52 protein-coding genes and 2 pseudogenes (2 of these 54 only partly in view) are annotated in these 57,671 nt (G+C 66.9%); 13 read left to right on the plus strand and 41 right to left on the minus strand.

Features of this window, described 5'->3' with window-relative positions; all coding sequences use genetic code 11:
- The 6 genes from HUN08_RS17535 to HUN08_RS17560 all read right to left on the minus strand — a co-directional run.
- On the minus strand, positions 1–1,386 hold the 5' portion of the coding sequence (locus HUN08_RS17535) for an MmgE/PrpD family protein (RefSeq protein WP_124247586.1). It extends 36 nt beyond the left edge of the window; the window shows 1,386 of its 1,422 coding nt (coding positions 1–1,386); it begins with the start codon at positions 1,384–1,386; its stop codon lies off the left edge, out of view.
- A 15-nt stretch (positions 1,387–1,401) separates the two neighbouring features.
- Entirely contained in the window at positions 1,402–2,097 is a 696-nt protein-coding gene (locus tag HUN08_RS17540) for a GntR family transcriptional regulator (RefSeq protein ID WP_124247585.1), read from the minus strand.
- Positions 2,098–2,165: 68 nt separating this feature from the next.
- Positions 2,166–3,059 carry a CoA ester lyase gene (locus HUN08_RS17545; protein ID WP_124247584.1) on the minus strand — a complete coding sequence of 298 codons (894 nt, stop codon included), beginning with the start codon at positions 3,057–3,059 and terminating at the stop codon, positions 2,166–2,168.
- 26 nt (positions 3,060–3,085) lie between these two features.
- Positions 3,086–4,294 (minus strand): CaiB/BaiF CoA-transferase family protein, encoded by a 1,209-nt coding sequence (locus HUN08_RS17550; protein ID WP_301546789.1) that lies wholly within the window; start codon positions 4,292–4,294, stop codon positions 3,086–3,088.
- Positions 4,291–5,514 (minus strand): acetyl-CoA C-acetyltransferase, encoded by a 1,224-nt coding sequence (locus HUN08_RS17555; protein ID WP_301546790.1) that lies wholly within the window; start codon positions 5,512–5,514, stop codon positions 4,291–4,293. Before HUN08_RS17555 ends, HUN08_RS17550 begins: the two co-directional genes overlap by 4 nt.
- A gap of 11 nt (positions 5,515–5,525) precedes the next feature.
- Positions 5,526–6,671, minus strand: coding sequence for an acyl-CoA dehydrogenase family protein (locus tag HUN08_RS17560; protein ID WP_124247583.1), 1,146 nt, complete (start codon positions 6,669–6,671; stop codon positions 5,526–5,528).
- 171 nt (positions 6,672–6,842) lie between these two features.
- Here HUN08_RS17560 and HUN08_RS17565 point away from each other — a divergent pair, with 171 nt between their 5' ends.
- From HUN08_RS17565 to HUN08_RS17590, 6 genes are all read left to right on the plus strand, one after another.
- A complete protein-coding gene (locus tag HUN08_RS17565; protein WP_124247582.1) occupies positions 6,843–7,682 on the plus strand; it encodes an acyl-CoA thioesterase domain-containing protein in 840 nt (279 codons plus the stop codon).
- A gap of 84 nt (positions 7,683–7,766) precedes the next feature.
- Positions 7,767–9,257 carry an aldehyde dehydrogenase gene (locus HUN08_RS17570; RefSeq protein ID WP_301546791.1) on the plus strand — a complete coding sequence of 497 codons (1,491 nt, stop codon included), beginning with the start codon at positions 7,767–7,769 and terminating at the stop codon, positions 9,255–9,257.
- A 129-nt stretch (positions 9,258–9,386) separates the two neighbouring features.
- Positions 9,387–10,556: a beta-propeller fold lactonase family protein gene (locus HUN08_RS17575; protein ID WP_124247581.1), complete on the plus strand. Its 1,170-nt coding sequence runs from the start codon at positions 9,387–9,389 to the stop codon at positions 10,554–10,556.
- Positions 10,557–10,701: 145 nt separating this feature from the next.
- A complete protein-coding gene (locus HUN08_RS17580; RefSeq protein WP_124247580.1) occupies positions 10,702–12,333 on the plus strand; it encodes a sigma-54-dependent Fis family transcriptional regulator in 1,632 nt (543 codons plus the stop codon).
- 10 nt (positions 12,334–12,343) lie between these two features.
- The gene (locus tag HUN08_RS17585; protein WP_124247579.1) at positions 12,344–12,679 is read left to right on the plus strand and encodes a DUF4286 family protein; all 336 of its coding nucleotides are present in this window, start codon (positions 12,344–12,346) and stop codon (positions 12,677–12,679) included.
- A gap of 8 nt (positions 12,680–12,687) precedes the next feature.
- On the plus strand, positions 12,688–14,109 hold the full coding sequence (locus HUN08_RS17590) for an MmgE/PrpD family protein (RefSeq protein ID WP_124247578.1): 1,422 nt from the start codon (positions 12,688–12,690) through the stop codon (positions 14,107–14,109).
- A gap of 75 nt (positions 14,110–14,184) precedes the next feature.
- Here HUN08_RS17590 and HUN08_RS17595 read toward each other — a convergent pair.
- The 9 genes and pseudogenes from HUN08_RS17595 to HUN08_RS17630 form a co-directional block, all read right to left on the minus strand.
- Positions 14,185–14,373, minus strand: a pseudogene (locus tag HUN08_RS17595) (alcohol dehydrogenase catalytic domain-containing protein); the annotation flags it as partial.
- Positions 14,374–14,390: 17 nt separating this feature from the next.
- Positions 14,391–15,809 carry an MmgE/PrpD family protein gene (locus HUN08_RS17600; RefSeq protein WP_124247576.1) on the minus strand — a complete coding sequence of 473 codons (1,419 nt, stop codon included), beginning with the start codon at positions 15,807–15,809 and terminating at the stop codon, positions 14,391–14,393.
- An 86-nt stretch (positions 15,810–15,895) separates the two neighbouring features.
- Complete coding sequence (locus HUN08_RS18575) at positions 15,896–16,255, minus strand: nitroreductase family protein (RefSeq protein ID WP_367649952.1); 360 nt, start codon at positions 16,253–16,255, stop codon at positions 15,896–15,898.
- A gap of 133 nt (positions 16,256–16,388) precedes the next feature.
- Positions 16,389–16,583 (minus strand): annotated as a pseudogene (locus HUN08_RS18580) (nitroreductase family protein); the annotation flags it as partial.
- Between the two features lie 5 nt (positions 16,584–16,588).
- Positions 16,589–18,115: a sugar ABC transporter ATP-binding protein gene (locus tag HUN08_RS17610; protein WP_301546792.1), complete on the minus strand. Its 1,527-nt coding sequence runs from the start codon at positions 18,113–18,115 to the stop codon at positions 16,589–16,591.
- A gap of 14 nt (positions 18,116–18,129) precedes the next feature.
- A complete protein-coding gene (locus HUN08_RS17615) occupies positions 18,130–19,239 on the minus strand; it encodes a hypothetical protein (protein WP_124247574.1) in 1,110 nt (369 codons plus the stop codon).
- The gene (locus HUN08_RS17620; RefSeq protein WP_124247573.1) at positions 19,236–21,440 is read right to left on the minus strand and encodes an SMP-30/gluconolactonase/LRE family protein; all 2,205 of its coding nucleotides are present in this window, start codon (positions 21,438–21,440) and stop codon (positions 19,236–19,238) included. The genes HUN08_RS17615 and HUN08_RS17620 overlap by 4 nt, the downstream gene beginning before the upstream one ends.
- Positions 21,441–21,455: 15 nt before the next feature.
- Positions 21,456–22,535, minus strand: coding sequence for a substrate-binding domain-containing protein (locus HUN08_RS17625; protein ID WP_124247572.1), 1,080 nt, complete (start codon positions 22,533–22,535; stop codon positions 21,456–21,458).
- 79 nt (positions 22,536–22,614) lie between these two features.
- Positions 22,615–23,646, minus strand: a complete 1,032-nt coding sequence (locus HUN08_RS17630) for an ABC transporter permease (protein ID WP_124247571.1) — start codon at positions 23,644–23,646, stop codon at positions 22,615–22,617.
- A 114-nt stretch (positions 23,647–23,760) separates the two neighbouring features.
- On the opposite strand from HUN08_RS17630, the gene HUN08_RS17635 reads away from it, so the two are divergent.
- Positions 23,761–24,885, plus strand: a complete 1,125-nt coding sequence (locus HUN08_RS17635; RefSeq protein ID WP_124247570.1) for a LuxR C-terminal-related transcriptional regulator — start codon at positions 23,761–23,763, stop codon at positions 24,883–24,885.
- A 1-nt stretch (position 24,886) separates the two neighbouring features.
- Here HUN08_RS17635 and HUN08_RS17640 read toward each other — a convergent pair whose 3' ends face one another.
- The 4 genes from HUN08_RS17640 to HUN08_RS17655 form a co-directional block, all read right to left on the minus strand.
- Positions 24,887–26,179 (minus strand): TrpB-like pyridoxal phosphate-dependent enzyme, encoded by a 1,293-nt coding sequence (locus HUN08_RS17640; protein WP_124247569.1) that lies wholly within the window; start codon positions 26,177–26,179, stop codon positions 24,887–24,889.
- A 65-nt stretch (positions 26,180–26,244) separates the two neighbouring features.
- On the minus strand, positions 26,245–27,456 hold the full coding sequence (dinB, locus tag HUN08_RS17645; protein ID WP_124247568.1) for a DNA polymerase IV: 1,212 nt from the start codon (positions 27,454–27,456) through the stop codon (positions 26,245–26,247).
- A 34-nt stretch (positions 27,457–27,490) separates the two neighbouring features.
- The gene (locus HUN08_RS17650; RefSeq protein WP_124247567.1) at positions 27,491–28,132 is read right to left on the minus strand and encodes a TetR family transcriptional regulator; all 642 of its coding nucleotides are present in this window, start codon (positions 28,130–28,132) and stop codon (positions 27,491–27,493) included.
- A complete protein-coding gene (locus HUN08_RS17655; RefSeq protein WP_124247566.1) occupies positions 28,125–28,742 on the minus strand; it encodes a TetR/AcrR family transcriptional regulator in 618 nt (205 codons plus the stop codon). The genes HUN08_RS17650 and HUN08_RS17655 overlap by 8 nt, the downstream gene beginning before the upstream one ends.
- 173 nt (positions 28,743–28,915) lie before the next feature.
- Here HUN08_RS17655 and HUN08_RS17660 point away from each other — a divergent pair, with 173 nt between their 5' ends.
- The 3 genes from HUN08_RS17660 (at position 28,916) to HUN08_RS17670 (ending at position 31,513) form a co-directional block, all read left to right on the plus strand.
- Entirely contained in the window at positions 28,916–29,782 is an 867-nt protein-coding gene (locus tag HUN08_RS17660; RefSeq protein ID WP_124247565.1) for an oxygenase MpaB family protein, read from the plus strand.
- A 125-nt stretch (positions 29,783–29,907) separates the two neighbouring features.
- Positions 29,908–31,077 carry a beta-propeller fold lactonase family protein gene (locus HUN08_RS17665; RefSeq protein ID WP_124247564.1) on the plus strand — a complete coding sequence of 390 codons (1,170 nt, stop codon included), beginning with the start codon at positions 29,908–29,910 and terminating at the stop codon, positions 31,075–31,077.
- 37 nt (positions 31,078–31,114) lie between these two features.
- Positions 31,115–31,513, plus strand: coding sequence for a hypothetical protein (locus tag HUN08_RS17670; protein WP_124247563.1), 399 nt, complete (start codon positions 31,115–31,117; stop codon positions 31,511–31,513).
- Between the two features lie 10 nt (positions 31,514–31,523).
- Here the strand turns inward: HUN08_RS17670 and HUN08_RS17675 are convergent, their stop codons facing one another.
- The 6 genes from HUN08_RS17675 to HUN08_RS17700 form a co-directional block, all read right to left on the minus strand.
- Positions 31,524–32,552, minus strand: a complete 1,029-nt coding sequence (locus HUN08_RS17675; protein WP_124247562.1) for a YeiH family protein — start codon at positions 32,550–32,552, stop codon at positions 31,524–31,526.
- 101 nt (positions 32,553–32,653) lie between these two features.
- Positions 32,654–33,550: a LysR family transcriptional regulator gene (locus HUN08_RS17680; RefSeq protein ID WP_124247561.1), complete on the minus strand. Its 897-nt coding sequence runs from the start codon at positions 33,548–33,550 to the stop codon at positions 32,654–32,656.
- Positions 33,551–33,596: 46 nt separating this feature from the next.
- Positions 33,597–34,886 (minus strand): alpha-hydroxy-acid oxidizing protein, encoded by a 1,290-nt coding sequence (locus HUN08_RS17685; RefSeq protein WP_124247560.1) that lies wholly within the window; start codon positions 34,884–34,886, stop codon positions 33,597–33,599.
- 62 nt (positions 34,887–34,948) lie between these two features.
- Complete coding sequence (locus tag HUN08_RS17690; protein WP_124247559.1) at positions 34,949–35,416, minus strand: DUF4334 domain-containing protein; 468 nt, start codon at positions 35,414–35,416, stop codon at positions 34,949–34,951.
- Positions 35,409–36,890, minus strand: coding sequence for an NAD(P)/FAD-dependent oxidoreductase (locus tag HUN08_RS17695; protein ID WP_124247558.1), 1,482 nt, complete (start codon positions 36,888–36,890; stop codon positions 35,409–35,411). Before HUN08_RS17695 ends, HUN08_RS17690 begins: the two co-directional genes overlap by 8 nt.
- A gap of 86 nt (positions 36,891–36,976) precedes the next feature.
- Positions 36,977–37,876, minus strand: a complete 900-nt coding sequence (locus tag HUN08_RS17700; protein WP_124247557.1) for a Ku protein — start codon at positions 37,874–37,876, stop codon at positions 36,977–36,979.
- A 94-nt stretch (positions 37,877–37,970) separates the two neighbouring features.
- Here HUN08_RS17700 and HUN08_RS17705 point away from each other — a divergent pair, with 94 nt between their 5' ends.
- Positions 37,971–40,451, plus strand: coding sequence for an ATP-dependent DNA ligase (locus tag HUN08_RS17705; RefSeq protein WP_124247556.1), 2,481 nt, complete (start codon positions 37,971–37,973; stop codon positions 40,449–40,451).
- Between the two features lie 7 nt (positions 40,452–40,458).
- Positions 40,459–41,196 carry a metallophosphoesterase gene (locus HUN08_RS17710; RefSeq protein ID WP_124247555.1) on the plus strand — a complete coding sequence of 246 codons (738 nt, stop codon included), beginning with the start codon at positions 40,459–40,461 and terminating at the stop codon, positions 41,194–41,196.
- A 63-nt stretch (positions 41,197–41,259) separates the two neighbouring features.
- Here the strand turns inward: HUN08_RS17710 and HUN08_RS18480 are convergent, their stop codons facing one another.
- From HUN08_RS18480 to HUN08_RS17770, 12 genes are all read right to left on the minus strand, one after another.
- Positions 41,260–41,718, minus strand: a complete 459-nt coding sequence (locus HUN08_RS18480; protein ID WP_301546793.1) for a hypothetical protein — start codon at positions 41,716–41,718, stop codon at positions 41,260–41,262.
- Between the two features lie 465 nt (positions 41,719–42,183).
- On the minus strand, positions 42,184–43,182 hold the full coding sequence (locus HUN08_RS17720) for a YdcF family protein (RefSeq protein ID WP_301546794.1): 999 nt from the start codon (positions 43,180–43,182) through the stop codon (positions 42,184–42,186).
- Between the two features lie 166 nt (positions 43,183–43,348).
- A complete protein-coding gene (pntB, locus tag HUN08_RS17725) occupies positions 43,349–44,803 on the minus strand; it encodes a Re/Si-specific NAD(P)(+) transhydrogenase subunit beta (RefSeq protein ID WP_124247553.1) in 1,455 nt (484 codons plus the stop codon).
- Positions 44,804–44,805: 2 nt separating this feature from the next.
- Positions 44,806–46,338 (minus strand): Re/Si-specific NAD(P)(+) transhydrogenase subunit alpha, encoded by a 1,533-nt coding sequence (locus HUN08_RS17730; protein ID WP_124247552.1) that lies wholly within the window; start codon positions 46,336–46,338, stop codon positions 44,806–44,808.
- Between the two features lie 358 nt (positions 46,339–46,696).
- On the minus strand, positions 46,697–47,413 hold the full coding sequence (locus HUN08_RS17735) for a hypothetical protein (protein WP_124247551.1): 717 nt from the start codon (positions 47,411–47,413) through the stop codon (positions 46,697–46,699).
- Positions 47,414–47,566: 153 nt separating this feature from the next.
- Complete coding sequence (locus HUN08_RS17740) at positions 47,567–48,004, minus strand: hypothetical protein (RefSeq protein ID WP_129624313.1); 438 nt, start codon at positions 48,002–48,004, stop codon at positions 47,567–47,569.
- 32 nt (positions 48,005–48,036) lie between these two features.
- Positions 48,037–48,789, minus strand: coding sequence for a hypothetical protein (locus tag HUN08_RS17745; RefSeq protein WP_124247549.1), 753 nt, complete (start codon positions 48,787–48,789; stop codon positions 48,037–48,039).
- A 58-nt stretch (positions 48,790–48,847) separates the two neighbouring features.
- Positions 48,848–49,285 carry a hypothetical protein gene (locus HUN08_RS17750; RefSeq protein WP_124247548.1) on the minus strand — a complete coding sequence of 146 codons (438 nt, stop codon included), beginning with the start codon at positions 49,283–49,285 and terminating at the stop codon, positions 48,848–48,850.
- 35 nt (positions 49,286–49,320) lie between these two features.
- Complete coding sequence (locus HUN08_RS17755; protein WP_124247547.1) at positions 49,321–50,382, minus strand: hypothetical protein; 1,062 nt, start codon at positions 50,380–50,382, stop codon at positions 49,321–49,323.
- Positions 50,361–51,059 (minus strand): hypothetical protein, encoded by a 699-nt coding sequence (locus HUN08_RS17760; protein WP_124247546.1) that lies wholly within the window; start codon positions 51,057–51,059, stop codon positions 50,361–50,363. The genes HUN08_RS17755 and HUN08_RS17760 overlap by 22 nt, the downstream gene beginning before the upstream one ends.
- 900 nt (positions 51,060–51,959) lie before the next feature.
- Entirely contained in the window at positions 51,960–52,712 is a 753-nt protein-coding gene (locus HUN08_RS17765; RefSeq protein WP_124247545.1) for a hypothetical protein, read from the minus strand.
- A gap of 366 nt (positions 52,713–53,078) precedes the next feature.
- Positions 53,079–53,456 carry a hypothetical protein gene (locus HUN08_RS17770; RefSeq protein ID WP_124247544.1) on the minus strand — a complete coding sequence of 126 codons (378 nt, stop codon included), beginning with the start codon at positions 53,454–53,456 and terminating at the stop codon, positions 53,079–53,081.
- 210 nt (positions 53,457–53,666) lie between these two features.
- On the opposite strand from HUN08_RS17770, the gene HUN08_RS17775 reads away from it, so the two are divergent.
- Positions 53,667–53,990: a hypothetical protein gene (locus HUN08_RS17775; protein WP_124247543.1), complete on the plus strand. Its 324-nt coding sequence runs from the start codon at positions 53,667–53,669 to the stop codon at positions 53,988–53,990.
- Between the two features lie 83 nt (positions 53,991–54,073).
- Here the strand turns inward: HUN08_RS17775 and HUN08_RS17780 are convergent, their stop codons facing one another.
- The 4 genes in view from HUN08_RS17780 to HUN08_RS17795 are tightly spaced (at most 50 nt apart) and all read right to left on the minus strand, a layout consistent with a single transcriptional unit that may run on beyond the window.
- Positions 54,074–55,495, minus strand: coding sequence for a PE-PPE domain-containing protein (locus HUN08_RS17780; RefSeq protein ID WP_124247542.1), 1,422 nt, complete (start codon positions 55,493–55,495; stop codon positions 54,074–54,076).
- Positions 55,458–56,948: an FAD-binding protein gene (locus tag HUN08_RS17785; RefSeq protein WP_124247541.1), complete on the minus strand. Its 1,491-nt coding sequence runs from the start codon at positions 56,946–56,948 to the stop codon at positions 55,458–55,460. The genes HUN08_RS17780 and HUN08_RS17785 overlap by 38 nt, the downstream gene beginning before the upstream one ends.
- A 50-nt stretch (positions 56,949–56,998) precedes the next feature.
- The gene (locus HUN08_RS17790) at positions 56,999–57,457 is read right to left on the minus strand and encodes a nitroreductase family deazaflavin-dependent oxidoreductase (RefSeq protein WP_124247540.1); all 459 of its coding nucleotides are present in this window, start codon (positions 57,455–57,457) and stop codon (positions 56,999–57,001) included.
- A 7-nt stretch (positions 57,458–57,464) separates the two neighbouring features.
- On the minus strand, positions 57,465–57,671 hold the 3' portion of the coding sequence (locus HUN08_RS17795; RefSeq protein ID WP_124247539.1) for a metal-sensitive transcriptional regulator. Its footprint extends 144 nt past the window's final position; the window shows 207 of its 351 coding nt (coding positions 145–351); its start codon lies beyond the right edge, outside the window — the gene reads right to left on this strand; the stop codon is at positions 57,465–57,467.

The following is a 57,671-nucleotide window of genomic DNA, read 5'->3' on the forward strand; positions in this document are numbered from 1 at the left end:
GGTCGTCGACGGGTCCAGCTCGCGCAGGGTCGCGAGCAGTTCGCGGGCCCGGTCCTCCCCCAGCGTGTCGACGGTCAGCTCCAGGAATTTGGCATCCTGCTCGTCCTCGGGCATCGGGTTGGTGTCGGTGCCGATGGCACCGGGCACGAAGGCGTCCTCGCTGGAGCCGTCGGCGTAGCGGACGGTGACGTCGCCGACGAAACGGCTGCCCTCCCGCTCGGCCAACTTCTCCGACGGGATGACGGTGATCTTCTGGATCAACTCGAGGACCGGCGCCATGTCGACGTCGCCGGCGAGGTAATCGCGGTGTACCCGATATCCGTTGCCCATGCCGAGCAGGGCGAACGCCGCCTGCGTCGGCAGGCTGTATTGCACGTGCTCGATGGTGCGGGGAGCGAAGGCATTCTCGTTCCGGTTGCCCACCACCACGTCGAACGCCGGGTGGATCCGCAGCTCGACGGCCTCGACCTCGCCCGGGTGGTCCCGCAGCGGCCGCAGGGCGTCGATATACGCGTGTGTGCAGTAGCAGGCGCAGTAGACCTTCAACCAGTTGTCGGCGATCTCGAAGCGACGGTCGGTGCCGAACCGCTGCGGGCCGTCCGACGCGGGGGCGATGCCGCAGAAGACCCGGAAGAACCCCTTGTTGCCCGAGAGGAAGGCCCGGGGCCCGGTGATCCCGGCGGCGGCCATGTCGGCCGCCGACATCCCGCCGCGGGTGCCGATCCCGGCATGCGAGCGTTTGATCGAACCGCCGGTGGAGCTGTACTCGGTCGTGCCCGACGCGTAGCTCAGGGCGATCGCCAGCGCCTGCAATGTCGTCTCCGCGTCGAACCCGCGCAGCTTCGCGGACACGGCCGCCGCACCGAACACCGAGAGCACGCCGTGCGGTTGATAGCCCCGCCCGAGTAGCTCCGGCGAGGCCAGGATGCCGATCCGGGCGTATACCTCGTATCCGGCCACCATCGCGGTGATGACCTCCTCGAGCGTGGACCCGAGTTCCTCCCCGATCGCCAACGCGGCCGGGATGACACAGCTGCCCGGGTGGCTCTCGCTGGGGCCGTGCGCGTCGTCGTACTCGAACCCGTGGCCGTAGGAACCGTTGACGAAGGCCGCGTCGATGGCGCTCATCCGCTCCGTCGACGCCGCCACACTGCTGACGCCCGGCCGTTTCTGTCCCTCGATGTAGGCGAGGATCTGCTTCGACCACGGCATATGCGAGATGCCGATCTGCAGCGAGAGTTGATCGCGCATAAGCCGGCCGACGCCGGTGAGCGTCGCCTCGTCGAGGTCGGCAAAGGTCAGATTCTGGACGAAGGAGACGACGGCCTGCTCGAGCGGCGGGCAGTCGTCGACGACGCCATCGGGGTGGCGTTGCGGATCGGACATGGTGACTCCGTGTGTTTAAGCGCTCCCCGCCCAGAGTCCCTGTTTGGCGAGCATGGCGATGAGGTCGTCAGCGCCGGACATGATGTGTGCCCGCATCAGTTCGCCGGCCAGGTCGCCGTCACCGGCTTCCAGGGCCGCGATGATCCGCGGATGGGCTTCCATCGTGTCGTCGTTGTGTCCCTCGATGTCGTTGTAGAAACGGTTCGGCAGCTGCTTGACGATGCCGCGCAGCATCATGGCGAGCCGCCGCGAGTCCGCGGCGATGTTGACCGAGCGGTGGAATTCGTGGCCGCATTCGACGGTGCCGTCGTCGTCACCCTCGGCGAGCGCCTTCTGGTGACGCGCCAGGACGTCGCGCAGATGCTCGACCTCGGCCGTGCTGATCTTGTCGGCCGCCCGCTTGGCCAACTCGGCCGCGAAGGCCGCCTGGGCCCAGAACAGGTCCCGCACGTCCTGCGGGCTGAAGGCGCTGACGACGAAACCGCGCCGCGGCACGAGTTCGACGAAGCCCTCGCCGGCGAGGATCAGCAAACCCTCGCGGACGGGGGTGTTGCTCACGCCGACGGCGGCGGCGATGGGTTCGGTGCGCAGGAAGTCGCCGGGCAGCACGCTGCCGGAGATGATGAGTTCGCGGACATACGCGGCCACGTCCTCGGACAACTGCTGGCGGGCTCCGGTCGGCCGTGCCGCCACCCCGTTCAACTCCGTCATCGCGCCTACCCTTTCCCCGCTGGACTATCGAATTTTATCCATTATGCCGAGGTTGTTGGATGCAATTGTCACGCCACACCGGCAATGGCGTCGGCCAGGGCGATCACCTCTTCCGCGGTCTTCACGTGCGCGATGTCGACGTGCTGGCCTTCGAAGTCCACCGCCGAGCTGCCCGCGGCCTCGGCCTCGCGGTAGGCGGCGATGAGCCGACGCGCCGTGGCCACCTCGTCCTCGGTCGGTCCGTAGACCTCGTTCGCCACCGTGACGTGCGACGGGTGGATGGCCACCAGTCCGCGGTAGCCGAGGCGACGGGTGTCCTCGCAGAAGGTGCGCAGACCGTCGAGGTTGCGGATGTCCTGCCACACGCCGACGACGGGATGGTTCCGGCCGTTCTGCCTGGCAGCGAGATTGATGCGGCTCAGGATGTACAGCGTCTCGCGGCCCTCGGGGGTGAACTCGACGCCCAGCGACCGGCCGGCGTCGGCGTTGGGGCCGGTCGCGCCGAGCGCGGAGACGATGCGGTCGCTGGCGGCGATGACCGCCTCGCAGGTTCCCATCGCCTCGGCCGTCTCGAAGCAGGCGAGCAGCTTCACCTGCCCCTCGGGCAGGCCGCGCAGCTTCTCGACATGGCTCAGCACCGCGTCGAGCCGCACGATGTCGCGCTCGTTGTAGATCTTCGCCAGGAACAGGCCGGTGAGCCCCGGCCGGACGACGGCCTCCAGGTCTCCGGCCATCAGACCCGTCTCCTCCGGGTTGACGCGGACCCACAGATCCGGGCGCACCCCCTCGGCGGTGAGGCGGTCGATCGTCGCGGCGACGACGTCGCGGGCGGCGACCTTCTCGACGGGGGGCACCGAGTCCTCGAGGTCGAGGATCAGCGCGTCGGTCCCGGAGGCGATGCCCTTGTCGGCCCACGAGGATTTGTGGCCGGGGACGAAGAGCATCGAGCGGTATGGCTTCATTGGGGTTCTCCTAGTGGTTGGTGCGATCAAGCGGATTCGGTTGTCGCCGAGGCTTTCCCGGGGTCGACGAAGATGACTCCGGCGGCGACGAGTTCGTCGACCCGTTCGGCGGGCAGCGCCTCGGTGGCGACGGCGAGGCTGTCCTCGCCGACCCGGGGCGTGTGCTGGCTGCGGTGCGGCCGCTCGCCGTCGAAGCGCCACGGCGGACGGATCAGTTGCAGCCCGTCGCGTTCGGGCTCCAGCAGTTTCAGATGGTCGACCTGTTCGTTCTCGACGAAGTCCGACATGGTCAACACGGGGGCGAACGGCACGTCCTCCTCGGTCAGCACCCGCGCCCAGTGGTCCATCGGCTTCTCGCGGAAGACCTTGGCCACCTCGTCAGCGAACTCGTCGTAGTTCGCCTCCCGGTGCCGATACGGGGTGAACCGCTCGTCGACGGCGAGGTCGGGCCGGCCCATCGCGCGGCACAGTGCCTCGAAGAACTTCTGCGACGAGGAGAGGTGGATCGCGAGGAATTCGCCGCTCGACGTCTCGACGCAGAAGTTCTGCGCCTGCGGGTGCCGGCTGGTGCGGTGCGGGTTGACCCCGGTGTCGAAGTACTGCGTGATGCTGTCGGTGGTCAGGGTGGTGACCGCCTCCAGGATCGACGTCTGCATGTTCTGGCCCCGGCCGGTCTTCATGCGCCCGACGAGTGCCGCGAGTACGCCGCAGGCCGTGGACAGGCCGGTCACCTGGTCGGCGGAGAGCCCGCCGGCCAGCGTCGGGTGGCCCTCGTCGCCGAACTGGGAGTACAGGCCGCCGTAGGCGTGGCCGATGGTGTCGTAGGCGGGCCGGTTGGCCAGCGGGCCGGTGTCGCCGAAACCGTTGACCTGGCCGAAGACGATGTCGGGGGCGATCTCGCGGATATCCGCCTCGCTCAACCCCATCGCGTCGAGCTTGCCCGGCCGCAGATTCTCCAGCACCACGTCGTAGTGCGGGATCAGCGCCTTGAGCAGCTCGATGGATTCCGGGCGCTTGAGGTCGAGGGAGAGGCTGCGCTTCCCGGCGTTGAACTGCCGGAAGTAGAAGCCCTCCTCGTTGTCGTGGCGGCGGAAGTCGTCGCCGCTGATCGGCTTCTCGACTTTCACCACCTCGGCGCCCAACGAGCACAGCAACGACGTGGCGAACGGCAGCGAGATGTAGCCACCGATCTCCAGGATGCGGATTCCCGCCAACGGCTCGTGGGTCACGGTCACACGCCCTCGAACGTGGCGGCCAGCCCCTGACCGCCGCCGATGCACATCGTCGCCAGCCCGGTGCCGCCGCCGCGGCGGCGCAGTTCGTGCATCAGCGTGGTGACCATCCGCACGCCGGTGGCGCCGATCGGGTGGCCGAGCGAGATGCCCGAACCGTTCACGTTGAGCCGGTCTTGCCGATCCCAGCCCCACCCCTTGAGCACGGCGAGGACCTGCACGGCGAAGGCCTCGTTGAGTTCGACGAGGTCGGTCCCGTCGAGCAGATCGGTGACCGTGGTTCCGGCCCGCTCGGCGAGCTTCGTGACCGCGGGCACCGGACCGATTCCCATGCGCGCCGGGTCGCAGCCGGCCGCGGCCCATCCGGTCAGGAAGCCGATCGGCTCGAGTCCGAGTTCGTCGAGCTTGTCCTCGGCGACGACGAGCAGACCGGCGGCCGCATCGTTCTGCTGGCTAGCGTTGCCCGCGGTGACGGTGCCGTCCTTCATCAGGGTGCGCAGTCTGCCGAGAGATTCGGGGGTCGAATCGGGGCGGACCCCCTCGTCGCGCGCGAACACCACCGGATCGCCCTTGCGCTTGGGCACGGTGACCGGGACGACCTCGGCGTCGAATTTGCCCTGCGCCCATGCCGCCGCGGCCCGCTCGTGGCTGCGCGCCGCGTAGGCGTCGGCGGCCTCGCGGGTGATGCCGTAGTCGCGGGCGAGGTTCTCCGCGGTCTCGATCATCCCGGAGATCTTCCCGAACCGCTCCTCCGGCTGGGAGCGCTCCCGACCGCGATCGAGGCGGTCGTAGAGCACCGTGTTGCCCGACCGGGCACCCCAGCGCTGCGTCGTCGAGTAGTACTCGATGCGGCTCATCGATTCGACGCCGCCGGCCATCACGCAATCGGCCGCGCCGGTCTGCACCATCATCGCGGCGGTGACGATCGCCTGCAGCCCGCCGCCGCACCGGCGGTCGAGTTGCATGCCGGGGACCTCGATCGGCAGTCCGGCGTTCAAGGCCAGCCAGCGGCCGACGCACGGCACCTCGGAGTTGGCGTAGGACTGGGCGAACACCACGTCGTCGATGCGATCCGGCTCGACACCGGAACGCTCGACGACGGCCCGCACGATCGTCGCGCCCAAATCCTCGACGGGGAGATCTTTCAGTGCCCCGCCGAAGGTGCCGACCGGGGTGCGCAGTGGCGCGACGAGGGCTGCGCGGCGCAGAGTTTGCGATGTCATCTGAGCGTGTCCTAGATCTTGTTCCGGGCGATGAGCTGCGCGGCGATCACGTTGCGCTGGATCTCGTTGGTCCCCTCGCCGACGATCATCAGCGGGGCGTCGCGGAAGTAGCGCTCGACGTCGTACTCCTTCGAGTACCCGTACCCGCCGTGGACGCGGATGGCGTCCAGCGCGATCTCCATCGCCGTCTCCGACGCGAAGAGTTTCGCCATCCCGGCCTCCATGTCGGCGCGCTCACCGCGGTCGAGTTTGTCCGCCGCGTCGACGGTGAGCAGGCGCGCGGCCTGCTGCTTGGTCGCCATGTCGGCGAGCATGTTGCCGACCGACTGGTGCTTCCAGATGGGCTTGCCGAAGGACTCGCGCTCCTGCGCGTACTTCGTGGCGGCCTCCAGGGCGGCCTGACCGACGCCGAGGGCGCGCGAGGCGACCTGGATGCGCCCGACCTCGAGTCCGCGCATCATGTGGCCCCAGCCCTGGTTAGGCTCGCCGCCGAGGACGGCGTCGGCCGGCACCGCCATGTTGTCGAAGACGAGCTCGCAGGCCTCGACGCCGCGGTAGCCGAGCTTCGGGAGCTTCTTGGAGAGGGTGAAGCCCTCTCCCGGTTCCACGAGGATGACGCTCATCCCCTTGTGTGCGGGCTTCGCGTCGCGGTCGGTGAGGCAGAGTAGACCGAACAGACCGGAGTGGGCGGCATTGGAGATCCAGGTCTTCGAGCCGTTGATGGTGTAGCCGTCGCCAGGTGCCGCGTAGGTCCGCATGGCCTGCAGGTCGCTGCCGCCGCCGGGCTCGGTGAGCGCCATCGTCGCCCGGATCTTGCCCTCGGCCATCTGCGGCAGGTACTTGTCCTTCTGCTCCTGGGTGCCGAAGGTCTTGATCAGGTAGGTGATGACCGAGTGCCCGCCGATGGCGCCGGCCAGGCTCATCCAGCCGCGGGCCAGCTCCTCGCAGACGCGGGCGAAACAGGCCATGGAGACGTCGATGCCGCCGTATTCGGCCGGGGCCAGCAGGCCGAAGAAGCCCAGCTCCTTCATCTCCTCGATGAAGGCCTCCGGGTAGACGTCGGGCTCGTCGAACTCCCGCACGTGGCCGACGACCCGCCGGTCGATGAAGTCGCGAACCAGGGCGACCATATCCTCTTCGTCTTTGGTCAGCGCCATGCGCCACCGCTCCCTTCACACGTCGTCGTTCGAGGTGGCCGAGACATTCGGCTCAGTTGATTATATATAATACACAAGTGTGCGTGTCCCTCCTCACTTTGGTGGTAATCAAGTGACACAGCATCCATCGTCTCGCGATCGCGACGACGCCGCGCCATCGAGGGAAGTCCCGTGATCCGATCCGCCTGCTTCCGCCGCGACTCCGACGGCGCCCTGGTCCCCACCCCGCGCGCGGGCAGCGGCTGGGGCTCCGACCACATGCGCGGACTCGCGATCGGCGGCGCACTCGCCCGCGCGTCCGAGCGGGCCGTCGCCGAGCTGGGCCGAGACGACCTGCGCCCGGCCCGCTGGACCCTCGATCTGTTCCGTGCCGTCCACATGAAGCCGATCACCGCGTCGGCGACCGTGATCCGCTCGTCGCGCCGGCTCTGCCTGGTCGAGGCGGAGCTCCACCAGGAGGGCCAGATCCGCGCCCGGGCCAGTGCGCTGTTCCTGCGGCCCGACCCCGACGCGGAGCCGACCGGCATCCTGCCGCCCTTCGTCGATCACGCCGCACCGGACTCCGACGGCGCCGACTATTCCGGCGACGTCGAACGGCTGTATCGCGTACCGGACGGCCCCTGGGTTGCGGGCCGCCCGCCCGCGTCGCACGAGCCGCTGCATCTGTGGCATTTCTCGATTCCCGTCGTCGAGGGCGAGACGGTGACCCCCTTCCAGAACGTGGCGGCGATCGCCGACGTCGCGAATGCCGTCACCAACGCGGGGCCGGAGGGGTTGGCCTTCATCAACGCCGACGTCTCCCTGGTGCTCGGACGGCAGGTCGTCGGGCCGTCGGTCGGCCTCGCCTCGTCCGGCCGCGTCGAATCGGACGGGATCTGCGCCGGTTCGACGATCGTCTTCGACCGCCTCGGCGCCTGCGGGACCGCGACGACGACGGCGCTGAGCCAACCGCCGATCGAGCTGCGCGGATCACCGATGTCATGGCGCGGCGATCGCGACCAACCCGAGTAACGCATTTTATATTATCCGCTACACTGTGACTCAGCTCATAGGCCGCACGGAACACCGCGCTCGGCCGTCAGCTCGATTCGAGACGTGAACGACGAAGGAGTCACCGTGGTCTGGCAAGGCAAGTACGACAAGTTCTACATCGGGGGCGAGTGGGTCGACCCGGCATCAAACGCTACTTTCGACGTAATCTCCCCAGCCTCCGAGGAAGTGATCGCCACGGTTCCCCAGGGCGTCGCCGCGGACATGGATCGCGCGGTCGGTGCCGCGCGTGCCGCCTTCGACAGCGGCCCCTGGCCACGCATGTCGCTCGAAGAGCGGTCCGCGATCATGCGCAGGTTCAGCGAACTCCTCGGCGAACGGCAAAGCGACGTCGCCGAACTGGTCACCGCGGAGATGGGGTGTCCAATCACCCTGTCCAACGGAATGCAAGCAATCGGCACAAAGCTGGTCCTAGACGCGTTCATCGACAATGCCCCACTGGTCAACTGGCAGTCGACCCGCGAGGCCCTCAACGGCAAAGCGCTCGTCACAAAGGTGCCCATCGGCGTCGTCGGGGCGATCGTGCCGTGGAACGCCCCCCTGCTCACCAGCATGCTCAAGCTCGCACCGTCGCTCCTGGCAGGTTGCAGCTTCATCCTCAAGCCAGCGCCCAACACCCCGCTCTCGGCATATCTGATGACCGAGCTTCTCGAGCAAGCCGGCGTTCCCGACGGGGTCGTCAACGTCGTCGCCGCCGACCGTGACGCCGGCGAGCACCTGGTCCGCCACCCCGGCGTCGACAAGATCTCGTTCACCGGCTCGACCGCGGCTGGCCGTCGGATCGGCGAGATCTGCGCCCAAGACTTCAAGCGGTTGACCCTCGAACTCGGCGGAAAGTCGGCGGCGGTCGTACTCGACGACGCCGATCTCGACGTCGTGCTCCCCGCGATCCGGGCCGTGTCCTTCCGCAACACCGGGCAGGTCTGCAGCAACAAGACCCGGATCGTCGTCGCAAAGTCCCGTCGCGACGAGCTCTGCGACCGACTGGTGTCCCTAGTGGAATCGATGCCGCTGGGCGATCCGTTCGACCCGGCAACCGAACTCGGCCCGCTGGTGAGCGCGACGCAGCGCGCGCGTGTGGAGGGATATATCGAGGCCGGGAAATCCGAGGACGCGAAGCTGCTGATCGGCGGCGGCCGACCGGCCGCACAGGGCAAGGGGTTCTACGTCGAGCCGACGTTGTTCGCCAACGTCGATCCGAACGCCAAGATCGCACAGGAGGAGATCTTCGGCCCCGTGCTTGCCATCATGACGGCGGCCGACGACGACGAGGCCATCGCGATTGCGAACAACTCGAAGTACGGGTTGAACGGCTCGGTCTTCAGCGTCGACGAGGATCGTGCGCTGGGCGTGGCCCGGCGGATCCTCACCGGAACCGTCGAGGTCAACGGCGCCGGCTCGGGATTCTCCGCTCCGGTCGGCGGGTTCAAGCAGAGCGGACTCGGCCGCGAGTGCGGCATCGAAGGCTTCGACGCCTACACCGAGATCAAGTCGTACGGAATCTCCGAGGACATGTACGACAAGCTCTCCGGCTAGCCCGGCACCCGTCCTCGCGGGAGGGCGAAAGTGTCGAAAATCCTGGACACTCCGCCCTCGGGCCGCCCCGCAGAATCATCACACTGGCCTATCCCTGTGACCTGGCCAACACTCAAATCGGAGGTTGCTTTGTCTCTCGCACTGTCCCCGTCACCGACGCGTCCCGGCCGCCCGCTGCCGCTGACCCGTCGCGTCGCCGCCATCGCCGCGGCCGCGGTCACCACTGTCGGCGCCCTCGTCGGCGCCTCGCAGTCCACCGCCGACGCGGCCCCGACTTCCTCGGGCCCGCAGTTCATGCTGGTCGGCGGCACCGGCTCGCCCAACGTGTCGGTGCTGCGCATCGACGGTCCGCGAATCACCAAGGTCAGCGGCCCGATGTACACCGGCGCCGGGTTCTCGATGGGCGTGATCCCCACGCCGGACGGGCGCTACGTCTACATCTCGGGCACCTCGTCGGGCACCATCAAGGGCTACCGGATGCACCGCAACGGCACGCTGTCCGCGCTGCCCGGCGTGTTCAAGAGCCCCGGGCCGGTGACCAGTATGGACATCTCCCCGGACAGCAAGCACCTGTTCGCGACGGTCGGAACGGTGGGCACCACCATCCAGACCTACGCGATCGGCGACAACGGCAGTCTGCGCCTGACACACGGCAAGGACCTGCCCGGTGTGGCCTCCGGGCTGTCGATCCCCCAGGTCACCCCGAACGGCAAATTCCTCGTCGCCTCCTCCTTCATCCAGGGGTCGCTGGACTCCTTCCGGGTGGGACCGACCGGGGCGCTCACCCGCGTGTCGAACCAATACTTCAGCGGGATCGGCCCGACCATGCCGGAGGTGACGCCCAACAACAAGTTCGTCTACGTCACCGCGGAGCAGACCCACAGCATCGCGGGTTTCCGCATCACGCCGCAGGGCGCGTTGGTCCCGCTCGGCTTCTCATTCGCCGGCCTGATTCCGCACGGCATGGCGATCCACCCGAACAGCAGGTGGATGTATTTCCCGACGACCGGCGGCCTGGGCATCGGAGCGCGCCGCATCCTACCCAACGGCACCCTCGCGCCGTTGCCCGGAGGCAACCAGCCGTCGCCCGCCGGACACGCACCCGGCCTGGTGCGGATCAGTCCCGACGGGAATTGGCTCTACAACATCGACACGCTCTCGGTCAGCGGCAGTACGCACGTCACCGCCTACCGCGTGCTGCCCAACGGGGCGCTACGACAGGCCAGCGGTCCGGTGGACGCGGGCGTGCGCTTCTCCGACGGCGACAGCGCGAATATCGTCTCCCCGCCTGCCGGCTGATCAAGCCCTGGTAGTCCAGCGGTCACCGGCGGCTGGCTGATTTGGATATATTGTGCGCGATTTCACAGCTAGTCTGTAGCGTGACAAGCATCCGATCGGTCATCCGCCGGTGATCGACGCAATCAGCAAGCTTCAGGTGAAGACCATGACCGTTCAACAGCACATATCCCTGCTCGTCGAATCCCCGAAGGAGTTCGGGTCGGCCGAGTCCTTCCGCCACCCCGAGATCGTGGCGTCGTGGAACCGGTCCAGGGTGTACGGCCTGGAGCGAGCCGCCGCACCACGGCTGGTCGAGTCCCCACTCGGGCGGCGGACCTCGTTGGAGAAGGCCGCCGGCCCGCTCCTCGACCGGCTGCGCACCGAGTTCGACGGGGCGCCGATGACCGTCACGCTGGCCGACACCCAGGGCCGCATCCTCGACGTGCGCGCCACCGACGACCTGGTCGAGGGAGCGGTGGCGTCGATGGGAATCCGGCGCGGCATCAGCCTGGCCGAAGACCTCGTCGGCACCAACTCGATCGGGACGATCCTGGAGACGCGGACCCCGCTGATGCTGCGCGGCACCGATCACTTCATGGAGGCGTTCTCCGGCTTCACCTGTTTCGGCCACCCGGTCTTCCACCCGGTCACCCGACGACTCGAGGGCGTCCTCAACGTCGGCGGCAGCAGCGCGGGCGACGACCGCTTCTTCCAGCCCATCGCACGGCGCCTGATCGCCGATATCGAGAACCAACTCGCCGTCGACTCCCCCTTTGCCCAGCAGACACTGCTCACCGCCTTCCACGCCAATTCGCATCGCCATCGCGGACCGGTCATGGTGATCGGCGAGGGCCTGGTCCTGGCCAATCCGGAGGCGTTGGACCTCCTCGACCCGGTCGCGCAGGCGGCGGTGCGCTCGATCGCCGCGGGTGTGGCGGAGGCCGGCGAGCACAGCGTGCTACTCGAATCCGGGTCCCGACTGCGGTTCACCTGCACCCCGGTGGCGGGCACCAGCGGCGTCCTGGTCCACTTCGCCGCCCTCGAGACCGCGTCGGGCGGCGCCGCCGACGCGGACGGGGAGCCGAATTGGCCGGTCCTCATCTGCGGCGAGGCCGGTACCGGAAGAACAACCGAGGCCGTCCGCCTGGCCGGATCCGGCTACGCCGTCCTCGACGCCGCGGACGTGGTGTCCCGTGGGGACCGCGACTGGGTGCGCGGCGCCGAGCGCGAGCTGGGCCGCGACGGAGGCGTGCTGATCATCGAGAACGTCGACCTCCTCGATCCCTCGCTGGCCATGCTGCTGGCCAAGCGGATCCACCGGTCGCGGCGGCGCATCGTCCTCACCGCAACCGACGCGCCGGAGAACCTCAGCCCCTGTCTGCTCGGCGCCTCCCAGACGCGCCAGACCCTGATCCCCCTGCGCCGCCGACGCCAGGACGTTCCCGCGATCGCCACCCGGATGCTCGCCGAGGAATCCGGCGGCGCACAGGTCCGGCTCACGACGGCCGCACTGCGCGCGCTCGCCGACTGCTCGTGGAGCGGCAACCTCCAGGAACTGCGCCGGGTCGTCCGGACGCTGGCGCGCACGCGCTCGGCCGGCGACATCACGCCCGCCGATTTCCCCGACGCCTATCGCCACCGGGAGGCCGCCCTCCCGCCGTTGCAACGGGCCGAGCGCGACGTCATCATCGGTGCGATCCGCGCCGCGGACGGCAACAAGATGGCCGCCGCCCGCGCCCTGGGCGTGAGTCGCTCGACCCTCTACAACCGCCTACGCGCCCTGAAGATCGCTATCTAGGAGACAAACAATGCTGTTCACCTACGTCGTGTTCACCAACCCGACCACTCCAGAGGACGAGGACGAGTTCAATCGCTGGTACGACGACCAGCACATTCCCGATCTCCTGCGCATCCTCGGCATCGAGAGCGCGCAGCGGTTTCGTCTGACCGAACAGCAGCGCGGTGCGGGCCCGTACCCCTACAAGTACCTCTGCCTCTACCACTGCGATGCCACCGAACCCAACGTCATCACCAACGCCATTCAAGAGCGCTACAACACCGCGGAAATGCCCATCAGTGAGACTCTGCATGCCGACCGATGGGCGAACTACTTCGAACCGCTCAGCGACCTGCGTGAAAGTTAGTGGCTCCCGTGACGCTCATCGACACGCTGGCCGGCTTCGCCGGTGAGACCTCCTACGAATCGCTCCCCGGCCCGGTGGTCACCGAGGCCAAACGGTTGATCCTCGACTCCCTCGGCTGCGCCGTGGCCGCGGTCGACCATCCGAAGGGCGCGGCCGGCATCGCCTACGGGCAGACGCTCGGCGGCGGCTCGGTCGAGGCGACGATCATCGGAACACCCCACCGCGGCAGCGCGCTGGGCGCAGGGTTCGCCAACGGCGAGTTGATCAACGCCCTGGACTTCGACGCGATCCTGCCGCCCGGACATGTGGTGCCGTACGTGCTGCCCGGGGCGCTAGCCGTCGCCGAGGCAGAGCGCTCGGCAGGCACCGAGCTGATCGTCGCCGTCGCCGTCGCCCACGAGATGAGCAACCGCTTCGGTAAAGCGATGGACTATCACCGCGAGGTGACCGAGGACGGGCAGATCCACACCGCCCGCGTGCTCGGGTTCAGCTCAACGATCTTCGGCGCGACCGCCGCCGTCGCGCGCCTGCGCGGGAGCGGCCGGGCGACGACGACCGACGCGCTAGCACTCGCGCCGACGATCGCACCCCCGAACACCATGCGCTCATGGTTCGCCCACACACCGTCGACGACGTTCAAGTACCTGATGGCCGGCGCGCTGGTCCAGTCCGCGTTCTGCGCCCACGATATGGCCGCCCTCGGGCACCGCGGTGATCACCATGTACTCGACGATGCGGACCACGGCTACGCCGCCTTCATCGCCTCGGGGCGGTGGGAGCCCTGCGCAATCACCTCCGACCTCGGGACCCGGTGGGGCTTTCCGGCGGAGCAGGCCTACAAGCCGTACCCCCATTGCCGCGTCCTGCACGGCCTGCTCGACCTGGTGACCGCCGTCGCCGATGAACACAATCTGGCACCCGCGCAGATCGACAAGATCGAGGCCTGGGGGGAGGCGTGGGTCGAACACCCGATTTGGGAGAACCGCAGCATCGACCACCCCGTCGACGCCCAGTTCAGCATCGGCCACGGGCTGGCACTCGGTGCGCACCGGGTCCCGCCCGGTCCGCAGTGGCAACGCAACGAGACCGTGCAGTCCGAATCGGTCCTGGCACTGATGGACCGGGTCGAGTTCCACCCGCATCCGGAGTGGGCCGTGCAGTACCGTAAGGACCACTCCCAACGCCCGTCGAAGGTGACCATCACCGCGCGCGGCCAGCAGTTCACCGCCGAAGGACGCGTCCCCAAGGGCAGTCCCTCGGCCGACCCGGCAACGACAATGTCCTGGGATGAGCTGGTCGACAAGTTCGCCGTCAACTGCGCTGGACGACTCTCCGGCCGGCAGGTCGACCGGACGGTCGAGCTGGTCGCAAACCTTGAGAACCTAGACCACGCCGACACTCTCATGGCCGAGGTAGCGGCGCGAACCTAGTCGTGGACGATGATCCCGCGGATGACCTTGTCGTCGGCGACGCCGACGGTGACCAGCGCCTGGTCAGCACCCTCACCCCTCGTGGCCGGCGATGATCGGGAAGCGCGGAATGATGAAGCCGTCGATCAGGTGCCAATCGGAGTGACAGAGCCCCGACGTGACGTATTTGATGTGGACCTCGTTCTGCCCCGGTTCGTCGAAGTCGAGTTCGACGATCTCGAACTCCTTGACGCCTTCATCAAGGACGGTGGCTCGCGTGGTCATTCCCGTCTTGCGGACTCCTATCGGGGCGCCAGCAGCTCGAGGATCGTCGCGACGTTGTCGACGCCGGTCAGGGCGTACGCCGCGTCGACGACCGTCTTGCGCTCGGTCTCGGCGACCACCCCGTCGACGTTGTGGCTGAACTTCGCGATCAGTTGCTCGTCGGTCATGTAGGTCTCCGGGTCCTTCGACGGCGAGCCCTTGGGGTAGGCGCGCTCGCCGGTGAAGACCTTGCCGTGGGCGCGGACCTCCACCTTCGACACACGGGCGGCCGGGTCCTTGGCCAGGGCGGCGGCGTGATCCGGGTGCGGCTCGAAGTGACTGCGCTCGGTCAGCGCGAGCACCGAGGGGCGCAGCACGGCCTCGAGCGTCTGCCAATCCTTGCCCGGCGGGATGCGGTGCGCGGCCATAGCCAGGCCGTGGGTCATGGAGAACTGCGCGTCGCGCGGGTTGGTGATGTTTTCGTTCAGCCAATTCGGCTGCAGGACGAAGCTCTCGCCCCACGCGGTGATCGATTCGATGTCCTCGGGCGCGAGGTCCTGCTCGTCGACGATCTCGGTGAGCGCGTCGAAGATGGCGTGCATGACGCGGCAGTGCGGGTAGGGCTTGAACGACTGGAACGGCGTGAAGGTCCACTTCTGCCCGAGTCCGTCGGTGATCGGCGCCGGTTCCCACCGCGAGGTGCCGATGAAGCGCGGCCACCCGAACTCCCGGTCGTCGAGGAGTTGCCGGTCCCCGGTGTGGCCGAGTTCGGCGAGGCTGGCCGCGGTCAGCGCGGTGAAGGCCATCTGTCCGGCCAGCTGGTACTTGATCGTGGTCGAGGGGGCGTGCATCATCCAGGATCGCTGGAAGTTCACCGGCGACGAGCAGCCGGCGATCCCCAGCGCGTCGGCCATCGTCTCCGCGTCGAATCCCTTGATCTTGCCGACCGCGGCGGTCGCCCCGAACAGGGTGCTGGCGTAGCCGATGACCTTCGGGATGACGACGACGCCGTCCTTGATGTCGCGCAGGTAGTCGGTGCACTTGCCGATCCGGTAGGACATCTCGTGTCCGATGGCCAGCGCCTCGAGCAGGGTGGCGCCGGAGGCGCCGGTGGCCTCGGCGAGCGCGAGGGCCCCCGGCACGACGTAGGGGGTGACGTGGCCGGGGGGCAGCACGGCGTCCTGGTCGAGGGCGTTGACGAGTTCGGCGTTGGCGAAGGCGGCGCCGAGGTGCGAGACCTTCTCGCGGGTGCCGATCACCGACGATTCGGGGGTGCCGGCACCGATGACCCGGCCGTGGGCGACACCGCGCTGGGCGCCCTCGTCGTCGAGCGAGGCCACCGCGCACCCGAGGGTGTCGAGGAGGATGCGCTGCGACTCGTGTACGACGTCGTCGGGTAGGTCCGTCGCCGTTACCTCGACGGCGAACCGCGCCAATTGCTCGATCAGGGTGGTCATGGTGAAACCTCGCTCCACATTCTCAATGTTCTCTACATAATATATTTTTGATACCCGCATGGGTACCGCTTGTTGCCTCGAGGGCGCTATCCGTCGACGAAGCGGACCACGTCGCCCACCGACGCGCGTGAGGTGCGATAGCCGTTCGCCGGATGCCCCTCGTCGGAGTAGCCGAAGGAGATCCCCATCAGGATCTTGCGGTCGGCCGGGATGTCGAAATACTCCCGCAGGAACGGGCTCTGCATGGCGAGTGCCGCCTGCGGGATCGCGGCGATGCCCCGACTCTCCGCCGCGTACAGGAAGGTCGCGGCGTAGAGGCCCGCGTCCACCGCGCCGTACACCCGCTGCTCGGCGTCGGTCGTGATCAACGCCAGATGCGGGGCGCCGAAGAACCGGAAGTTCTCCGCGGCCTGCGCCGCCGAGGCCATCCGGTCGCCGCGCCGCACCCCGACCGCCTCGTACAGCTGCCAGCCGGGCTTCGCGCCGCCGCTCCCGGTACACCCCGGTGTATTGCTCGGGACCGTCGAACTCCAACTCCTCCGGCGACCCGGCCAGCACGTGCGCGTACAGGGCGTCGCGCAGCCGATCGGTCGCCGCACCGCTGGTGAGGATCACCTCCCACGGCTGGGTGTTGCACCACGACGGGGCGCGCTGGGCGGACTCGAGCAGCTCCACGATCTCGTCGCGCGGCACCTGCTCGGCGGTGAACGCCCGACAGCTGTGTCGCTGCTGCAACAGGCGGTCGAAGGCGTCCACCCGATCTGATTCGGCCACGTCGGTCAATGTACCGCCGCGAACATCAATCGGTCCTCGGTCGCCTCGTCCGGGGCGAACTCGGCCGCCACCGTCCCGTTCTTCACCACCAGCACCCGGTCGGACAACGCCTGGATTTCGGGGATGTAGGAGGAGATGACGATGACCGCGACCCCGCTGTCGGCCAGCTCGCGCAGCTTGGCGTGGATCTCCGGGATGGTGCCCAGGTCGACGCCGCGCGTCGGCTCGTCGATGATCGCGACGAGCGGCTGACGGGTCAGCCCCTTGGCCAACACGACCTTCTGCTGGTTGCCGCCGGAGAGTTCCTCGACGGTCGCCTTCGACGGCTCCAGGGTGCGCACGTCGAACTGCTTCACGTACTTGTCGGCGACCTGACCGCGCTCGCGCGGCCGGATCATCGGCGGCAACCACTTCGCCGAGCACAGATGCCCGAGGTAGATGTTCTGCGAGATGGACAGGTGGCTGAAGAATCCGGCCGCCTTGCGGTCCTCGGTGATGTAGACGATCCCGGCCTTGCGGGCGTGCCGCGGCGTGCGGAACCGGACCTCCTTGCCCATCAGCCGCGTCTTGCCGCCGCGCAGTCGTCGCCGCTTGGTGATGCCGGCGATGATCTGCGAGACCTCGCTGCGCCCGGCGCCGACCAGCCCGTACAGGCCGACGATCTCCCCGGCATACGCCGAGAACGCCATGTTGCGGACCACCGGCAACAGGGTCAGATCCTCCACCTGGAGTGCGGGCAGGGCGTCGCGCTCGCGGTTCGGCAGGACCCGGCCCATCTCGACGGTGCGGCCGACCATCATGCGCACGATCGTCTCGTGGTCGAAGTCGGCCTTCTCCACGGTGCCCTGGGCGACGCCGTCGCGCAGCACCGTGATCCGGTCGGCCTGCTCGAACGCCTCGTCGAGCATGTGGGTGATGAAGATGACCCCGATCCCGCGGCGCCGCAGGCTCTGCATCGACATGAACAGCTGCAGCCGCTCCTCCGGGGTCACCGAGGCCGTCGGCTCGTCGAGGATGACGACCTTCGCCTCGCGGTGCACGGCGCGCGCGATCTCCACCATCTGCTTCTGCCCGATGCCGAGCGTGCCGGCAACGGCGTCGGGACGGATGTGGAAGTTATGCGATTCGAGCAGTTCGCGGGCCTTCACGTTGAGCTTGCCGAGGTTGTTGAACACGTCCTCGTCGCCGAGGAACAGGTTCTGGGCCACGGTCATCGTGTCGACCAGCGACCCCTCCTGATAGACCATCGCGACGCCCGCCTCGGTGGAGTCGCGCGGCGCGGTGAAGTTCCGCTCCTGGCCCTCCACCAGCAGCTTTCCGCTGTCGTGCGAGATGGCGCCGGAGATGATCTTCACCAGGGTGGACTTGCCCGCGCCGTTCTCGCCGACGAGGGCGTGGATCTCGCCGGGCAGCACGTCGAAGCTGACGTCGCTGAGCGCGTAGGTGCCGCCGTACCGTTTGCTGACCTCGTGCAGGGCGATGACCGGGGTGCCGGTCTTCGCGGTGGGTTCTGCGGTGGATGGTTGTGCCATTGTCCCGTCCTCGTTCATTCGGTCTTGTCGGTGTTCGCGTCGATCTCGACGAGGTTGCCGTAGCCCTGCGCCGCGAGCACGACGACGCCGTCGCGCGCGGTCACCCCGGTCATGCCGTGCCGCGGGCTGTCCACCCGCGAGTGCAGGCTGTCGACGACGCGACCGTCGGGGTCGATCCGGAAGACGATGCCGCAGCTGCGCGCCGGCGCCCAGCTCTTGACCTCGCCCTCCACGCGCAACTGCCCCATCTGCATCGTGTCGGTGAGCGGGTTCTTCACCGCCAGGCGCGGGACGAACCAGTCGTCGGGGCGCACCGTGGCCATCATGTCGGCGACGAATTCGTGCTCGTCGAGCAGCAGTTCGGTCATCCGGTTGCGGACGTAGGGCGCCACCACCCAGATGTCGTCGCCATCGACGCAGATCCGGCCCGGGTACAGCGGCAGGTTCTCGGCCAGCATCGAGCCGGTCGACGCGAGTGCGTGCGGCTCGCGCAGCTCCACCTGGTGCGCCAGGCTCAGCGAGAGCAGGACTGCCCCCGACGGCATGACGGCGACGCCCGAGGGCCAGGCCAACCCGTCGTCGAGCACGCTCGCGTGGCCGCCGGCGACCTCGACGAGCGCCCCGGTGCTGTCGTCGGTCAGCAGGGCGCGCGCCCACTCGTCTGCTCCGTACTTTCGCGAGCCGACGGCGGCGTACAGCTTCCCGTCTCCAGCCGCGGCCAGCGCCGTGACGCAGTCGCGGAGGATCTCGTCGGTACACAGGTCGTCGACGACGCCACCGGCATCACCGCCGGACGGCGCGATCGAGACGATCCCGCGCCCGGACACCGCGGCGACGATCCGGGTGCCGTCCGCGGCGATCGCCGTGATCGGGCTGCCCGCGTCGACGATTCGCCGCACCTGCCCGCCGGCCAACGAGTACACCACGGACCCGACGGTGAACACGAGGTCGCCGGCTGCGTCGCGCAGCACGTCGTCGGGGTGCGTCTCGCGGTCGCCCAGGAGATCCTTCGCGTCGTCGAGACGGGTGTTCAACCGCAGCCCGGCGTCCATCGGGGGGACGGTTCGGTGGTGACCCCAGTTCGGGTTGACCCACTCCTTGAGGGTGTCCAGCATGCCGCTCATCGCGCCGCCTCCGCCGTCTTGGCCGTCGTGGCCGGAGCCACGCCCGGCACGAGGTTGGTATCGATCGTCCCGACCTCGCTGGGGTCGAGTTTCATCTTGCCGATGCGGTTGTTGCTGACCCCGCAGAGGTAGAGGTAGCCGTCGTTCTCCTTGACGCCGGTCACCATCGGGTAGTTCTCGAGGTCCTTGTCCCACAGGGTGGTCAGGATCTCCCCGGAGTCGCTGAACTTGATGACGCACGCGGTGTTGAACTGCGGTGCGATCCAGTTGTCCAGCGGCATCTCCCGCGTCATCCGGCGCCGCACGTCGGGGTAGCGGTTGAGCAGGTCCGACATCTCGGTCCGCAGCGCCACCAGCGGCAGCCAATAGTTGCCGTCCGACGAGCGGCACATGTTGTCCGGGTAGCCCGGGAGGTTCTCCAACACCGGCTCCAACTGACCCTCCTTGGGGCCGGAGATCCAGAGCCGGTCGACCCGCGCGAGGCCGGTCGAGGCGACGAGGATCGACTGCCCGTCGTGGGCGGTGACGATCCCGTTGGGGAACACGTAGTTGTCGATGACGACCTCGGCCTTGCCCTCCGGGTCGATGCGGATGATCCGGCCGTTGTCGCGGAACTCGACCAGCTCCAGTTGGAACTCGGTGGTGTTGTTGCGCGTCGAGAAGTCCGAGCAGTAGATCGAGCCGTCCGGCGCGACGTCGAGGTCGTCGATGGCGCGCAGGCCGGAGTCGTCGATCAACGAGAGCGGGCTGCGCTTGGTCTGGGTGGCGATCACCTCGTAGTTGCCGTCCATGTCGATCCGGTACACGCCGATGCCGCCGACGGCGACGACGAGATTGCCGTCCCGGTCGAATTTGTGGCCACAGGGGAAGCCACCGGTGCGCGAGAAGATCTCGCCCTCGGTGTCCTCGATCCCGCGGAACTTCCACACCCAGCCGCGCTGGTCGCCGCAGTAGACGTTGCCGTCGTTGTCGACCGCGCAGTCCTCCGCGCCGCGGATCTTGCCGAGGCCGAGCGGCGGGGCGACGGTCAGCTTGCTGTTGGGCGTCCACACCGTTCCCGGCGCGGTGACGTCGAGCAACGGGCCCAGCTTCTGCCTGGCCGGGTCGAGCTTGAGCTTCTCCACCGCGCGCTGGCGGTACTTACCCCATTTGAGGTCGAGGATGGTGAAGACCAGCAGTACCGCGGCGAGGACCACCGAGAACAGCGGTCCCTGCGCGCCGACGGTGGCCTGCTGCAGGATCGCGACGACGAAGACGCCGACGGTCGCGCGCAGCACCGAGCCACGGCCACCGGAGAGCGACACCCCGCCGAGCACCACCGCGGTCAGCACGGTGATCTCCCAGCCCGAGCCCAGGTTCGGGTCGGTGCGGGAGTTGATCGTCTGGTAGATGAGGGCCGCGGCGCCGGCGAGGGCACCGGAGAGCACATAGCTCCAGAAGGTGACCTTGGTGACCGGGATGCCGTTGCGCCGGGCCGAGCGGCGGTCCGAACCGGTCGCGGTGACCCACCAGCCCCACCGGGAGCGGGTCAGGCAGACGTGGGCGACGATCAGCACGATCAGGAAGATGAACCAGCAGGTGTGCAGTCCGAGGATGCGCCCGTTGCCGAGGAAGTCCCAGACGGCGCTGGTCTCCCCCTTGCCGCCGATGGTGTTGGCGGTGGCGGTCTGCAGGACGCGGGCCGCACCGCCGAAGGCGACCAGGGTGACCAGGGTCGTGATGAACGGCCGCATCCGCACGATGGCGATGAAGTAGCCGTTGACGGCCCCGAGGAGGCCGCCGACGATCGGCGCGAGGATCGCGACGAGCACCGGCGGCACACCCCAGGAGTGCCAGGCCGCGAGAGATCCGAGCCCGACGAAGGCGACGATGGATCCCACTGACAGGTCGATGCCGCCACCGACCAAAACGATCGTCATTCCGATCGCGATCAATCCGTAGATCGCGACACTGTCCATGATCAGGCCGGCGTTGTCGGCGCCGACGTTGGTCGTCGCGAGAACGTAGATGGAGAGGGCCAGGGCCAGGATCAGTGGCACCGCGCCTTCCATCCAGCGCTTCCCGAACAGTTCGGAGATGTTTCGGTACGGGGCGAAACGGTCGAGGAACCCGCCCCCGGTGAGAGGGAAGGCGTCGATACCGCGCCGCAGCGGCGAACCGCCGCGGCGCAGCGACACCGACCCGTCAGTGGTCGTCGTCATGGTGAACTCGAATCCTTACTTGCTGTGGTAGCAGGCGATCGACGTCGTATCGACGTTTGCCTTGTCCACGAGCGTGTTGGTGGCGAATGCGAAGTTGTGCTGACCGCCCGGCTTGATGCCGCCCAGCAGCAGGTTCTGCATCGCGATCGCGGCCGATGCGCCGATGCCCTGGACGTCGTAGGCGGAGGTCGCCGTGACGGTCCCGGCCTTGATCGCGTCACACGTCTGGTAGTTGGCGTCCAGGGTGTAGGTGCCGACCTCGCCGGGGCGCAGGGTGCCGCGCTGTTCGGCGGTCTTCACCGTCTGGCCGACGGTCACCGCGTTCATGTCGAAGGTCACGACGAAGCCGCAGAGCTTGCTCTGGTGCTGCGCGATCGAGGACTCGGCGGCCTGCTGGGCCGCCGGGTTCTGGAATCCCGAGTGGTTGACGGTGACGTTGAAGCCCTTGGCCGCCGCCGCTTCCTTGACCCCGGCGGCCCACTGGACCGACGCCGGGTCGGTGCCGCTGCCGTCGATGGCGACCAGCTGCCGAGCGTCGGGACGGGCCTGGCAATCGCTCATCGCGCGCTCGGTGACGGCCTTCGCCGCGCTGTAGACGTTGACGCCGATGAAGGCATCGCCCAGCTTGGTGGTCATCATGTTCAGCACGATCGTGTAGATGCCGGCCTTGCGCGCCTGCTCGATCGCGTTGTCCAACAGACCGGCGGCCTGGTTCTGCACGATGATGACGTCGGCCGCCTTGCGGGCGATGAGGTCGTTCATCGTGCTGACCATGCGGTCGGGCGAGAAGTTGGCGTCGTACACCTTGAACTCGGCGCCCGACTCGTTCGCGGTGCGCTCCAGGGTGGTGCCCCAGTTCTCGGTGAGCGGGTAGCCCTTGTAGAGCAGCGGGACGAAGGCGATGCGCTTGCCCTTCAGGTGCTCGTTGATCTGATCGTGGACCTTGAGGACCTCGATCTGACCCGAGTTGAAGACGGCGTCGGAGTTGTTGGCGCTGCCGCCGCCCGACCCGCTTCCGCCCGACGAACAGCCGGCGAGTGCGCCGATCGCGAGGACGGTGGCCGAGGCCGCCGCCAGGGTTTTTCCAAACCGCATGATATTTCTCCTAATCAGTTGCGGATCGATTACTTCTTGCACTGCGTTTGTGGTCGGCCCGGATGGGCTCTCCTCCGACTCAGAGCTCGCCGGACTTCTCGGTTTCCTCGTTGCGCGGGTGCAGCCAGGCGTCGAAGGCGATGGCCGCCAGCAGCACGCCGCCGCGGATGAGGTCTTTGACGGCGTCGGCCAGGCCGAACTTGGTCAGCAGGTTGTCCAGGACGCCGACGAGAAGGGCACCGCAGAGGACGCCGAGGATGGTGCCGCGACCGCCCGAGAGGGAGACACCGCCGATGACGACGACGGTCAGCGCGGTGAACAGGATCGGCGCGAAGGACTGGGTCGCAGTCTGGGCGCTGCCCTGGATGGCGACGGTGACCAGGCCGGCCAGCAGCGCCAGCACCGCGGAGATGACGTAGGTCATCACGACCAGCGGGCGCACCGGCGCGCCGCTCGTGCGGGCCGTCTCCGGGTTGTCGCCCATGGCCCGGACCAGCGCGCCGGGGGAGGTGTAGGAGATGAAGAGCCAGGCCAGGAGGAACACCACGGCGGCGATGTAGATCGGCCGCGGCACCCCGAACCACTCCCCGTTGATCCAGCTGAAGAAGGAGCCGGCCGGGACCGTATACAGGTTGTCGGTGAAGAGCAGCATCGTGATGCCGCCGAGCGCGAGCATGCCGGTCGCGAGGGTGGCGAACAGCGCCGGCACTTCGACGAAGGCGATGAGGACACCGTTGACCACGCCGACGCCGACGGCGATCAGCAGCATCCAGAACACGGCCTGCCACTGGTTCATGCCGTTGTGCATGAGCGCCAGCACGCCCTGGCTGCCGGCGAGGCCGACGCCGGCGATCGAGAGGTCGATCCCCTTGCCGAGGACGACGATCGCCTCGCCGACGGCCATGATGCCGAAGGCTGCGGAGAGGCCGAGGATCGAGGTGATGTTGCCGCGGGTGGCGAAGTTCTCGGTGAGGAGGACGCCGAGGACGGCCAGCACGACGGTGATCGCGAGGACCAGGTAGGCGTGGTTGACCGCGGACACGCGCTGGCGCAACGACGGGCGGGCCGCGGTCGGTCCCGCCGGTACCGGGGTGGCTTCGGTTGTGGTCATGGCAAGCAGTGTGGCTTGGGCCACATATGCCCCACATCTGCCGGAAGTGTGATTTGGGATACAACCTTTGGCGGATACTGCATATAATGCGTAGCGGGACTAGGAGGTAGAAGCGTGACTACCGCTGCACCGACGGCGACGCCGTCGCCGATCGCGGCCGATGACCGGTTTGCCCTGCATGAGCTGTGCGAATACGCCACGGCGGCACTGCGCACCCCGATTCCGGCCGGTGGCCGACTCAAGGCCGACACCGACGCCGAGGTGCGTTTCGTGCTGCACGAGATCTGGAACGGCACCGTGGGGGCGATCAACCGACTCGGCGACGAGGACGGTCCGGAATCCCTCGACGTGCTCACCGACCTCCTCGGTCGCGTGCGCCTGTTCGAGGCCCGCGTCTACGACGCCCAGATGGCCCGCCACGCGATGCGCCTGAAGGACGTCCAGCGTGCCCTGACCACCCTCAGCACCGCCCGGGACCTGGGCGAACTGCACCAGCGCGTGGCCGAGGAACTCTGCACGCTCGGCTTCGACCGCGGCGCGGTGTCAACCATCGACGACGGCCGGTGGGATTACCACACCATGTTCATCGAGAAGGATCCCGCGCTCGCCCAAGAGCTGGTCGACATCGGGCAGGCGCACCGCCCCGTCATCGAAAACCGCCTGGTCGAATCCGACATCCTCAGCCAGGGCCGCACCGTTCTCGTCTACGACGTCCAGAACAATCCGCGCGTCCACAAGGATCTCGTCCGCGTCTCCAACTGTCGCTCCTACGCGGGCGCGCCGGTGCGCGTCGACGGCAAGATCGTCGGCATGCTCCACGGCGACATCTACTACGGCGACCGCGAGGTCGACGAGATCGACGGCGCCGCACTGGGCCTCTTCGCCGACGGGGTGGGGCACGCGATGGCCCGGGTGGCGTTGCGCAACCGGCTCGCGAACGTCCGCGCCGAACTCGACCGGCTCGACGAACTCACGCCCGCGCCCGCCCCGGTCGCGGTCGCGACGGCCCGTCCGGCGTCGGCACCGATCAAGGAGTTGACCGATCCCCTGTCCCGCCGCGAAGTCGAGGTCGTCGAACTCCTCGCGTCGGGCGCGACCAACCGCATCATCGCCTCGCGGCTGTGCATCAGCGAGGGCACGGTGAAGACCCACATCAGCCATATCCTGCGCAAGATCGACGTCGGGAACCGGGCCGAGGCGGTCGCGTATTGGCTGCGCCGCCAGCACGCCGTCGACTGAGTCAGAACTTGCCGTCGAGGAACTCCGCGTAGGCCGGGAGGTCGAGTTGTCCGTGGCCGGACAGCCCGATGACCACGACCTCCTCCTTGTCGCTGTCGGCGACGTGGGCCGCGCACGCGGCGATGGCATGGGTCGACTCCGGAGCGGGGACGATGCCCTGGGTCCGGGCGAACTGCACGCCGGCGGCGAACGCGTCGTGCTGGGTGATGGCGACGCCCGAGACCAACCCCTTCTCGACGGTGTGGCTCAACGCCGGGGCCATCCCGTGATAGCGCAGGCCACCGGCGTGGATCGGATCGGGCACGAAGTCCATGCCCAGGGTGTGCATCTTGAGCAGCGGGGTCAGGCCCGCGACGTCGCCGTGGTCGTAGCGGTACTCACCCTCGGTGATCGACGGGCAGGCCGCCGGCTCGGCCGCGACGATCCGCGGGTTGGACCGGCCGTGCAGCTTCTCGCGCAGGAACGGGAAGGCCAATCCGCCCAGGTTCGATCCGCCGCCCGCGCAACCGAACACCACGTCGGCGCCGTCCGGCTCGACGAGCGCCAGCTGTTCGACGGCCTCCTGGCCGATCACGCTCTGGTGCAGCACGACGTGGTTGAGCACGCTGCCCAACGCGTAGCGGGCGGCCGGATCGCCGGCCGCGACCTCGACGGCCTCGCTGACCGCCATGCCGAGGCTGCCCGTAGTGTGCGGATCCTTGGCGAGCATCGCCTTGCCCGACTCGGTGAGTTCCGACGGGCTCGGGTGCACCGTCGCGCCGTAGGTCCGCATCAGGTAGCCGCGATACGGCTTGGAGTCGTAGGAGGCGCGCACCTGCCACACCTCGACGTCGATGCCGAACTGGGCGCCCGCGAACGCCAGCGCGCTGCCCCACTGCCCAGCGCCGGTCTCGGTGGTCAGCTTGGTGACCCCGTCGAGGTGGTTGTAGTAGGCCTGCGCCACCGCGGAATTGGTCTTGTGACTGCCGACGGGGCTGACCCCCTCGTACTTCACGTAGATATGCGCCTTGGTGTTCAGCGACTCCTCGAATCGGCGGGCACGGATCAGTGGCGACGGCCGCCACATCCGATAGATCTCGCGCACCGCCGCGGGGATCTCGATATACGGCTCCGCGGCCACCTCCTGCGCGATGAGGCCCATCGGGAACAGCGCGACCAGGTCGTCGGGCCCGACCGGCTCCTTCGTCCCCGGGTGCAGGTGCGGCGGAATCGGCTCGTCGAGTTCGGCGGCCAGGTTGTACCAGTGCGTCGGGACGTCGACGGTGACGATGTCGCGGTAATCGGTGGCGGTCATGGGCGCCACGCTATCGGCAAGACCCGCCGGTGCGGTGCGGTTTCGCCGCCGCAACCGGATGCGGATCAATCCGGCAGCATCGGGGCGTCGTCGCCGTGCCGGTGCCCTACCAGGCGCCCGCGGGTCACCGAGTCGCGCCCGAAGCGGGTGCGCAGATCGTCGATCGCGATGTCGAGCTCGGCGTCGTGGTCGGCCTCGAAGGGCAGGGCCAGTTGGACGGCATCGGGGGAGCACAGGTTGGTCAGCGAGAGTCCGATCAGGGTGCAGCCGCGCTCGCGGATCAGCGGCAGCGCCTCGTCGAACAATCCCCTGGCGATGGCGAGGATGACGACGGTCGACTCGGTGGGCTCGCCGATCGAGCGCGACCGGGTGACCCGTTCGAAGTCGTGGAACCGCAGCCGGAGGACGACCGTCCGACAGAGGCGCCGCGCCGTCCGCAGCCGCTTGCCGAGACCGTCGACGATGGCGATCAGCGTCGTCTCGACGTCGTCCTCGGACTTGATCCGACGGCCGAGCGCGCGCTGCGCACCGATCGATTTCCGGCGGCGCCCCGTCTCCACCCGACGGGGATCGCGCGCCATCGACAGCGCGTAGAGGTGCCTTCCGGAGCCGTGCCCGAGTAGGCGCCCGAGGTTCTCCTCGCCCAGGGCGGCGAGGTCGCCGACCGTCTCGATCCCCGCGTCGGCGAGCTTCGCCTCGGTCTTGACCCCCACGCCCCACAGTCGCCGGACCGGCAGCGGGTGCAGAAAGGCCAATTCCTCGCCGGGCGGCACGACGAGCAGCCCGTCCGGCTTGCCGACCGCACTGGCCACCTTCGCGAGGAACTTGCTGCGCGCCGCGCCGACGGTGATCGGCAGGCCCACCTCGGCGCACACCCGCGCCCGCAGCCGCTCGCCGATTTCGGCCGGGCTCCCGCTGATCCGCCACAAACCCGCGACGTCGAGGAAGGCCTCGTCGACCGAAATGCCCTCGACCAGCGGCGTCGTGTCGCGGAAGACCTCGAAGACGGCTTTGCTGGCCTCGACGTAGGCGGGGAACCGGGGCGAGACGACGACCGCGGCACCCCGGCACAGCGCCCGCGCCTGGAAGCCCGGCATCGGGGTCCGCACGCCGAGCGCCTTGGCCTCGTAACTCGCGGCCAACACCACCCCGCCGCCGACGAGGACCGGGCGGCCGCGCAGCGCCGGGTCGTCGCGCTGTTCGACGGAGGCGTAGAAGGAATCGAGGTCGGCGTGCAGGATCGACGCCTCGGTGCGCTCTCGCTTCTCGATCCGCATGCGCCGATGGTGACATCGACGTCGGACACTCCCGCTACTTCGGCGCGTACCCGACGATGGCCCGGGCGAAACCGAGGTTCTCGACGACCAGCTCGTCGGGGGTCGACGGGCCGTCGGGGCGGAACCAACTGGACACCCCGACGCACATCGTCGTGATGGCCCGCCCGGCGGCCTTCGGCGACGTCGCGGTGAACGCGCCCGACGCCGCGCCGTCGGCGATGATGTCGTCGACGATGCGCTGCAGCCGGTCGCGGTAGCCGACGTAGGTGTCGCGGTAGTCGTCGTCGATACTGCGGATCTCGGTCGATCCGACGAAGGCCAGCTCCCGGCGGAACATGTGGAAGCGCAGCAGCGACTCGACCACGGCGTCGAATCGGGCGAGGGGGTCGGGACCGGCTTCGGCGACGGCCGCCTCCGAGCGCGCGAGGAGGTCGAGCATGGCGACCTCGAGCAGCCCCTGGAGCAGGGATTGCTTCGACGGGTAGTGGTGGTACAGACCGGGCACCGAGAGGTTGGCGCGCGCGGCGATGTCGCGCACCGAGGTGCCGTGGTAGCCCTGTTCGACGAAGGCGGCCAACGCGGCTTCCAGCGGCGCGGGCAACGAGCGCGGCCCGTATTCGCGCCAGGCGCCCGCGGTCACCGGCGCGACGGCGTCGGCCACGACCGTCTCACTCACGCTCGCCGAGCAGCAGCGCGGTGCAGACGTCGATCAGGGGGGAGCGCGTCATCTCGACCCGGTCGTCGAGCCACGCAGCCAAGAGGTTGGCCAATCCGCCGACCCGGTAGTACGCGCCGGCCACGTCGACCGGGCGGGCCTCGTGGGACCCCGCGGTGGTCTTCGCCGTGATCGCCGCCAGGTGCTGGGTGGCGGCCAGCCGCCGTTCGGCCAGGGTCGCCGAGACGAGCTTCGGCGAGAACAGCAGCCGTCCCTTGCGCCGGTCGTGGTCGATGACGTCGACGATCGCGGTGACGGCCTCGCGGACCCGCTCGGTGATCGTCGAACCCCGGGAGAACGCGTCGCTGGCCCCGACCATGATCTCGTCGATGACCCGGTCGTAGGTGGCCGCGATCAGCTCGTCGGCCGAGCCGAAGCTCTCGTAGAAATACCGCGCGGTCAGCTTCGCCTCGCGGCAGACGCCGCGCACGCTCAGCGCGCCGCCCTCGCTGGAACCGAGAACCTCCAACGCGGCGTCGAGCAGCTGTTGGCGCCGACGCGCCACGCGTTCGTCGCCCTGCTCACCGGCGTAGGTGCGCAGCGCTGTTATTGAAGACAACGTGGAAGGCATTGCTCCATTGTGTCAAAGAACCCGGCCGCTCCGATGTCTAAGCATTGACACAGTTTGGCGGGGCGGGTCAGAATAGGAACTGACAACACGCGTTGTCACAGTAATTCGTTCGGCAAGATCGCACCGTCGTGAAGTGGCGATGGAATAATAGAAATCGACGATAGGGAGCGAGTATGACGACGTTGTCGCACATCCCCGCCGAACAGCGACCCAAGCGGATGTCCCGGGAAGAAATGGACGCACTGACGTCGCCGGACATCCCGCTCTACATCGCCGCGCTGCTCGCCGGGCCGGCGAACGTCATCATGCAGCTGGCCAACGTCCCTGTCGGCCGGGGCGTCGTCGAGAGCAAGGTCGAGTCCGGCAATCTGCTCCTGCACCCGATCAAGCGGACGCGCACCACGCTGACCTATCTCGCCGTCGCCGCCGCCGGCACGCCGGAGGACCGCAAGTCCTTCCGCGAGGCGGTGAACTCGGCCCACCGCCAGGTGCACTCCACCCACGATTCGCCGGTCAAGTACAACGCCATGGACCCCAAGCTGCAGCTCTGGGTCGCCGCCTGCCTCTACCGCGGCTGGGAGGATATGGCCCGCCTCTATGGGCGCCCGGGCGACGTCAACGAGAAGGCCTATCGCCAGGCGGTGACGATGGGCACGACGCTGCAGATGCCGTATGAGATGTGGCCGGCCACCCGCGCCGACTTCCAGGAGTATTGGGACGGCGTCGTCGCGCAGATCGAGATGGATCCCGAGGTCCGCGCATATCTGACGAAGCTGACCAAGCTGGGCTTCCTCGGCAAGGGGCCGCAATACGTCCTGGGTTGGTATGCCCAAGCGCTGACCCTCGGATACCTGCCGCCCGAGTTCCGCGACATGATGCGGATGCATCCGAGTCCGGCCCAACGCACCTTCTTCGACTTCCACAACGTCGTGATCCGCACGGCGACCCGGATCACGCCGCGCCCGATCCAGGAGATCCCGTTCCGCCTTCTCCTCGCCGACGTCCGGCGCCGACGCCGCAAGGGGCAACCGCTGGTCTGAGGCCGGCCGGCCCCGGCGAGCACCGGGCGTCGCAGAGCGGGGTGTCCAAGAACATGGACAGATACGCCACCGCCCACCTGGTTTCAATGGTTCGAACACCATGAACGAGGGGAGCGTGGCGACCGATGCTGCGAAAAGGACTCAACCGGTTGGCCACCTCGGCGGCGGCACTGGCGCTCGTCGCCGCGGGCCTGCTCGGCGGCATCCCGTCCGCCTCGGCGGCGCCGGACCGGCCGACCGACTTCCTCTACCTCAACGCCCTGGGGACGCCCCGGATCACCGGTTTCGCGATCACCGCATCGGGCCGGATCGTCCGTCTTCCGGCGGCGACGATGCCGAGCCGGCTGCTCGCCTCCAGCATCAGGGCCAACCCCGACGGCCGTACCCTCTACGCGGCCGCCGAGCAGGCCGGCGTCCTGGTCCACCGCATCGGACCCGACGGCTCGCTGCGTCGCGTCGCAACCCTGAAGCCGCCCTTCGGGGCCGCCCTGACCATGGGCGTCTCCCGCAAGGGTGACTCGCTCGCGGTGGTCTACGGGCCCGACGTGCGCGGCGGCGGAGTCATGCAGGGCTATGCGATCGACCGGGCCGGCATCCCCCACCGGCGGGGCCCCGCCTTTCCCCTCGGCCCCGTCCCGTTCGGCGGCCTACCGCTGCCGCAGCTGACGTTCTCCGCCGACGGCCGCAGCGTCTACGCCGCGAACTATATGGTCGGCGGACTCATCCGGTACGCCGTCCACCCCGACGGCTCGGTGTCGCCGCGGGAGACCGTGCCCGGAATCCCCGGGCCGGTGAACCCCACGGTCACCCCGGACGGCAGATTCCTCTACACGGCCAACGAGACACTCCCGAGCATCGGGGCCTACCGCGTCCTGCCCTCCGGGGGCCTGGTGGCGTTGCCGCAGGTGGCCTTTCCGGCCACCGGCGTCATCCCGCACGGCATCACCATCACGCCCAACGGGAGGTTCCTGTACGCCCCGAACGCGATCTCCAACCGGATGTCGGCCTTCCGCATCGGCCGCGGCGGTGCTCTGACTCCCTTCGGCCTCCCCGGCCTGATCGGCCCCTCCTTCGCGGGGAACCCGGAACCGGGGGTCTTGAACGGCCAAGCCTGGGTGACCGCCGACGGCAAACGCCTCGTGGCGGTCGACATCGTCGGCTCGGTGCACCGGCCCAACACCTCGGTCCGCCAGTATCTGATCGGGGCGAACGGCAACCTCACCCGGATACCGGGCTCCTACGACGCGGGCGTCTTCTTCTCCGCCGCGTCGACACTGGTGCGCGCTCCGAACTGACCACGCACGGCCAACGGCTGGCCTAGCATCGGTTGCCATGCCACGTTGGTGCGCTTCGCTGCTGGTCGCAGCGTCCCTTGCGGTCTCCGGGTCGACGATCGGCGCGCCGGTTTCCGGTGCCGACATCGCCAACGGCCGCTATTGGTACGTCAAAGAGAGCATCGTCCTCGACGCCCCGCATCTCTGGATCGTCCGGCCGCAGATCGGCAAGAAACGCTTCACGGCGGCGGTCAGCGGGAACACCCTCACCATCGACTACCCCGCGTCGGAGGAGAAGGCCACCAACGTCTTCCGCATCCGCCCGACCCGCGACGGCGGATGGATCGCGACCAACCCGCTCTACCCGGCGGACCACTTCCGCCGCACCGGCTACGGCTACCGCACCGATCGCATGGTCTTCGGCACGCTGCTCCGCGATCGCCTGATCCGACGCTGATCGCCGGGTACTACGCGACGGCGTAGACACCGAGCAGGGCGACCCCGGCCACCAGCAAGGTCGCGAAGACGGCCAATACGACGGCCGGTCCGGCGCTGCGCATCAGGGACCGCAGGTGGACGGCGGTGCCCATCCCGAACAGCGCCGCGGCCAAGGCCAGGTTCTGCACCGTCCCCAACGGCCCCAGCCACGACGTCGGGACGGCACCGATGCTGCGCAGGGCGACGCAGACGATGAACCCGACTACGAACAGCGGGACGATGGGCGGCCGGGCGACGGCCGCGGAGGTTTCCGCCGGCCTCCGCCGCTGCAGCATCCCGACGACGGCGACGACCGGTCCCAGCATCAGCACGCGGGTCAGCTTCACCACGACCGCCACTCCGACTGCCGCGGCACCCGCCGAACTGGCGGCTCCGACGACCTGCCCGACCTCTTGCACGCTCGCCCCGGTCCAGATGCCGTATTGGGTCGCGGACAGGCCCAGCGGGTGGTGCAGCAACGGCATCGCCACCATCAGCACCGTCCCGCACAGCGTCACCATGGCGATCGCCGTGGCCACGTCGTCCTCGTCGGCGCCCGCGGTCTCCTCCATCGCCGCGATGGCCGATCCGCCGCAGATCGCGAATCCGGTGGCGATCAGCAACCGGCGCGGCGCACCCATCCGCAGTCGTCCGCCGACGTAGTAGGTCACCCCCAGCGTGGTGACCAGGGTGACCACGACCAACCCGATCACCGGGACCCCGAGATGCGCGACGGCCCCCACCGAGAGGGATAGGCCCAACAGGACGACGCCGATGCGCAGCACCCGCTTGGTCGCCACCTGCACTCCCGGCCGGCAAACCTGCGGGTAGGCGCCGACGTTGGCCGCGACCGCACCCAGCAGGACCGCCCAGGTCAGCACCCCGACACCGGGAACCAGTCGGTGGGCGAAGAAGGAGACGGCCGCACCGAGGGCGACGAACACGATCCCGGGAAGCGACTCGTGGTGCAGCAGCACCGCCGGGTTCGACTGGCCACGCGTGCGCTCGAGGATTGCCATGCATCAAGCGTCGCGTCGGCCGGCGGACTCCGGTAGCCACGATCTCGACATCGGGTCATGCGCGCGGCGCATGACCCGACCGTTCGGGAAATGACCGGCGACTACCCGCCGACGACGTCCAGCAGCGCCCGCGCCGGGTCGCTCAACGCGCGTTCGGGCCGCCACACCGCGGTGAACGGCCGCTGCAGATCCAACCCCGCCACCTCGACGTCGCGCAGGCGTCCGGCGGCGACGTCCTCGGTCAGGGCCAGGCTGGAGAGCACGATCGGCCCGACTCCGGCGGTGGCCGCCGCCCGCAGCGCGGTGTTGGAGGCCACGACCATCCCTTCGCGCAGTGACAGCCCGTGGCGCTGTAGGGCGCGGTCCAGGGTGAATCTGGTACCCGAGCCGGATTCCCGCACGAGCAGTTCGGTCTCGGCCAGCTCGGTGACCGGCACCGGCCCGGAGCGCGTCGCCCACTCGTGGGTCGGGGCCACGGCGATCATGAGCCGATCGCGGCCGACTCGGCGGTGCGCCAACTCGGCGGGGACCGCGGGGGTCTCGACAAACCCCAGTTCGTAGTCGCCGGCCTCGACGAGTTCGATCACCCGCCGGGAGTTCTCCACCCGGATCGACACGTGTACGTGCGGGTTGCTGACGTGCAACCGTCCCAGCCAGGACGGCGCGAGATATTCGGCGATCGTCATGCTGACCGCGACCGACAGGTCCGAGGCCGCCGCCTCGTTCAGCGCCTGGACCGAGCGGGAGAACTCGTCGGCCGCGGCGAGTAGCGGCACCGCCCAGTCGACGACGACCTGCCCGGTGGCGGTCAGCTCGCTTCCCCGCGTCGACCGCTCGAGCAGCCGCGTGCCCAGGCGTCGCTCGAGGGCGCTGAGCCGTCGGCTCAGCTGCGGCTGCGAGAGCCGCCGTTCCTGCGCGACGGCGCCGATGCTGCCCTTCTCGGCGACCGCGACCAATAGGTCGAGGTCGTCGAGCGACGGCCGGGCACTCCCGCTCACCGCTTCGCCAGCTTCACCCGAGACCCCTTACCGTCGCCGCGCCGCGCTATCCGATCCGCTTGAGCACGTCTCGGTCCAACGCCGCGACATCGGTGTGGCCGGACAGTCCCAGCGTGAGGTCGAGTTCGGCGACGATGTTGGCCAGCACGTCGCGGGCGCCCGCCTCCCCGGCGATCGCCAATCCGTACATGTGGGGACGGCCGATGCAGGCCGCGTCGGCGCCCAGCGCGAGGGCTTTGAACACGTCGGAGCCGGTGTAGATGCCGGAGTCGACGAGTACCTTGATGCGCCCGGACACCGCGTCGACGACGTCGACGAGGGCGTCGACGGAACCGATCGCGCCGTCGACCTGGCGTCCGCCGTGGTTGGAGACGATGATCCCGTCGACGCCCACGTCGACCGCCTGGCGCGCGTCATCGGGGTGCAGCACCCCCTTGAGGACGATCGGCAGATCGGTGCGGGCGCGCAGCCCCTCGATGTCGGTCCAGGACAGGCTCGGGCGCGAGTAGGTCCCGAGGAAGGTCTCCACCGCGGCGCGCGGATGTTTGTCGACGAGGTTGCGCCACCAACTGCCCGGGGCGTTGCGCGCGATCGAGACCAGCGTCTTGATCGCACCCACCGACGGTTTCGGCGACTCCGCTTCGGGATCCGGATTCCGCACCCGCTCGTCGACGATGGCTCGGAACCGCTCGTCACGGGTGTACTGGGCGATGCCCTCCCCGCGCGCGAAGGGCAGCGATCCGATGTTCAGGTCCTGCGGGCGCCACCCGAGCATCGTCGTGTCGAGGGTGACCGCGATCGCCCCGGCACCCATCGCCTTGGCGCGGGCCAGGAAGCTGTCGACCAGATCCTCGTCGACCGACCAGTACAGCTGGAACCAGCGCGGGGAACCGGGCGCGACGGCGTCCATCCCGGCGGCCACGTCCTCCATCGACGCGCTGCCCTGGTTGCTCAGGATGTACGGCAGCCCGAGGGCGGCGGCCGCACGGCCGATCGCCACGTCGGCGTTGCGGGTGACGAGTCCACCGGCGCCCACCGGGGAGACCAGCACCGGTGCGGGCAGCGAAGCGCCGAACAGTTCGGTGGCCAGGCTCCGCTGCGAGACGTCGCGCAGGACCCGCGGCACGATCGCCCAGCGCTCCAGCGCGGCCCGGTTCGCCCGCATCGTCGCCCCCTCGCCGGCACCCCCGGCGACGTAGGCCCAGGCCCGTTCCGACATGGCCCGGTGGGCGCGGCGCTCCAGTTCGGCGAAATCGGTCGGCACGGTCGGCCGGCCGCCGCCGACCCCGGCCCGATAGATGACGTTCTGGCGTTCCCGGCCGTATCCCTGATCCACGCGCCCAGCCTATCCAGGCCAACGGCCCGGACGCCTCAGTCGGTGAAGACTGTGTTCCGAAATCAGTCGCGGACCAGATAGAAGTAGAAGTGGCGGTCGCGGACCAGCGACGACTTGCCGTTCATGATGCCCATCAGCGTCTGGTCGTCGACCCGCTTGAAGTGGTCGATGACCGCCTGTCCGTCGTAGACCATCGACGCGGTGACCTCGCCGCGGAATTCGACATGCCAGAGGCTCGCCTCGCCGTGCCCCAACTCCTTGTTGGAGTACAGCTGCCCGTCGGCGCCCCGGCACACCAGCGGCTGCACGTCGGTGGGCGAGATGAAGTTCTTGCCGTACCAACCGACCTGTTCGAGCTGCCCATCCATCGGATGCCCGGTGGGCAGCTCGCCGCCGCGCCACGACCCGAGGATCTCCTCGATGCGGACGGTGGGCAGCTGGGCCCACAGCTCGTCGAGCGCCTCGGGCGGGTTGACCTCGCCCGAGGCGATGTGGGCCAGGACCTGACCCGCGGCATCGACGTCAGGCACCGACGGCGGTCTTCTCGTCGACGGTGCCGAAGACCATGCCCTCGGTGATGTCGTAGCGCCGCGCGTCGTAGGCGTCGAGCACCAGGTTGTGGCGGACCACCCACGGCTGCGTCTTCGACGCCTTGGGCAGGTTGCCCGCCGCGCGCTGCACGTAGCCGGAGTCCAACTCCAGCAACGGCGCATCCTCCATGATCTCGCCGCCGGTCGTCGGGAAGGCGTGGGTGTAGCCCTTGTTCCGCATGTGCTGGATGAGTTTGGCGACGGCCTGCGCGGTGAGGTCGACGCGCAGCGTCCACGACGCGTTGGTGTAGCCGACGGCCCACGCCAGGTTCGGCACGTCGTTCAGCATGTAGCCGCGGTAGGCGTAGTGGTCGCCGGGCTTCTGCTCCGCGCCGTCGACCGACAGCGTCGCACCGCCCATCGCGACGATCTCCAGCCCGGTCGCGGTGACGACGATGTCCGCGTCGAGGTGCTTGCCGGACTTCAACACGATGCCGGTCTCGTCGAACTTCTCGATCTGGTCGGTGACGACCTCGGCCTTGCCCTGCTTGATCGACCGGTACAGGTCACCGCCGGGGATGATGCACAGGCGCTGGTCCCACGGCTCGTAGCGCGGCTTGAAATCGACGTCGACGGGGTAGCCCTTGGGCAACTGCGCCATCGCCAGTCGGCGCATCGTGCGCCGAGCCAGCTTCGGGAAGCGGCGGGCGAACTGGTACTGCCCGAAGGTGATCATGGCATTGCGCGTGGCGATGATGCGGTGGCCGGCCTTGCCGGGCATCGCCTTGAGCACCAGCGTGGTCATCGGGTCCGTCGACGGCGCCGGCATCATGTACGTCGGCGAGCGCTGCAGCATGGTGATCTTCTCGACGTCGTCGGCCATCGACGGGATCAGCGTCACCGCGGTGGCGCCGGAGCCGATCACGACGACCTTCTTGCCCTTGTAGTCGAGGTCCTCCGGCCAGAACTGCGGGTGGACGACCTGGCCCTTGAACTTGTCGATCTCCGGGAACTCCGGGTTGTAGCCGCGGTCGTAGCGGTAGTAGCCGGCACAGATGTAGAGGAACCGGGAGACGTAGGTGCGCTTCTTGCCGCCGACCTCGGTCTGCACGGTCCACAGGTCGGTCGTGGTGTCGAAGTCGGCCGTGATGACCTTGACGCCGAAGTCGATGTGCTTGTCGATGCCGAAGTGGGCGGCGGCGCTCTGCAGGTATTCGCGGATCTCGTCGCCCTGCGCGAAGGTGCGGTTCCCCTTCCACGGGTACCAGGGGAAGCTGAGGGTGAAGATGTCGGAGTCGCTGCGCACGCCCGGGTAGCGGAACAGGTCCCAGGTGCCGCCGATCTGGTCGCGCTGCTCGAGGACCGTGTACTTCAGGTCCGGGTTGCGCTCGGTGAGACGGTAGGCGCTGTCGATACCCGACAGGCCCGCGCCGACGATGAGGACGTCGAGGACGTCGGTGGTCGTGGCAGCCATGATTGCGTTCTCCTAGTTCGGGGAAATTCAGTCCATCCTAGACCTATGTGACAATCCCCATTGTCACACGGCCCGGTGTCGACGAGCTAGCCCGCCTTCTTCGCCGCCGCTTTCTTGGCCGGGGCCTTCTTGGCGGTCGCCTTCTTGGCCGGTGCCTTCTTCGCCGGCGCGTCCTTCGCCGCGGTCTTCTTCGCCGCCGGCGCCGATCCGGCCCGATCCTTGACCGACGCGCGCAGCGCGGCCAGCAGGTCGGCCACCTCGCTGTCCTCCGCTTCCGGCCGCGCCGGCTCGTCGTCGGCGAAGGCCGACGTCCCGCCGGCCTTCGACTCGATCAGCTTGCCGAGTTCCTCGGTGTAGGTGTCGGAGTAGTCGTCCGGGTCGAAATCGTTGGCCATCGTCTCGATCAGCGACTTGGCCATCTCGAGTTCCTGGTCGCGCACCTCCACGTCGGATCCGAGGAAGTCGAAGTCCGGCTTGCGCACCTCGTCGGGCCACAGCAGCGTTTGCAGCGTCATCACCCCGTCGACGACGCGCAGCGCGGCCAGGCGGGTGCGGTTGCGCAGGGTGAAGTTCGCGATGGCGAGGCGGTCGGTGGACTCCAGCGCCTTCGCCAAGAGCACGTACGCCTTCGGCGACTTCGACGACGGTTCGAGGTAGTACGGCTTGTCGAAGTAGATCGGATCGACCTGGTCGGCGGGGACGAATTCGAGGATCGAGATCTCCGGGCTCCGGGTCACCGGCAGGGTCTTGAGATCCTCCTTGGTGAGGACGACGGTCTCACCGGAATCCGATTCGTACGCGTTGGCGATGTCGGCGAACTCCACCTCGGTGTCGGTCCCCTCGCGCACCCGCTTGTAGCGGATCCGGGTGCCGTCCTTGGAATCGACCTGATGGGATTTGCGGTCGTGGCTCTCCGTCGCCGAATACGCCTTGACGGGCACGTTCACCAGGCCAAAACTCAGGTCGCCGTTCCAAATGGAGCGCATGGGCCAATTGTGCCATTGTCGGCGGGAAAACCTGTGGGTTGCGAGAATGGACGGGGAGAATGACGAATAGGCGTCGACGCGAAGGGGTGCCGGGGTGAGCAGCGGCGGGGTCCTCGAGGTCGACGGCCATTCGATCAGCGTCACGAACCTCGACAAAGTCCTCTATCCGGCGACGGGCACCCGCAAGTTCGACGTGATCGACTACTACACGCGGATCGCCGATTTCATGCTCCCGCACCTGTCCGACCGCATCGTCACGCGCAAGCGCTGGCCGTCGGGCGTCGATGCCGCGCCCTTCTTCGAGAAGAACATGCCGGCCGGGGCCCCGGAGTGGCTGTCCCGGCACACCGTCGGCCACAGCAAGCGGGCCATCGTCTATCCGGTCGTCACCGGCCGCGCCGACCTCGTGTGGCTGGCACAGATGGCCGCGCTCGAACTCCACGTGCCGCAGTGGCGCACGTCGGACGACCTCGCGAACCGCATCGTCTTCGACCTCGACCCCGGCCCGCGGGTGCCGTTGCACCAGTGCGCGCAGGTGGCGCTGCTCATCCGCGATGTCCTCGCCGACGCCGGGCTGCGCTGCTGGCCGGTCACCAGCGGCGGCAAGGGGATCCACGTCTATGCGCGCATCGACCCGCCTGTGTCGCCGAACTCCGCGCGCACGGTCGCGCACGAATTGGCCGACGGTCTCGCCGCCGCGCACCCGGATTTCATCACGGCGACGATGACCAAGTCCGTGCGCGACGAGCGGGTCTTCCTCGACTGGAGCCAGAACAGCGCCTCGAAGACCACGCTGGCCCCGTACTCGCTGCGCGGTCGCGAACGTCCGTGGGCCGCGGCCCCGCGCTCCTGGTCCGAGCTCGCCGATCCCGACCTGCGCCAATTGACCTTCGACGAGGTCCTCGAGCGCGCCGAGGCCGACGGCGACCTCCTCGCCGGCCTCGATCCGGGGTGGTCGAGATCTCGATACGACCGCTCCTCCGTCGCGGTCACTCGATCCGGCGGTGGATCCGAGCCGCAAGGCGAGGAACCGTATCGAGACCGCCGCAAGGCGAGGAACCGTATCGAGACCTCGGAAGCCGACGATCCCACCGCGACCACCGTCGTCAATCTCGGCGAGTACCGCCGAAAGCGCCGACCCGGCAAGACCCCAGAACCAGGCGTCACCGACGACGAAGCAGCCACCCCTGTCGACGAACCCGAACCCGAACCCGAACCCGACGAATCCGAATCCGAGACCCCGCGCGAGGGCCCGATCTTCGTGATCCAAGAGCACCACGCCCGGCGCCTGCACTACGACTTCCGGCTGGAGCACGACGGGGTGCTGGTGAGTTGGGCGGTGCCCAAGAACCTGCCCGACGATCCGACGCAGAACCGGCTCGCCATCCAGACCGAGGATCACCCGCTGGAGTACGCGGATTTCGCCGGCGACATCCCGAAGGGCGAGTACGGCGGCGGGCACGTCGAGATCTGGGACACCGGGACGTTCACCGTCGAGAAGTGGCGGGCCGACGAGATCATCGTCGTACTCCGCGGCAGCCGGGTGCAGGGCCGCTATGTGCTGATCCGCACCGGCAAGGGGGACGACGACAAGAACTGGCTGGTCCACCTGATGGCCGACGAGCCGCGCCCGCTGCTCCCCGATTCCCTGCGCGATCCGCGCCCGATGCTGGCCACCGACGAGAACATCGAGCAGCTCGACGACAGCTGGGCCTTCGAGGGCAAATGGGACGGGTACCGCCTCATCGTCCGCTACGCCGACGGGAAGCTGCGCCTCACGTCGCGCTCGGGAATCGACATGACCGAGGATTTCCCCGAGCTCGGCGCCATGGCAGCCGATCTCGGGCTGCTCGACGTCGTGCTCGACGGGGAGGTCGTCGCCCTCGACCCGTCGGGGCGGACCAACTTCACCCTGCTGAGTTCGCGGCGCAACGCCACCGAGCCGTACCGGCTCAAACTGTTCCTGTTCGACATCCTCGCGCTCGGCGGAAAGTCGCTGCTCTCGACGCCGTGGGAGTCGCGCCGCCAGCTGCTCGAAGAACTCGGCCCGCTGTTCCGGGGCTCGCCCTACGTCGAGATCCCGCCGCTGCTGCCCGGCCCCGGTTCCGCCGCGGTCGCCGCCAGCCGCGAACACGGCTACGAGGGCGTGGTGGCCAAGCGCCGCACGTCGACCTATCAACAGGGTCGGCGGAGCAAGACGTGGCTCAAGCACAAGAACTGGTCCGACATCGAGGTGGTCGTCGGCGGGTGGCGCCCCGGTCGCGGCTCGCGGGAGAACACCATCGGCTCCCTTCTCGTCGGACTCCCGGAGGCCACGGGACTGCGATACGTCGGCCGGGTGGGCACCGGATTCACCGAAGCAGCGCTGAAATCCCTTGTGGCAGAACTGAAACCGTTGACGATCAGCCGCAGCCCCTTCCTCGACGCCCTCGACTCGCCGGTCGCCTCCAGTGCCACCTGGGTGTTGCCGAAAATCGTGGGCGAAGTGCAGTTCCTAGACTGGACGTCGAGTGGCCACCTCCGCCATCCCAGTTGGCGGGGCATCCGGCGCGACAAGCTGCCCGGCGACCTGTAGGAGACCGATGTTCGTCATCGCCCAGCTGTCCGATTTGCACGTGAACGGGACGCACCGCAACCGTGCCCGGATCGAGGCGGCCTTGCACTACGTGAACTCGCGCGCCGAGGGCATCGACGCCCTGCTGGTGACCGGCGACCTCACCGATCACGCCGCGCCCGAGGAGATGTTGGAGGCGCACAAGCTCATCACCAGTCCGCTGCCCACGCTGATCACCATCGGCAACCACGACGCGCGGCCGTCGTTCAATGCGGTCTTCCGGCCCGAGGTCGACCCGACGTCTCCGGTGAATGTGGCGCTGACCGTCGGGGACGTCACGCTGCTCGCCGTCGACAGCTCGCTTCCCGGCGAGCGCCGGGGCTTCCTCGACGACGTCACAGTGAGTTGGCTGCGCACTGAACTGGATAACGCCGACGGGAAGGTCGTCGTCGCCTTCCACCACCCACCGGTGACGCTGGGCATGCCGATGATGGACTCGATCATGCAGTCCTCGCCGGAGCGTCTCGGCGATCTCGTCGACGCCCATCCGGAAATCGTGGCGCTGGTCTGCGGTCACGCGCACAGCGGGGCGGTCACGACGTTCCGCGGACGCCCGCTGTGCCTGGCACCCGGCGTCTCGTCGACGTTGAATCTGCCGTTCGAGGGCAGCGCGGTGGTCAACCGCGACCAGCCGGCCGGCGTAGCCTTCCACCTGATCGACGACGACGGGCGCGTGATCACGCACTTCCGCGCCATCCCGGGCTGAGATCTTCCCCGTCCTGACCGGCCGAGGGAGTATTGCCCTCGGTGGGTCAGCAGGGGGAGATTCTCAGCAGCTTCGGTCACGGTGTCTGTCGGCCCGGACGAAGGCCTCGATATCTTCCAGCACATCCGACCACTTGTGCATCACCATTGCGTAGGTGAGCCGAAACGTCGGACGGTGCGCCAGGAGCGACTTTCGGTCCTGTAGTCGGTCTCGCTCATACTGGGCCTCGTCCAGCAAGTGATGCTTCTTGCTATCGCACTCGATGATCAGGCGGCCAACGGCGAGATCTGAATGCCCGCCGCTCGGGCGAGCGGGCTGGACCTGAACCTTGTATCCGCGTGCGCGCAGGCGGACTCGGGTGAGGGTTTCTGTTCCCGACTGCGACCTAGGATCACACTTCTCGAGTAGACGATCGGCCTTCGCGTCGAGCAGTCCGTCCATTGCCGCACGCAGGTCCTCGACAGTCATCCGCTTGGTGTTCAGCACCGAGTCCACGACGACGATGAAGTCTTCCCTGCTCATGCACCTCGCCGCACAGCTGAGTGCCAGAGCAATCGGATCGACCGCCGTATGGACGGGGTGCGGACGTCCGTGGTGTCGACAGAAGCTGCCATGAGCGCCTTTCGGCCCACGCACATGTGTGCGCGGGTAGCCCGGGGGGACCCAGAAGCCATAGAGCTTCAGGGCCGATGCACAACTCAGCGCACCTCCGCGTCGCACGGCCTCGACGACCTCAGGTCTCGCATAGGGTGCGGCAAACCAACCAGCACGGATGCGCGTTAAACCCCCTGCCTTGACCTGGCGGCGAATGTCGGCATCGTCAACCCCCTTGGCCAGCAATTCCGGACGCGTGAAGACCCCGCTCATACCTACTTAGACGCATAGCGGTCCGGATCGGCTCCATGCTTGCTGAGATTTTCCCCTTGCTGGCCGGCCGAGGGAATATTGCCCTCGCCCGGTCAGCAGGGGGAAATTCTCAATCGCCTACTACTTGGTCGGCTTGCTCGACCCGTTGCTCATGAGTTCCTTGATCAGCCGATCGGCGATGTCGCCGATGATCCCGGGACCGGTGTCGGGCAGCATGTCGGCGACACCCTTGGTCACGGGGATCTTCGCAGCCTGGGTGGCCTCGTACCGGATCCCGGCGATGCCCGCACCGGTGAGCGGCTTGGCGTAGCGGCTCAAATCGGTTGCCGTCGTCACCGTGGCGGCGACCTTCGTACCCGCACCGGCGAAGTCGGCGGCTCCGCGTCGAATGTGGTTGGGCGAGGTCACCAGCACGATCTGCGAGATCCCCCGCGCGCGCAGCAGCTCCGTGGTGTTCTGCGCGTTGGAGATCGTCGACGTGGACTTGTCCTCGGTGGTGATACGCGACGCGGAGAGCCCCTTGCCGATGAGCCACTTCTTCATCGCGGCCGCCTCGGTCACCCCCTTCTTGGGGACGCCACCGGTGACGAAGACCGGTGTCTCCGGCGAAACCTGCGCCTGCGCCAGTCCCGCCTCGAGGCGGTTGACGAGTTCGGGTGCCATCGACCCGTTGGGGCGCAGGCCGTAGCCCAGGATGACGATCGCCGAACCCGCCGGGGCGCTGACCGGCGTCGTCGACGGCACGATGGCGGCGGCTTGATTCACGCCCTCGATGAGGCCGCGAATCGAGTTGGCCGCGGTGATGCGGACGGTCGTCAGCTTCTGCAGCGCGCGGTCGCGGGTGGCGGCGTCGGACTGCTGATCGCCCCAGATCGCTTGCAGTGCAAGCGCATCGGGATCGTTGGCCGTGAGCGCCAGCATGCTCGTGATGTCGGTGAGTCCACCGGTGACGTCGCGCGCCGCGAACTTCTTCTGGGCACTGTTGTACAGCCCGGCCGGGTCGACCGCGTCGGCGGTGTGCACGACATTCGGTGAGCCGTTCGGCAACGCACCGATCGCCAGTCCACCGCCTCCGGCGACGAGGACGGCGGCCGTACCGACCAGAAAGCGCCTTTTCACACTAATCACACGAGTCACATGCGTAACAGTACGGGCGGATCGCTACAGGCCCGGATCAGTCCGGTATCGGAACGGCAACGACAGGCTTCCGAAGCAGGCACAAGCAGACCGACGCCCCGACCCATCAACGTGGGCCAGGGCGTCGGCGATATTGGCGATAAACCAACTAGAGCGACGAAATGATGTCCTCGACGCGGTCCTTGGCGTCGCCGAAGAGCATCTGCGTGTTGTCGCGGAAGAACAGCGGGTTCTGAACGCCGGCGTAACCGGCGGCCATCGATCGCTTGAACACGATGACGTCGCGCGCGTTCCACACCTCGAGGACGGGCATGCCGGCGATCGGCGAACCCGGGTCCTCCGCAGCCGCAGGGTTGACCGTGTCGTTGGCGCCGATCACCAGGACGACATCCGTCTCCGGGAAGTCGTCGTTGATCTCGTCCATCTCCATCACGATGTCGTACGGCACCTTCGCCTCGGCGAGCAACACGTTCATGTGGCCCGGCAGGCGACCGGCAACCGGGTGGATGCCGAAGCGGACGTCGACGCCCTTGGCGCGCAGCTTCGACGTCAGGTCGGCCACGGGGTACTGCGCCTGCGCTACGGCCATGCCGTAACCCGGCGTGATGACGACGGACTTCGCGCCTTCGAGCAGCTCGGCTACGGCGTCGGCCTGGATCTCGCGGTGCTCGCCGTAGTCGGTGTCGTCGGCCGGTCCAGCCTCGATACCGAACCCACCGGCGATCACCGAGATGAACGACCGGTTCATCGCCTTGCACATGATGTAGCTCAGGTACGCACCCGACGAGCCGACGAGCGCACCGGTCACGATGAGCAAGTCGTTGTTGAGCAGGAAGCCCGACGCGGCGGCCGCCCAACCGGAGTACGAGTTCAGCATCGACACGACGACGGGCATGTCGCCGCCGCCGATCGAGGCCACCAGGTGCCAGCCGAGGAACAGTGCGAGCGCGGTGATGACGGCCAGCAGCACCATCGACGTGGTGTCGTCGTGGGTGTCGCGTGCGACGTAGAACCCGGTCAAGACGGCGAACGCGACCAGCGAGCCGACGTTGATGAAGTTCTTCCCCGGCAGCATCAGCGGCGAGGACTTCATCCGTCCCGAGAGCTTCAGGTTCGCCACGATCGAACCGGTGAAGGTAACCGCACCGATGAAGATGCCGATGGCGATCTCCGCCTCGTGGACGTTGGTCAGGGTTCGCACGTCGCCGGTGGCGACACCGGTGCGGTCAAAGCCCTCCAGCGCGCCGTTCCAGCCGATCAGCACGGCGGCGATGCCGACGAACGAGTGCAGCAGCGCGATGAGTTCGGGCATGCCGGTCATCTCGACGATGCGCGCCCGCCACAGGCCGACGAGCGCACCGATGACGATGGCTCCGGCCAACAGCGCGATCGGGATCCACTTGTCGGTGATCCCGTCCGTGTCGAGGCGGTGGACCACCTGGGCGATGGTCGCCACGAGGGCGATCGCCATGCCGATGATTCCGTAGGAGAGGCCGCTGCGCGACGTCTCGTGCTTGGACAGCCCGGCCAGCGAGAGGATGAACAGCAGCGCGGCGATGATGTAGGCCGCGCCGGTGATTGCGTTGATGACGCCGACGGTCATGATCACGCCCCCTTGCTGAACATGGCGAGCATGCGACGGGTCACCGCGAAGCCACCGAAGACGTTGATGGACGCGACCAGGATCGCGATGGTCGCGAGGATCCGGATCGTCAGATTGTCGGTTGCCAGCTGCAAGAGCGCGCCGACGACCACGACGCCGGAGATGGCGTTGGTGACCGACATCAGGGGCGTGTGCAGCGCGTGCGCCACGTTGCCGATCACGTAGTAGCCGATCACGATGGCCAGCATCAGCACCGTGAAGTGCGCGGGCAGCGGCTTCGGTGCGAAGGCGATCAGCGCGCCGAACAGCAGGATCCCGGCGAGCGAGATCGCCACCTTCTTGGCGGGGGCCATCGGCGCCTTGGGCTCCGCGACGGGAGCGGGCGCGGCAGCCGCTGCCTGCGGGGCGGCGGACACCTGCACCGGCGGCGGGGGCCACATGCCCTCGCCGTCACGGGTGACGGTGATGCCGCGTTGCACCACGTCGTCCATGTCGAGCGTGAGCTCGCCGTCCTTGCCGGGCGTGATCAGCTTCAGCAGGTTGACGATGTTGGTCCCGTACAGCTGCGACGTCTGCGCGGCCAGGCGGCCGGCGAGGTCGGTGTAGCCGAGGATGGTGACGCCGTTGTCGGTGACGACCTTCTCGTCGGCGACGGTGCCCGCGACGTTGCCGCCGTTGGCCGCGGCCATGTCGACGACGACGGAGCCGTTGTGCATGGCGGCGACGGTCTCGGCGGTGATCAGCTTGGGCGCGGGGCGTCCGGGGATCAACGCGGTGGTGATGACGATGTCGGCGGCGCGGGCCTCCTCGTCGTACATCGACGCGGTGGCCGCCTCCTGCTCGGCGGTCATCTCCTTCGCATAGCCGTCGGCGGACTTCTCCGCCTCGAAGTCGACGTTGACGAACTCGGCGCCCATCGACTCGACCTGCTCGGCGACCTCCGGTCGCACGTCGAAGGCACGCACGATGGCGCCCATCGCCGACGCGGCGCCGATCGCGGCGAGACCGGCCACACCGGCTCCGACGACGAAGACGCGGGCCGGCGGGATCTTGCCCGCCGCGGTCACCTGACCGGTGAACATCCGGCCGAACTCGTGGGCGGCCTCGACGACGGCACGGTAGCCGGCGACGTTGGCCTGCGAGGAGAGGACGTCCATCGACTGGGCGCGCGAGATGCGCGGCACCGCGTCCATCGCCAGACCTGTGACACCGGCCTGCTGCAGCTTCTCGAGCAGCTCGGGACTGCGACCGGGCGCCATCATCGAGATGACGGTCGCACCGCGGCGCAGCCTGGCGATCTCCGCGTCGGTCGGGGCGTTGACCTTGACGACGACGTCGGCGCCCCACACCTCGTCGGCGGACCCGATGCGGGCTCCGGCCTCACTGAACGCCGTGTCCGCCTGCTCGGCGCGCTGGCCAGCACCGGCTTCGACGACCACGTCGTACCCGAGTTGCTGCAGCTGGGCCACCGTTTTGGCGGTCGCCGCGACGAGAGTCTCGCCCGACTTCGATTCCCGTGGAACACCGATCAGCATGTCACTGCCTCCTCGGGCGCCACGCGCGCGTGTGGAACACTCATGTTGCTTCCTTTGCTGACGTCGTTGTCAATCGCGAACCGCCCGGTGCCGCATGCCTGCTGGGCATGCACGGGAAGGCCGACGCGCTATACCGCAAGCCGGCGATCTGTACCAGGCGACACGCTGCGCGGAGCCGATCGAGGCGCCCGCGTGGGTCACAAACTGAGGAAAAACATAACACGCGGGCCCACTTGCTCCTGCACGCAGTACGGCTCCTCACACGGTCCAATCCCCCGGGAACACTGGGTGGATTGTCCGGTATCAGCTGATTGGCGAGGCGCCGCCTGCTGCGGCCAGCCATCACCGAGCATCGGCCTCATGTTCCAGCGCCACCCAAGGACTCGGCCTGGGGGTCATCGGGCACACCGAGCGACCGCAACCACAGACCCGACCCCGGGTCCTTCAGATTCGGATGCTCCCGTAGGTAGTCCTTGAAACGCTCGACCAGCTGGTCTTCGCTCCCTGTCAGGGGATGAAAGTCGCCGCTGTCCTCATCAACGGTTCCTAGCGCGGCCAGGCCCGATCTCATGGCCCGGTCGCCAACCCAATCGAGCACGTCGGCGGCGGTAAACCAGCGGTCGACATTCACAGCCCCATTGCGTAGCACCGACTGGTAGAAATCTGCGATAGAGGCGACAGGTCGCCCCGAAAATGCACTCCACCATAGCTCATATTCCCAGCGTCGCCGGGAGGCGGCAATTCCAGCATCAGTAATTTCGAAACTAATCCGATAGTCGGACTGCTTGGGCGAATGAGTACGCAGGTACTCACGAATATCTGCCAGCTGTGATTTCGCGTCACCGCCCATTGGTACAATCCCGGTCTCGTCGATATATCGCCCGGGCGTCATCCAGCCCTTCATGATGACACGCTCGAAAATGGGGTACAGAAATCCCTCAGGGTCGTATAAGTCTGTGCCTAGTTCCTCCGTTGCCGCGCGATAGAACTCGCTGATAGCCATGTCGTCACGCCAGTTGCCGTCGAAGGAGAAGCTAAGTATGTACCACAGCGCGGACCATGCATCCTCGTTCACTTCCCGAGCACCTCTGCAATCGTGCCCGGATCCCACTTCCTGATCGACCCGATAACTATCTCGTCAGCCATCGGTCCTGCCCGATCTGTTGACCCTGTTCCGTAGCCGGGATCCTAGACAAGCGGAACGTCCAACTGCTTCGTGTCTTCGCCACTAGACAGAACGGATGAGCTCACGAAGCGAATATCCAGATGGAACGGTATCGTGCTCGAAGTAGTAGATCATGACGTCGCCAGCTTGCTTCGCATTGAAGACTTCATTGGGAAGCACATCGTAGCGGTATTTCCCCACCGCAATCGACACCATTTCCGCGTCATGCTGGTCACCAGAAACGGGTCGCCCGACGATAAACTGCGTGTAGCCTCCGCCTTCTGACTCGACTCGCATTTCTAGTGTCATGGCCTCGGCGGATCCACCAGCTTGGAGGAAGGTCTCGTTCGACTCATCCTCCTCAGCCTCCGATAACTCGTCCGGCCAGGCCGGTCGTACCAGTCGTGTCAGTATGAGATGGTTCTCGTCCTTCCCATTGAGGACAGTAAGGGGATGGGTTAGTCCGCGGATATCTGGTTCTGGCCCCATCGTTACAGTCATTCCGTCTGTGTATTCGAGAGTGTGGGTTGGTTTCATATTCCAGCACCCCTTGGATTGGTTTGAGGATCATCAGGCGCACCCAGTGCCTTGAGCCATAGACCTGACCTACGATCCTTCAGATTTGGAAGTTCCCGGAGACAGTCCTTGAAACGCTCGACCAGCTGATCTTCGCTGCCCACGAGAGGCTCAAAATCACCGGTGGACTCATCAACGGTTCCTAATTGGATCAATCCGGATCTCATCGCTCCATCACCAATCCACTCGTCTACGAACGGAGCGGTGAAGTGACGGGCGAAAACCCCCGACCCATTGTTCAGCACCGACTCGAAGAAGTCCTCAATAGGAACTAGAGAATGCTCGAAGAAGGCAGCCTGCCACTCTTCATACTCCCAACGTCTATAGGAGGCCGCAACGCCAGCGTCGGTGATTTCGAAGCTGATCCGGTAGTCGTAGTCATCATCGTGATTTTCATTCTGTATGAACCGGCGGATGTCCGACAACTGAGAACGCTCATCACCATCTATGTTGACAAATCCTTTTCGTCGCGCCGAATCTTGAACGATCATCCACCCGTTAGTGATCAGGCGTTCGACAATAGAATAGACCGCGTCATCCATGTCGCGTGGGTCAATACCCGGTTCACGCCTTGCCGCCGAGAACAAACTGCCGATTGGCATATCATCACGCCACCGACCGTCGTTGTCGAACGAAAAGTTGAGGTACCACCACAAGGCACGCCAACTTGCGGCGTCCTCCCAGTGGGAATCGAAGGCCTTATCCTTCATAACCGAAGTCACCGCCGATCGATAGGTCGTCGGACCGCAATAGTCGTCCCAGCCCCTACTAGACCGTACGAATCAGCTCGCGAAGCGTGTATCCCGGCGGGACGGTATCGTGCTCGAAGTAGTAGATCATGACGTCGCCAGCTTGCTTCGCATTGAAGACTTCATTGGGAAGCACATCGTATCGGTACTTCCCTACCGCAATCGACACCATTTCCGCGCCATGCTGGTCACCAGAAAAGGGTAGTCCAACGATAAACTGCGTGTAGCCTCCACCTTTGGACTCAACTCGCATTTCTAGAGTCATCGCCTCGGCGGATCCACCAGCTTGAAGGAAGGTCTGGTCCGACTCATCCTCCTCGGCCTTCGATAGCTCGCCGGGCCACGCTGGGCGCACTAATCGTTTGAGCACGATATGATTCTTGTCGTCTCCATTGAGGACAGTCAGGGGTAGGGTTAAATCACGGACGTCTAGATCCGGCCCCATTGTCACAGTCATTCCGTCTGTGTATTCGAGAGTATGAGTCGGTTTCATTATTCCTTCAATATCTTTACGCGCACTATCTTTCCAGTGGTTCCATCAGGTAGTTTCACATACGCTGGTTGCCCGCCATTCACCGCACCGTCGAAACTCCGCTGACCAGGCGTAAGAGAAGCCGTCCCACTCTTAACCTCGATTCCGGTATATGTGCCATCAGAGTTCTTCACCAGACCGTCATAGTATCGGCCATTCTGGGATACGCCTCTGGCGTTTGGAATCTGAGCGAGTCGCTGATCGCGGACAACCTTAACTCCTGGGTTCTGAGACTCGTACTTGTCGAGTGCAACTTTCTCAGCATTCTTGCCGCTTCTACCGTCATTCCCTCGAGCGTACTGTCCCAGGTTATCACGACCATCACCCCGATCGGCTCCCTGATTCGGTCGCCCACCGCCAACGCCCGGTGTCACAATTTCCGAACCATCTGGCTCTTCGTGGTGGCCACCCAGGGACGGACTGTGGATCTCCAGTCTGTGATGATGCTTTAGCGCGTCTCCGCCTTCCCCCTCAAGGCCGTCGTCATCAATGAGTCGACGAGCGGCACCATACTTAGGCGCACCTGCTTCCTTGATTGCGTTGGCCAAGTCGCGGTCCACCCGCTTCGCCTCAGTGAGCAACCTCCCCATCCGCGCACTGAGGTCGTTCAGCTTGCGGTTGTAGTCCGCTTCCTCCGCATCGGTCATATCCAGACTCGGTCGAAGGGGTCGAATCGTGTCATCGTCGCTGATCTGAAACCCGTAACTGTCGGCTTCGTCCATGAGCCTCTGAAGGCCGGCCTTCACATCGATCACTTCGTGTTCTGCCCTACGCGCAGCGTCAGCAAGGTTCGACGTGTGATCGGACAACTGGCCTAGGTCAATGCGGGTCCGGCGAACGGCGTCGTTTGCCTCTTCGGCCGCCGATCCTGTCCAGTGCTCGAAAGCGCTGAGACCCTTCAGCTGGATTGACGTGCTCTCGGCATGATCGGCCACCTTCTTAGAAAGGCCGAATACATCGCCGATCGTGCCCGGATCCCACTTCCTGATCGCCCCAATAGTTATCTCGTCAGCCATCGCCATCGGTCCTGCTCGATCTGTTGACCCTGTTCCGCAGCCGAGACGTTCGAGGACACAACCACGTCGATCGGAGGATCGCCACCGGCCGTCGCCGAGATCGACGCACCTTGAGGCGATCGGGATTCAGTGGCCTCGGCCCCCGAAGTCGCGCCGCCTTGAACGCGGTGCAACGCGATCGCGTTGGCTACACCTGACCACTTCTGCGTGGCGGTGACGATCAACTGCACCAGGACGATCGAGTCGTCGGACAGCGGTGCTGCCATCGACTGTGCGTTGGAGATCAGTGGTCCGAACGGCGACGCAAGCGTTCCCAACTGCCTCACCGACGCGAAGCGGGGACCCGATTCCCGGGCGACCAACCCGCGACCCTCCCATCCAGTCGTGTCCGCGGTGGTTGCCGCCGCCTCATCGACAAGTTCGGTCACTGACAGATCCGTTCCGGTCAGCACCCAGCCGAAGACGTTCGCCAACGACGCAAAGACCCGGCTGCCAGCTGCCGCTTCGGCGTCATCGATCACTGTCGCATCAATCCACGCTGCACCCGGCGGACCTTCGCCGACCCGGTCCACCCGGACCCACTGGGCAGGCACCCCGGTCACCTCAACTCCCGACGTCAGCGGTTCGGTGATCGTCTGCGAGACGACCTCGGGATGAGCAGCCAGGTATTCGACGAGGTTCATACAGCCTCCGGTTCTGGTACGGGGATTGCCAGTTCGACGGAGTTTCCGCGGATGGGGTAGGGATACTCTGGATGAAGAGCCAGCATCGTCCTGATCGTCGCCGGCGACGTCTGTCGTCCGTCGGCATGCCACATCTGCAATTGCACGAGCACGGACATCAGCGTATTGAAATCGAGGCCATAGGGCTCTGAACGAAGCAATACTTGCACCGGCTTCGTCGCTGTACTTGCGAGATATATCAGTGGGCTACCGCTGCTATCCTTCTTTAGGACAATCCTCGCTTCTCCCAGTTCAAATTGCGGGCCGCGTCCTAGACGGACGTAGGAATCCGAGATCGCCAATGGACCCCGATTCCGGTACGCCTGAACCAGAAGCGCCACGATCAGTGGTGGCCCAACCACGAGAACAAAGAGTAGCCGAGGACCTAACTCTCCCATAAGTGCTTCACCGACTATCGCTCCGGTCATTATCGTCAGCACTATCGGAAACCAGAGAAGTCCATGGCTCCAGAACGGTGGTCGCGAGATCCTAACCTCATCCTGAGTGACCTTCACCTTTCTACGCGGTTTCAACCATCCAGGAAGCGGGATCAATCCAATCGACCCCATCCCGACAATCGCATATGGGTCACGGAGCTTTATCCCCAGACCTACTCCTAGTACCGCGATTGCAGGAAGCTGCCACCCAAACTCTCGAGACGCCTTGAAGTCCGAATAGTTGGTCCACAGCAGAACATCTGGTCCAGTCACCACGACTCGCCGCCCTCCGTAATGTTACGGTCGCGTACGGACACGTTAGCCACGCGTCTTAGCATTTCTGGCAATGCGCTCCCGCCCTTTAAGAGGTGTGCTGTGAGCGCAATTGAAACGAGCGGTCCGCAGGCTCGGTGTTCCGCCTTCACTACAATTCTCGATCTGGCAACGGCGCCAATACTTCGAGCTTCTCACCGAGCGCTGGAAGTGGGTCCGGCAACGAGACACTGAGCATCGCCTCGATCTCCTCGGGAGACACCGCAGCACCATCGGTGCACCATCTTTGTAGCTGAACTATGACCGACATCAACGTATTCGGATCCTGGTTCAGGCTGAACGGAACGATACTGGCAAATCGCGCTGGTTCAGCAGAACTCGAGAAGACTATCAGCGGCACGCCCTTTTCATTGGCTGAGACCGCGAATTTTGACACAGGGAAATCGAATCTCACCCCGTTGCCGAATTGAATATACGTGGCGGAGATCGCCAGCGGACCCCGCCGCTTGTACGCATAGCGTGCCAGGTATCCTGCACCCGGGATCGCGACTATTGCGATATATGCTAGGCGTGGATTCTCGTCATGGAGAATTGCTAACTGAGCAATCGCGACTACCGCGAATATGACGAGAATGAACGGTACCCACCATAGGACATTTCGCCATAAGGGTTGTCGGAACAACCTGACCTCTGGACCCACGATCTTAATCTTGGTGCGCGGCGGCAACCAAAGCGGAAGAGGCAGAAGCAAGATAGCCACCCCGAATACCACTGCCATCGGATCACCTAGGTACAGCCCCAGCGCGATGACCCCGACGCCGATGACGATCGCAGCCAAGAAGACCCGGCGAACTCGGACGTAGTCCGTGTATCGGCACCAAACATATTTCACGACCTGGTTCACGATGGTCTCACCATCCGGACCAGTCCCAGAGCTTCTCCACACCCTTTGAGGCGAAGTAGGCGACTCCAGCGCCCACTGCGGCACCAACGACCGCGCCTGCGACAGTGCCCACGCCTGGAATCGGGATGAACGAACCGATAGCTGCCCCATCGGCAACGCCCTCAAGGGCGCCTGCGGCCACTCCAGCGGTCGCTGTGGTCGCTGCGGCTTCAGCACCACCGCCCACAACAGACTCGACAACCGCAGCCACGGCACCATCGGCGGCCGTTCCTGTTACGGTTCCTACTCCTTCTCGCGTCGCGGCTTCGGTCCAGGTGTCCCCTTCGTTGTGGTCAGCGAAGACGTTGACGATCCCAAATAGGGCGCCTACGCCAACACCGGCCGCCCGGACGCCCTTGATGTGCGGGAGTTGTCATCGATTTCGAACCCTTCACTGGCGGCCTTGTCCAACAGCTTCTTGAGTTCGGCCTTGACCTGAATCACATCGGCTTCGGCCGTCCGCGCAGCCTCGGCAACCTTCTCCGCGTGTTCGGTCAACCGGTCCAGATCACGGCGGGTGCGATGCACCGAATCCCTTGCCTCATCCGCCGCTGGCCCCGACCATTGCTCAAAGGCGCCGAGGCTCTTGAGTTGGTTCGAGGTACTCATCGAGTGATCGGCGACGTTCTTAGATATGCCGAACACGTCGGCGATCGTGCCCGGATCCCACTTCTTGATCGAACCGACAGAGATCAGGTCGGTCATCAGGCACCCCCTCGCCCAGTCGGTAGACAGTTCGCGGCGAGTCTAACGGCCTTCGAATGCGTGCGCCAGAATGTCGATCAAGTGTCTGACCTGGGGTTTAGGGCAAATCTGACATATCGTCCGAACCGGCCGTGATGGCTTACTTGATTGCTATTCAAGTGGCTATAGTCGCGGTTATTCGAGACCCGACTACTGTCGCAAGGAGTCAAAATGACCGATTTCTCCGCAAATACTGATTCGCTGCATCATTCCGGCCATAAGTGCAACACCATGCACATCGAGACACACGAAGTCATGCGGTCAGCTTGCTCGGGGATCGAGAGCGCCGTCGACTCGGGTTGGATCGGCGCGTCGGCAGAAGCCATGCGAAGCCGACTCGAGGCTATTCGCACGGCTGGTACTCACATCACCGGACAGCTCAACGAGCACTCTGGCCGGTTCCACTCCACCGCGGCCTCCTACACGACAACCGAGACGCACACCGTTAAGACGGTCAAGCGCGCGGGTTCGTCGTTGAATCTGCGAACCGACTGACTACTGCCCCGCCGATACCGGACCCGCTCCCGGTGCGGGCTGAAGGTTCGGAGTGCCCAACGGTGCGGACGGACCGATTCCACTCATCCCGGTCGGGGCACAACCTGCGGGAAAGACATCTCCCCTTGCGACGGTGGATTCGGTAACAGTGGAGCCGGCGGGGAAGCCGGTGCGGGAGCCGACGGGGTCACAGATCCGGGAACCGGCGATACAGGCGATGTGATCGCGGGCGGTGCTGGCGTCGGCGTCGACCACTCGGTCCGTCCCACACTTGGCCGGTCGGGCACGGACACGGCCTCGGGAGCCAAAGCGGGTGGCGCTGGCGCGGGTGCCAGCACCGGCGGTGCCGACAACGGCGCCGACGTCACCTGCGGTGCCTCACTTGGCACGGGCACAGTGGCGACATTCGCCCCGCCAGCGGACACGTTCCCCGGCTTGTTCACGACATCCGGATCGGTGACCGGCACCTTGAGGCCGAGCGCGTGGTAGAGCGCGACCTGCACCTCGCGCGGAGTGGGTACGTCATGGCCGAACAGGGTGCTCGCCTGACCCGGCATCTGCCGCGGCACCAGCGTGTTCATCACCTCGTCGAATTCCTTGGGCACCGGGATGCCCAGGTCACGCAGCATCATCCCGTACGGATTGCCGCCGTCGAGGATCACGTACTTGGTGTTTCCCACGGTCTGTTCGCTGACGACCGCGAACTTGCCGGCGTCGTCGTACATGTTGGCGTGGATGTAGAAGCCGGGGAGGAAGTAGACGAGGAAGCTGATCGGGCGGGCCAGCGGATTGGCCATGCCGCAGGTCGTATCGCCGATGATGCAGATCGACGTCACCCCGATGTCGCCGGTGTCATAGGGATCGCGCTCGCCGTTCGTATACAGACCGGTGATGAAACTGGGCATCTGCACTTCGGCGCCGGTGTGCGGGAACCGCGGGTCGGCGGCGACGACGACCTGCACGTCGGAATCGTCCTTCACATGCAAGGTGTGCAACAGGTAGGCCGCACTCATCACCGGCGAAGCACTCTGCGAGAAGCCGTCGAGAATGACCTTTCCGGGGGTGTTCTGCGCCGCGGCGACCATATTCGCCGTGCCGATGGCGGCCGATTCGTTGTACGTCCCCTCCCGACAATCGGGATCAGGACCCCGAACGCCCGCGCACCGAAGGCGGCCGGATACGGAACCACTTCGTACGGCAGACGGTTGCCGTTCTCGTCGTCGAACCAACCCACCTCGACGGTGCGCCCGACCTGGTCCTCGCCGGCCGGGTCGCCGGTGCCGGGGAGGATCAAGACTTTCGAGCCGGGCTGCCACGCCGGCAAGAAACCTGGTCGCTCTGCGTGGGCCGCAGCAGGCGCGACGAGAAGCAGGGTCGCGCAGGTCGCCGCCGCGACACCACGCCATCGGGTCATTCGAGTTCGCACATGCGCAGTGTATGCAGGCGGACCCGAGGAATAGCGGGCAACTAGGAAGTCGCAGCGGCACGCACCGACGCGGCAGCATGCCGGCCCGCGCGTCGCCCGAAATAGGAGCCTTCACCCAGCTGGGTACCACTGGCGTAGCCCTTGCCGTCCTGGGCCAGGTTCGCCGCGCACGCCCCGGCGGCGTACAGCCCGACGATCGGCCGACCGTCGTCGTCGAGCACCTCCCCGTCGACGCTCGTCGCCATTCCGCCGATGGTGAACCCGGCGTACATCGCCTTGCCCAGGCTCATGTCGAAGGCCGCCCACGGCCCGTGGTCCTGTGGCGCCAGGAACTCCGCACTCTTGTGGAAGTCGGGGTCCTCGCCCTTCGCGGCGTTCTCGTTGTACCGATTCAGCGTCGCCACCAGCTTCCCGGCCGGGATCCCGAGCGCCGCCTCCATCTCCTCGACCGTCTCCCACCCGTCGATGAACGGGCACAGCGGCATATCCGGGCGCTGCATGTGCTCCTCGTCGACGATGAGGAAGGCCGCCGAATCCGGCTGGTCCATGACGAACCCCGACGTGCGCGAGTGATAGCTGTCCTCGGTGACGAAGCGCTCGCCGTTCTTGTTGACGATGATCCCGGTCAGCAGGATCGACGGCGGGTACACCGGCGCCGTGACGAAGGCGGAGTCCATGTGCTTGAGGCGCGCGCCGACCGACGCGCCCATCCGGATGCCCAGCCCGTCGTCGTAGGTGCTGCCGAGGACGAAGGGCTTCTCGGCCATCTGCGGCACGTGTTCCGCGACCATCTCCGGATTCATCACGAATCCACCCGCCGCGATGACGACGGCCTTGGCCCGGATATACCCCTCGCCATCGGTGGTCTTCCATCGCACGCCGACGACATGCCCGTCGCCGTCGACGACGAGATTGCGCGCACCGGTCTCGTAGCGGACCTCAACGTCGAGGCGCTTCAGTTCCTCTTGCAGGAGATCGATAACCATCGATGCGCCGCCGGTGTCGCCGGGCTTGGGCACCTTGTGTCCGCGCGGTGCGGGGACGGCCATGTTCTTGAACGGCCACACCTTCTCGTTGCCGGTGAACATCAGGCCCTCGGTGTTGGGCTGGATGACGGCCTTGCCGGGGAAGTAGGAGCGCTCGAAGTGCAGACCCAGTCCCTCGAGCCAGTCGAAGTGCTCGACACTGTCGGTGCAGTAGGCGTGGATCTTCTCCGGCTCCGGATCGGGCGAGACGGCGGTGATGTACTTCTCCATCTCCTCGGCGCTGTCGGCGTGCCCGGTCGCCTGCTGCACGGCGGTCCCGCCGCCGAGGTAGAAGTGCCCGCCGGCCATTCGCGTCGTCCCGCCGGCGTCGGCGCTGCGCTCGAGGACGAGCACCCTGGCGCCCGCCCGCGCCGCGTCGACCGCCGCGCAACCCCCGCCGATGCCGAATCCGACGACGAGCACGTCGACGTCGTCGGTGTACTCGGTGATGCTCGAGGCGTCGATGACCTCGGGGAGGGCGGTGCCCTTGGCTTCGGCGATGCTCATGACCGCCAGGATACTGCACGAACTAGAACGTGTTTCAGTTTTCTTCGCGGTCAGCTTCGCAGCGTCAACTCCACCATCGGCAGCGTGTCGACGCTCGCGCCGACGGCTGCCTCGATCGCACCGCGCAGCCGTTTCCACGCCTGCGGGTGCGCGCGCTGATAGTCCTGCAACGCCGCGCCCGACTCGTCGTCGGACATCATTCGCGCACGCGCCGGGATGTCGCGCCGACCACCGATGCTGACGTGGCAGTCGGGATGTCGCCGCAGGTTCTGGTACCACTGCGCCTTTTCGCCGAAGCCGCTCACAATCACGATGCGATCTGCCGCGGGCCGCTCCACGACCTCCAGGCAGACGTAGCGCGGCAGTCCCGACTTCCGACCGGTGTGCTCCAGCAGCAGCATCCGCGAGCCGAACAACCATCCGAACCCGTGGCGATACGCGGCGATCGGCGCCCGCACGAATCGTCGGTTCTGCAGGAGGCGGGCGAAGAGTCCGTCGGTAATCGGCATCGGCCGCCTACTTCACGAAGCGCGCGATCGCCTGCATCGCCTCGTCGATCTTCTCCTGCGCCCCGTCGCCGCCCTTGGTCGCGGCGTCGAGCACGCAGTGGTTCATATGGTCGTTCAGCAGACCCAGGCTGACCGACTGGAGCGCCTTGGTCATCGCCGAGACCTGCGTCAGGATGTCGATGCAGTAGGCCTCCTCGTCGACCATGCGCTGCAA

Origin of the sequence: Gordonia sp. X0973 (genome assembly GCF_013348785.1) — a bacterium.
GTDB lineage: Bacteria > Actinomycetota > Actinomycetes > Mycobacteriales > Mycobacteriaceae > Gordonia.

What these genes read in the sequence shown, in the direction of transcription:
- HUN08_RS17585 (WP_124247579.1), top strand. Translation starts at nt 12,344, where the DNA reads ATGCTGTTCACCTACGTCGTGTTCACCAACCCGACCACTCCAGAGGAC.
- HUN08_RS17540 (WP_124247585.1), bottom strand. Translation starts at nt 2,097, where the DNA reads ATGACGGAGTTGAACGGGGTGGCGGCACGGCCGACCGGAGCCCGCCAG.
- HUN08_RS17655 (WP_124247566.1), bottom strand. Translation starts at nt 28,742, where the DNA reads ATGCCTTCCACGTTGTCTTCAATAACAGCGCTGCGCACCTACGCCGGT.
- HUN08_RS17675 (WP_124247562.1), bottom strand. Translation starts at nt 32,552, where the DNA reads ATGGCAATCCTCGAGCGCACGCGTGGCCAGTCGAACCCGGCGGTGCTG.
- HUN08_RS18480 (WP_301546793.1), bottom strand. Translation starts at nt 41,718, where the DNA reads ATGAGCAGGGAAGACTTCATCGTCGTCGTGGACTCGGTGCTGAACACC.
- HUN08_RS17640 (WP_124247569.1), bottom strand. Translation starts at nt 26,179, where the DNA reads ATGACCGCCACCGATTACCGCGACATCGTCACCGTCGACGTCCCGACG.
- HUN08_RS17555 (WP_301546790.1), bottom strand. Translation starts at nt 5,514, where the DNA reads ATGACATCGCAAACTCTGCGCCGCGCAGCCCTCGTCGCGCCACTGCGC.
- HUN08_RS17710 (WP_124247555.1), top strand. Translation starts at nt 40,459, where the DNA reads ATGTTCGTCATCGCCCAGCTGTCCGATTTGCACGTGAACGGGACGCAC.
- HUN08_RS17760 (WP_124247546.1), bottom strand. Translation starts at nt 51,059, where the DNA reads ATGAACCTCGTCGAATACCTGGCTGCTCATCCCGAGGTCGTCTCGCAG.
- HUN08_RS17770 (WP_124247544.1), bottom strand. Translation starts at nt 53,456, where the DNA reads ATGACCGACCTGATCTCTGTCGGTTCGATCAAGAAGTGGGATCCGGGC.
- HUN08_RS17730 (WP_124247552.1), bottom strand. Translation starts at nt 46,338, where the DNA reads ATGCTGATCGGTGTTCCACGGGAATCGAAGTCGGGCGAGACTCTCGTC.
- HUN08_RS17615 (WP_124247574.1), bottom strand. Translation starts at nt 19,239, where the DNA reads ATGAGCGGCATGCTGGACACCCTCAAGGAGTGGGTCAACCCGAACTGG.
- HUN08_RS17560 (WP_124247583.1), bottom strand. Translation starts at nt 6,671, where the DNA reads ATGGCGCTGACCAAAGACGAAGAGGATATGGTCGCCCTGGTTCGCGAC.
- pntB (WP_124247553.1), bottom strand. Translation starts at nt 44,803, where the DNA reads ATGACCGTCGGCGTCATCAACGCAATCACCGGCGCGGCCTACATCATC.
- HUN08_RS17670 (WP_124247563.1), top strand. Translation starts at nt 31,115, where the DNA reads ATGCCACGTTGGTGCGCTTCGCTGCTGGTCGCAGCGTCCCTTGCGGTC.
- HUN08_RS17600 (WP_124247576.1), bottom strand. Translation starts at nt 15,809, where the DNA reads ATGACCACCCTGATCGAGCAATTGGCGCGGTTCGCCGTCGAGGTAACG.
- HUN08_RS17580 (WP_124247580.1), top strand. Translation starts at nt 10,702, where the DNA reads ATGACCGTTCAACAGCACATATCCCTGCTCGTCGAATCCCCGAAGGAG.
- HUN08_RS17700 (WP_124247557.1), bottom strand. Translation starts at nt 37,876, where the DNA reads ATGCGCTCCATTTGGAACGGCGACCTGAGTTTTGGCCTGGTGAACGTG.
- HUN08_RS17660 (WP_124247565.1), top strand. Translation starts at nt 28,916, where the DNA reads ATGACGACGTTGTCGCACATCCCCGCCGAACAGCGACCCAAGCGGATG.
- HUN08_RS17780 (WP_124247542.1), bottom strand. Translation starts at nt 55,495, where the DNA reads ATGCTGCCGCGTCGGTGCGTGCCGCTGCGACTTCCTAGTTGCCCGCTA.
- HUN08_RS17785 (WP_124247541.1), bottom strand. Translation starts at nt 56,948, where the DNA reads ATGAGCATCGCCGAAGCCAAGGGCACCGCCCTCCCCGAGGTCATCGAC.
- dinB (WP_124247568.1), bottom strand. Translation starts at nt 27,456, where the DNA reads ATGCGGATCGAGAAGCGAGAGCGCACCGAGGCGTCGATCCTGCACGCC.
- HUN08_RS17695 (WP_124247558.1), bottom strand. Translation starts at nt 36,890, where the DNA reads ATGGCTGCCACGACCACCGACGTCCTCGACGTCCTCATCGTCGGCGCG.
- HUN08_RS17545 (WP_124247584.1), bottom strand. Translation starts at nt 3,059, where the DNA reads ATGAAGCCATACCGCTCGATGCTCTTCGTCCCCGGCCACAAATCCTCG.
- HUN08_RS17740 (WP_129624313.1), bottom strand. Translation starts at nt 48,004, where the DNA reads ATGACTGTAACGATGGGGCCAGAACCAGATATCCGCGGACTAACCCAT.
- HUN08_RS17775 (WP_124247543.1), top strand. Translation starts at nt 53,667, where the DNA reads ATGACCGATTTCTCCGCAAATACTGATTCGCTGCATCATTCCGGCCAT.
- HUN08_RS17630 (WP_124247571.1), bottom strand. Translation starts at nt 23,646, where the DNA reads ATGACCACAACCGAAGCCACCCCGGTACCGGCGGGACCGACCGCGGCC.
- HUN08_RS17625 (WP_124247572.1), bottom strand. Translation starts at nt 22,535, where the DNA reads ATGCGGTTTGGAAAAACCCTGGCGGCGGCCTCGGCCACCGTCCTCGCG.
- HUN08_RS17745 (WP_124247549.1), bottom strand. Translation starts at nt 48,789, where the DNA reads ATGAAGGATAAGGCCTTCGATTCCCACTGGGAGGACGCCGCAAGTTGG.
- HUN08_RS17755 (WP_124247547.1), bottom strand. Translation starts at nt 50,382, where the DNA reads ATGGCGATGGCTGACGAGATAACTATTGGGGCGATCAGGAAGTGGGAT.
- HUN08_RS17790 (WP_124247540.1), bottom strand. Translation starts at nt 57,457, where the DNA reads ATGCCGATTACCGACGGACTCTTCGCCCGCCTCCTGCAGAACCGACGA.
- HUN08_RS17750 (WP_124247548.1), bottom strand. Translation starts at nt 49,285, where the DNA reads ATGACTGTGACAATGGGGCCGGATCTAGACGTCCGTGATTTAACCCTA.
- HUN08_RS17610 (WP_301546792.1), bottom strand. Translation starts at nt 18,115, where the DNA reads ATGGCACAACCATCCACCGCAGAACCCACCGCGAAGACCGGCACCCCG.
- HUN08_RS17665 (WP_124247564.1), top strand. Translation starts at nt 29,908, where the DNA reads ATGCTGCGAAAAGGACTCAACCGGTTGGCCACCTCGGCGGCGGCACTG.
- HUN08_RS17620 (WP_124247573.1), bottom strand. Translation starts at nt 21,440, where the DNA reads ATGACGACGACCACTGACGGGTCGGTGTCGCTGCGCCGCGGCGGTTCG.